The organism is Ancylobacter sp. GW821-FHT10E12 (assembly GCF_058809335.1).
In genome coordinates this window covers 1-57,671 of sequence record NZ_JBXASN010000021.1, presented here as the reverse complement: position 1 = coordinate 57,671, position 57,671 = coordinate 1, and the positions used below count along the sequence as shown (strand labels likewise).

Annotated in this window: 46 protein-coding genes, 1 tRNA gene and 2 pseudogenes (1 of these 49 running past the window's edge); 17 read left to right on the top strand and 32 right to left on the bottom strand. The window is 65.2% G+C overall.

The features are described 5' to 3' along the window. The 3 genes in view from AC1RU4_RS23115 to sseA are tightly spaced (at most 36 nt apart) and all read left to right on the top strand, a layout consistent with a single transcriptional unit that may run on beyond the window. Positions 1 to 147, top strand: partial view of a cysteine synthase A gene (locus AC1RU4_RS23115; protein WP_492893647.1) — the final stretch only. 885 nt of this gene lie to the left of the window's left edge; the window shows 147 of its 1,032 coding nt (coding positions 886–1,032); its start codon lies off the left edge, out of view; it ends in the stop codon at positions 145 to 147. Then, positions 147 to 860 carry an alanyl-tRNA editing protein gene (locus AC1RU4_RS23110; protein ID WP_492893645.1) on the top strand — a complete coding sequence of 238 codons (714 nt, stop codon included), beginning with the start codon at positions 147 to 149 and terminating at the stop codon, positions 858 to 860. Before AC1RU4_RS23115 ends, AC1RU4_RS23110 begins: the two co-directional genes overlap by 1 nt. A 36-nt stretch (positions 861 to 896) precedes the next feature. After that, on the top strand, positions 897 to 1,748 hold the full coding sequence (gene sseA / locus AC1RU4_RS23105) for a 3-mercaptopyruvate sulfurtransferase (RefSeq protein WP_492893643.1): 852 nt from the start codon (positions 897 to 899) through the stop codon (positions 1,746 to 1,748). Positions 1,749 to 1,897: 149 nt separating this feature from the next. Here sseA and AC1RU4_RS23100 read toward each other — a convergent pair whose 3' ends face one another. The 4 genes from AC1RU4_RS23100 to AC1RU4_RS23085 form a co-directional block, all read right to left on the bottom strand. Continuing rightward, positions 1,898 to 2,695 (bottom strand): amino acid ABC transporter ATP-binding protein, encoded by a 798-nt coding sequence (locus AC1RU4_RS23100; RefSeq protein ID WP_492893641.1) that lies wholly within the window; start codon positions 2,693 to 2,695, stop codon positions 1,898 to 1,900. A gap of 15 nt (positions 2,696 to 2,710) precedes the next feature. Continuing rightward, complete coding sequence (locus tag AC1RU4_RS23095) at positions 2,711 to 4,087, bottom strand: amino acid ABC transporter permease (RefSeq protein WP_492893639.1); 1,377 nt, start codon at positions 4,085 to 4,087, stop codon at positions 2,711 to 2,713. Positions 4,088 to 4,097: 10 nt separating this feature from the next. Continuing rightward, a complete protein-coding gene (locus AC1RU4_RS23090) occupies positions 4,098 to 5,240 on the bottom strand; it encodes an amino acid ABC transporter permease (RefSeq protein WP_492893637.1) in 1,143 nt (380 codons plus the stop codon). 175 nt (positions 5,241 to 5,415) lie between these two features. Beyond that, a complete protein-coding gene (locus tag AC1RU4_RS23085; protein WP_492893635.1) occupies positions 5,416 to 6,432 on the bottom strand; it encodes an amino acid ABC transporter substrate-binding protein in 1,017 nt (338 codons plus the stop codon). 80 nt (positions 6,433 to 6,512) lie between these two features. On the opposite strand from AC1RU4_RS23085, the gene AC1RU4_RS23080 reads away from it, so the two are divergent. Together AC1RU4_RS23080 and metC are read left to right on the top strand one after the other, a co-directional pair. Then, on the top strand, positions 6,513 to 6,719 hold the full coding sequence (locus AC1RU4_RS23080; protein ID WP_492893633.1) for a hypothetical protein: 207 nt from the start codon (positions 6,513 to 6,515) through the stop codon (positions 6,717 to 6,719). Next, entirely contained in the window at positions 6,703 to 7,893 is a 1,191-nt protein-coding gene (metC, locus tag AC1RU4_RS23075; RefSeq protein WP_492893631.1) for a cystathionine beta-lyase, read from the top strand. Before AC1RU4_RS23080 ends, metC begins: the two co-directional genes overlap by 17 nt. 3 nt (positions 7,894 to 7,896) lie before the next feature. On the opposite strand, the gene AC1RU4_RS23070 is transcribed toward metC, so the two are convergent. The 23 genes from AC1RU4_RS23070 to AC1RU4_RS22960 form a co-directional block, all read right to left on the bottom strand. Continuing rightward, positions 7,897 to 9,651: an ArnT family glycosyltransferase gene (locus tag AC1RU4_RS23070; RefSeq protein WP_492893629.1), complete on the bottom strand. Its 1,755-nt coding sequence runs from the start codon at positions 9,649 to 9,651 to the stop codon at positions 7,897 to 7,899. 78 nt (positions 9,652 to 9,729) lie between these two features. Further along, positions 9,730 to 12,015, bottom strand: coding sequence for a putative bifunctional diguanylate cyclase/phosphodiesterase (locus AC1RU4_RS23065; protein ID WP_492893627.1), 2,286 nt, complete (start codon positions 12,013 to 12,015; stop codon positions 9,730 to 9,732). A 153-nt stretch (positions 12,016 to 12,168) separates the two neighbouring features. Continuing rightward, positions 12,169 to 12,813 carry an urease accessory protein UreG gene (gene ureG, locus AC1RU4_RS23060; RefSeq protein ID WP_492893625.1) on the bottom strand — a complete coding sequence of 215 codons (645 nt, stop codon included), beginning with the start codon at positions 12,811 to 12,813 and terminating at the stop codon, positions 12,169 to 12,171. Between the two features lie 14 nt (positions 12,814 to 12,827). Then, the gene (locus tag AC1RU4_RS23055; RefSeq protein WP_492893623.1) at positions 12,828 to 13,544 is read right to left on the bottom strand and encodes an urease accessory protein UreF; all 717 of its coding nucleotides are present in this window, start codon (positions 13,542 to 13,544) and stop codon (positions 12,828 to 12,830) included. Further along, entirely contained in the window at positions 13,537 to 14,295 is a 759-nt protein-coding gene (locus AC1RU4_RS23050; RefSeq protein ID WP_492893621.1) for an urease accessory protein UreE, read from the bottom strand. The genes AC1RU4_RS23055 and AC1RU4_RS23050 overlap by 8 nt, the downstream gene beginning before the upstream one ends. A gap of 36 nt (positions 14,296 to 14,331) precedes the next feature. Further along, positions 14,332 to 16,044, bottom strand: coding sequence for an urease subunit alpha (ureC, locus tag AC1RU4_RS23045; RefSeq protein WP_492893619.1), 1,713 nt, complete (start codon positions 16,042 to 16,044; stop codon positions 14,332 to 14,334). A gap of 63 nt (positions 16,045 to 16,107) precedes the next feature. Next, positions 16,108 to 16,728: an urease subunit gamma gene (locus tag AC1RU4_RS23040; protein ID WP_492893617.1), complete on the bottom strand. Its 621-nt coding sequence runs from the start codon at positions 16,726 to 16,728 to the stop codon at positions 16,108 to 16,110. Between the two features lie 68 nt (positions 16,729 to 16,796). After that, positions 16,797 to 17,654, bottom strand: a complete 858-nt coding sequence (locus AC1RU4_RS23035) for an urease accessory protein UreD (RefSeq protein ID WP_492893615.1) — start codon at positions 17,652 to 17,654, stop codon at positions 16,797 to 16,799. Further along, on the bottom strand, positions 17,644 to 18,339 hold the full coding sequence (urtE, locus tag AC1RU4_RS23030; protein ID WP_492893613.1) for an urea ABC transporter ATP-binding subunit UrtE: 696 nt from the start codon (positions 18,337 to 18,339) through the stop codon (positions 17,644 to 17,646). The genes AC1RU4_RS23035 and urtE overlap by 11 nt, the downstream gene beginning before the upstream one ends. 6 nt (positions 18,340 to 18,345) lie before the next feature. After that, positions 18,346 to 19,146 (bottom strand): urea ABC transporter ATP-binding protein UrtD, encoded by an 801-nt coding sequence (gene urtD, locus AC1RU4_RS23025; RefSeq protein WP_492893611.1) that lies wholly within the window; start codon positions 19,144 to 19,146, stop codon positions 18,346 to 18,348. Positions 19,147 to 19,156: 10 nt separating this feature from the next. Then, positions 19,157 to 20,350, bottom strand: coding sequence for an urea ABC transporter permease subunit UrtC (gene urtC, locus AC1RU4_RS23020; protein WP_492893609.1), 1,194 nt, complete (start codon positions 20,348 to 20,350; stop codon positions 19,157 to 19,159). Continuing rightward, positions 20,347 to 21,975, bottom strand: a complete 1,629-nt coding sequence (urtB, locus tag AC1RU4_RS23015) for an urea ABC transporter permease subunit UrtB (protein ID WP_492893607.1) — start codon at positions 21,973 to 21,975, stop codon at positions 20,347 to 20,349. Before urtB ends, urtC begins: the two co-directional genes overlap by 4 nt. 152 nt (positions 21,976 to 22,127) lie before the next feature. Then, the gene (urtA, locus tag AC1RU4_RS23010; protein WP_492893605.1) at positions 22,128 to 23,432 is read right to left on the bottom strand and encodes an urea ABC transporter substrate-binding protein; all 1,305 of its coding nucleotides are present in this window, start codon (positions 23,430 to 23,432) and stop codon (positions 22,128 to 22,130) included. Between the two features lie 219 nt (positions 23,433 to 23,651). Then, positions 23,652 to 24,806 carry an aminotransferase gene (locus AC1RU4_RS23005; protein ID WP_492893603.1) on the bottom strand — a complete coding sequence of 385 codons (1,155 nt, stop codon included), beginning with the start codon at positions 24,804 to 24,806 and terminating at the stop codon, positions 23,652 to 23,654. 100 nt (positions 24,807 to 24,906) lie between these two features. After that, a complete protein-coding gene (locus AC1RU4_RS23000; RefSeq protein ID WP_492893601.1) occupies positions 24,907 to 26,019 on the bottom strand; it encodes a DUF1513 domain-containing protein in 1,113 nt (370 codons plus the stop codon). Positions 26,020 to 26,029: 10 nt separating this feature from the next. Continuing rightward, entirely contained in the window at positions 26,030 to 27,154 is a 1,125-nt protein-coding gene (locus AC1RU4_RS22995) for an imelysin family protein (protein ID WP_492893599.1), read from the bottom strand. A 15-nt stretch (positions 27,155 to 27,169) separates the two neighbouring features. Further along, entirely contained in the window at positions 27,170 to 28,381 is a 1,212-nt protein-coding gene (locus AC1RU4_RS22990; RefSeq protein WP_492893597.1) for a di-heme oxidoredictase family protein, read from the bottom strand. 1 nt (position 28,382) lies between these two features. Beyond that, positions 28,383 to 29,843 (bottom strand): multicopper oxidase family protein, encoded by a 1,461-nt coding sequence (locus AC1RU4_RS22985; RefSeq protein WP_492893595.1) that lies wholly within the window; start codon positions 29,841 to 29,843, stop codon positions 28,383 to 28,385. A gap of 10 nt (positions 29,844 to 29,853) precedes the next feature. Next, a complete protein-coding gene (locus AC1RU4_RS22980) occupies positions 29,854 to 31,146 on the bottom strand; it encodes an imelysin family protein (RefSeq protein WP_492893593.1) in 1,293 nt (430 codons plus the stop codon). 180 nt (positions 31,147 to 31,326) lie between these two features. Continuing rightward, complete coding sequence (locus AC1RU4_RS22975) at positions 31,327 to 31,608, bottom strand: hypothetical protein (RefSeq protein WP_492893591.1); 282 nt, start codon at positions 31,606 to 31,608, stop codon at positions 31,327 to 31,329. Between the two features lie 305 nt (positions 31,609 to 31,913). After that, positions 31,914 to 33,218: a TIGR03862 family flavoprotein gene (locus tag AC1RU4_RS22970; RefSeq protein WP_492893589.1), complete on the bottom strand. Its 1,305-nt coding sequence runs from the start codon at positions 33,216 to 33,218 to the stop codon at positions 31,914 to 31,916. A 173-nt stretch (positions 33,219 to 33,391) separates the two neighbouring features. Next, positions 33,392 to 35,212 (bottom strand): single-stranded-DNA-specific exonuclease RecJ, encoded by a 1,821-nt coding sequence (recJ, locus tag AC1RU4_RS22965; RefSeq protein WP_492893587.1) that lies wholly within the window; start codon positions 35,210 to 35,212, stop codon positions 33,392 to 33,394. Between the two features lie 46 nt (positions 35,213 to 35,258). After that, positions 35,259 to 35,897: a TetR/AcrR family transcriptional regulator gene (locus tag AC1RU4_RS22960; RefSeq protein ID WP_492893585.1), complete on the bottom strand. Its 639-nt coding sequence runs from the start codon at positions 35,895 to 35,897 to the stop codon at positions 35,259 to 35,261. A gap of 219 nt (positions 35,898 to 36,116) precedes the next feature. Between AC1RU4_RS22960 and AC1RU4_RS22955 the strand changes: the two genes are divergently transcribed. Together AC1RU4_RS22955 and AC1RU4_RS22950 are read left to right on the top strand one after the other, a co-directional pair. Beyond that, a complete protein-coding gene (locus tag AC1RU4_RS22955) occupies positions 36,117 to 37,073 on the top strand; it encodes a homocysteine S-methyltransferase family protein (RefSeq protein ID WP_492893583.1) in 957 nt (318 codons plus the stop codon). 116 nt (positions 37,074 to 37,189) lie between these two features. Next, positions 37,190 to 38,557 (top strand): esterase-like activity of phytase family protein, encoded by a 1,368-nt coding sequence (locus AC1RU4_RS22950; protein ID WP_492893581.1) that lies wholly within the window; start codon positions 37,190 to 37,192, stop codon positions 38,555 to 38,557. Between the two features lie 59 nt (positions 38,558 to 38,616). On the opposite strand, the gene AC1RU4_RS22945 is transcribed toward AC1RU4_RS22950, so the two are convergent. Then, positions 38,617 to 39,462, bottom strand: a complete 846-nt coding sequence (locus AC1RU4_RS22945; protein ID WP_492893579.1) for a DMT family transporter — start codon at positions 39,460 to 39,462, stop codon at positions 38,617 to 38,619. Between the two features lie 296 nt (positions 39,463 to 39,758). Here AC1RU4_RS22945 and AC1RU4_RS22940 point away from each other — a divergent pair, with 296 nt between their 5' ends. After that, entirely contained in the window at positions 39,759 to 40,475 is a 717-nt protein-coding gene (locus AC1RU4_RS22940; protein ID WP_492893577.1) for an alpha/beta hydrolase, read from the top strand. Positions 40,476 to 40,622: 147 nt separating this feature from the next. Here AC1RU4_RS22940 and AC1RU4_RS22935 read toward each other — a convergent pair whose 3' ends face one another. The 3 genes from AC1RU4_RS22935 to AC1RU4_RS22925 all read right to left on the bottom strand — a co-directional run bounded on the left by AC1RU4_RS22935 (position 40,623) and on the right by AC1RU4_RS22925 (position 43,870). Next, on the bottom strand, positions 40,623 to 41,828 hold the full coding sequence (locus tag AC1RU4_RS22935; protein WP_492893575.1) for an NAD-dependent formate dehydrogenase: 1,206 nt from the start codon (positions 41,826 to 41,828) through the stop codon (positions 40,623 to 40,625). A gap of 287 nt (positions 41,829 to 42,115) precedes the next feature. Further along, the gene (locus tag AC1RU4_RS22930; RefSeq protein WP_492893573.1) at positions 42,116 to 43,006 is read right to left on the bottom strand and encodes a LysR family transcriptional regulator; all 891 of its coding nucleotides are present in this window, start codon (positions 43,004 to 43,006) and stop codon (positions 42,116 to 42,118) included. Positions 43,007 to 43,036: 30 nt separating this feature from the next. Further along, a complete protein-coding gene (locus AC1RU4_RS22925) occupies positions 43,037 to 43,870 on the bottom strand; it encodes a CHAD domain-containing protein (protein WP_492893571.1) in 834 nt (277 codons plus the stop codon). 222 nt (positions 43,871 to 44,092) lie between these two features. Between AC1RU4_RS22925 and AC1RU4_RS22920 the strand changes: the two genes are divergently transcribed. The 3 genes from AC1RU4_RS22920 (at position 44,093) to AC1RU4_RS22910 (ending at position 46,626) form a co-directional block, all read left to right on the top strand. Further along, positions 44,093 to 44,169, top strand: a tRNA-Met gene (locus tag AC1RU4_RS22920). Positions 44,170 to 44,322: 153 nt separating this feature from the next. Beyond that, positions 44,323 to 45,642 (top strand): tyrosine-type recombinase/integrase, encoded by a 1,320-nt coding sequence (locus tag AC1RU4_RS22915; protein ID WP_492893569.1) that lies wholly within the window; start codon positions 44,323 to 44,325, stop codon positions 45,640 to 45,642. A 249-nt stretch (positions 45,643 to 45,891) separates the two neighbouring features. After that, positions 45,892 to 46,626: a spermidine synthase gene (locus AC1RU4_RS22910; RefSeq protein WP_492893567.1), complete on the top strand. Its 735-nt coding sequence runs from the start codon at positions 45,892 to 45,894 to the stop codon at positions 46,624 to 46,626. A 5-nt stretch (positions 46,627 to 46,631) separates the two neighbouring features. Here the strand turns inward: AC1RU4_RS22910 and AC1RU4_RS22905 are convergent, their stop codons facing one another. Continuing rightward, complete coding sequence (locus AC1RU4_RS22905; RefSeq protein WP_492893565.1) at positions 46,632 to 47,543, bottom strand: helix-turn-helix transcriptional regulator; 912 nt, start codon at positions 47,541 to 47,543, stop codon at positions 46,632 to 46,634. A 259-nt stretch (positions 47,544 to 47,802) separates the two neighbouring features. On the opposite strand from AC1RU4_RS22905, the gene AC1RU4_RS22900 reads away from it, so the two are divergent. The 6 genes and pseudogenes from AC1RU4_RS22900 to AC1RU4_RS22875 form a co-directional block, all read left to right on the top strand. Beyond that, positions 47,803 to 49,560, top strand: a complete 1,758-nt coding sequence (locus tag AC1RU4_RS22900) for an ATP-binding protein (protein WP_492893563.1) — start codon at positions 47,803 to 47,805, stop codon at positions 49,558 to 49,560. Positions 49,561 to 50,091: 531 nt separating this feature from the next. Continuing rightward, positions 50,092 to 54,027, top strand: a complete 3,936-nt coding sequence (locus AC1RU4_RS22895) for a WcbI family polysaccharide biosynthesis putative acetyltransferase (protein WP_492893561.1) — start codon at positions 50,092 to 50,094, stop codon at positions 54,025 to 54,027. 258 nt (positions 54,028 to 54,285) lie between these two features. Then, on the top strand, positions 54,286 to 54,858 hold the full coding sequence (locus AC1RU4_RS22890; RefSeq protein ID WP_492893559.1) for a hypothetical protein: 573 nt from the start codon (positions 54,286 to 54,288) through the stop codon (positions 54,856 to 54,858). Positions 54,859 to 55,111: 253 nt separating this feature from the next. Next, the gene (locus tag AC1RU4_RS22885) at positions 55,112 to 56,878 is read left to right on the top strand and encodes a hypothetical protein (RefSeq protein WP_492893557.1); all 1,767 of its coding nucleotides are present in this window, start codon (positions 55,112 to 55,114) and stop codon (positions 56,876 to 56,878) included. Between the two features lie 256 nt (positions 56,879 to 57,134). After that, positions 57,135 to 57,434, top strand: a pseudogene (locus AC1RU4_RS22880) (DDE-type integrase/transposase/recombinase); the annotation flags it as partial. 22 nt (positions 57,435 to 57,456) lie between these two features. Continuing rightward, positions 57,457 to 57,570, top strand: a pseudogene (locus AC1RU4_RS22875) (hypothetical protein); the annotation flags it as partial. Positions 57,571 to 57,671 lie beyond the last annotated feature (101 nt).

Genomic DNA, 57,671 nt, shown 5'->3' with positions numbered 1-57,671 from the left:
CCCGGCCATACCATCGCGACCATCCTGTGCGATTTCGGCACCCGCTACCAGTCCAAGCTCTTCAACCCCGATTTCCTGCGCGAGAAGGGCCTGCCGGTTCCCGGCTGGCTGGAACGCAAGATCGACGTGCCGAGCGTGATGGTCTGATGGCAACCCAGCTGTTGTTCCGCGACGACGCCTATCTCGCGCAGACGCCGGCCACGGTCGTCGCCGTGACGCCCGAAGGCGGGATCGTGCTCGACCGCACGGTGTTCTACGCCACCGCCGGCGGCCAGCCGGGCGATGCCGGTTGGCTGGTCGCCGCCGACGGCAGCGAGATCGTCCTCGCCGGCGCCGTCTATTCCGCCGACAAGACGGATGTCGTGCACCTGCCCGCCGCCGGTGCGGCGCTGCCGGCGATGGGCGACAGCGTCATCGCGCGGCTCGACTGGGCACCGCGTCATCGACGGATGCGCATGCACACCGCGCTGCATCTGCTTTCCGTCGCCCTGCCCTACCCGGTGACCGGCGGGTCGATCGGCGACCGGGAGAGCCGGCTCGATTTCGACATTCCCGACGGCGGCCTCGACAAGGACGCCATCACGGAGCAACTCGCCACGATGGTGGCGACCGACGCGGCGGTGACCGACCGCTGGATTCCCGACGAGGAGCTCCTCGCCAATCCCGGTCTGGTCAAGACCATGTCGGTAAAGCCGCCGATCGGCAGCGGCCGGGTGCGGCTGGTCGAGATCGAGGGCATCGACCTCCAGCCCTGCGGCGGCACCCATGTGCGCCGCCTCGGTGAAATCGGTGCGGTCGCCGTTGCCAGGATCGAGAAGAAGGGCCAGCAGAATCGCCGCGTCCGGCTTGCCTTCGCCTGACGCGGCCGCACAGCCCATCGTGCCAGGAGCACATTCATGACCACCTCGCCGAACAGCCGCTTCGTTTCCGCGCACTGGCTTGCCGAGCGCCTTGGCGCGCCGGACATCGCCATCGTCGACGCCTCCTGGCACATGCCGGCGAGCGGGCGTTCCGGGCGGGACGAATATCGCGCGGCGCATATTCCCGGCGCGGTATTCTTCGACATCGACGCCGTCGCCGACCAGGCGAGCGGCCTGCCGCATATGCTGCCCTCGGAAGCGCAGTTCAGCACCGCCATGGGTGCGCTCGGCATCCGCGACGACATGACCGTCGTCGTCTATGACAGCCTCGGCCTGTTCTCGGCGGCGCGCGCCTGGTGGACCTTCACGGTGTTCGGCGCGAAGAACGTCGTCGTGCTCGAAGGCGGCCTGCCGCAATGGCGCGCCGAAGGGCACGCGCTGGAAAGCGGCGACGTCGCGCGCGCGCCGGCACATTTCACCGCCCGGCTCGACCGCAGCCTCGTCGCCACCATGGACGAAGTGGCGGAGGTGAGCGCAACCGGCAGCGCGCAGATCCTCGACGCGCGCTCGGGCGAACGCTTCCGTGGCGAGGCGCCGGAGCCGCGTCCCGGCGTGCGGGCCGGGCATATTCCCGGCGCGCATAACCTGCCGTTCAGCGATGTGGTGGCGAATGGCCAGTTGCGCGACCCGGACGAACTGCGCGCCGCCGTTGCAGCATCCGGCATCGACCCGGCCAGGCCGGTGATCACCAGTTGCGGTTCCGGCGTCACCGCCGCCATCCTGTGGATGGCGCTGGACAGCCTCGGTACGCCGCCCGTCGCGCTCTATGACGGCTCATGGTCGGAATGGGGGGCATCCGACCGGCTGATCGCCATCGGCCCGGCCTGAACCGGGAACCGGGCGCGGCTCACAGGCCGGCCGGGAAGAATACCCGCGGGGCAGGCAGATGCACCCGGCGCGGGCCGCCGCCTTCTCCCACGCACATCGAAACGGCCGCCCCGTGGGGCGGCCGTTCGCATTCCAGTGTCGCGGCATTCTCAGTGCAGGATCTGGCTGAGGAACAGCTTGGTGCGCTCATGCTGCGGGTTGGAGAAGAACGCGTTCGGCTCGTTCATCTCGATGATCTGCCCGGCATCCATGAAAATCACCCGGTTGGCCACCTGCCGGGCGAAACCCATCTCATGGGTCACGCACAGCATGGTCATGCCTTCCTCGGCGAGGCTGACCATGGTCTCCAGCACTTCCTTGACCATTTCCGGGTCGAGCGCCGAGGTCGGCTCGTCGAACAGCATGATCTTCGGCTTCATGCACAAGGCGCGGGCGATGGCGACGCGCTGTTGCTGGCCGCCGGAGAGCTGGCCGGGATATTTGCTGGCCTGCTCCGGGATCTTCACCTTCCTCAGGAAGTGCATCGCCAGTTCCTCGGCTTCCTTCTTGGGCGTCTTGCGGACCCAGATCGGCGCCAGCGTGCAGTTTTCCAGAATGGTGAGATGCGGGAACAGGTTGAAGTGCTGGAAGCACATGCCGACCTCGCGGCGGATTTCGTCGATCCGCTTCAGGTCGTTGGTGAGTTCCACGTTGTCGACCACGATCGAGCCCTGCTGGTGTTCCTCCAGCCGGTTGATGCAGCGGATCATGGTCGACTTGCCGGAGCCGGACGGGCCGCAGATGACGATGCGCTCGCCGCGATGCACCCGCAGGTTGATGTCCTTCAGCACATGGAACTCGCCATACCATTTATGGACGCCGGCCAGTTCCACCGCGACCTCACGGCTCGGCGGGGTGTGGACGGCGGGAAGTTCGTCGCTCGAAACGATCGAGTGGGCTTCGGTCATGACAGTCTCCGTCGCTCAGTGCCTGTGTGAAGTATTAAGCCGACGCTCCACGAACAGCGAGTAGCGCGACATGCCGAAACAGAAGAAGAAATAAACGATGCCGGCAAAGGCGAAGCCGGTATAGAGCGTGACCGGCGTCGCCCAGTTGGGATCGGTGAACGAGGCGCGCAGCTGGCCGAGAAAGTCGAAGATCGACACGATCAGCACCAGCGTCGTGTCCTTGAACAGGCTGATGAAGCTGTTCACGATGCTGGGGATGACCAGGGTCAGCGCCTGCGGCAGGATGATCAGCCGCATCATCTGGCTCCAGGTCAGGCCCATTGCCATGGCGCCCTCGTACTGGCCCTTGGGGATCGCCTGCAGGCCGCCGCGCACCACCTCGGCGATATAGGCCGCGGTGAACAGCGCCACGCCGACCAGCGCGCGCAGCAGCCCATCGGGATTGGCGCCGGAGGGAAGGAACAGCGGCAGCATGTAGGTGGCGAAGAACAGCACGGTGATCAGCGGCACGCCGCGCCAGAACTCGATGAAGATCACCGACAGCAGCCGCACGATCGGCATCTTCGACCGTCGCCCGAGCGCCAGCATGATGCCGAGCGGCATCGAGGCGACGATGCCCGTCACCGCGATGACCAGCGTGACCAGGAGGCCACCCCATTGCCGGGTCTCGACCCGCTCGAGACCGACATTGACGTCCCACAGGAAGGTGATGGCCCCGAGCCCGGCAAAGACATAGGCGGTCATCTTCGCCGCGCCGCGCCCGCTGCCGCTGGCGAGCTTGCCGATCGCCCATGCCGCCGCGACGAACAGCGCGGCGGTGATGAGGAAATCGAACCAGAAGCCGAGGCGCAGGCCGAGCACGGTGGCGTCGCCGGCGACATTCCGCATGAAGCCGAAATGCCCGAGCAGGAAATTCGACGCCTCGATATTGCCGCCGGTGAGCAGGATGAAGGCGAGGACGGGATAGGCGACGAAGAACAGGAAGGAGTTCAGCCGCTTCATCGGCCAGGACAGCACCAGCAGCGGCACCAGCAGGGCCGCGCCGAGGAAGAACACGAGGTCGACGCGCCAGCGCTGGTCGATCGGATAGAAGCCGTAGATGAGCTGGGCGAACTTCGCCTTGATGAAGGGCCAGCAGGCACCGACCTGGGCGCCGAGGCAGGCGTCGCGGTTGTCGCCGGTCCAGACCGCGTCGATGAACAGGAAGCGCACCAGCGGCGGCACGACCAGCAGCAACAGGCCGATGCCGATCAGTGTCAGAATGGTATTGAGGGCACTGGAGAACAGGTTCGCGCGCATCCAGCCGACGATGCCGACATTGAGGCTCGGCGGCGGCAGCGGCGTCTGCATAGTGTCGCGAACGAAGGCGGATGGGTCGGTGGTCGCGTTCATGGCTTTCCCCTCACCGCTCGATCAGTGCGACGCGCTTGTTGTAGGCGTTCATGATCACCGAGGTGATGATCGACAGCACCAGATAGACGCCCATGGTCATGGCGATGATTTCGATCGCCTGCCCGGTCTGGTTGAGCGTGGTGCCCGCGAACACCGCGACGAGATCGGGGTAGCCGATCGCCACCGCGAGAGACGAGTTCTTGGTGAGGTTCAGATACTGGCTGGTCAGCGGCGGAATGATCACCCGCATGGCCTGCGGGATGACCACCAGCCGCAAGGTGTAGCCGGAGCGCAGCCCGAGCGAATTGGCCGCCTCGGTCTGGCCACGGCTCACCGAAGTGATGCCGGAGCGCACGTTTTCGGCGATGAAGGCGGCGGTATAGGTCGCAAGACCCACCGTCAGCGCGACGAATTCGGGAATGACCCGCACGCCGCCGACGAAGTTGAAGCCCCTGAGCTCGGGCCTCTCGAAGGTGATGGGGAAGCCGGTAAGCGTCATGGCGACGAGCGGCAGGCCGATGATCAGCCCCAGGCCGATCCACAGCATCGGGAACGGACGGCCGGTGTCCTCCTGCCGCTGGCGGCCCCAGGCGCCGATGACCACCGTTGCCAGGATGGCGAAGCCGAACGCCCACAGCACGTAGCCGGTGCCGTCGCCGAATAGCGGGCGCGGAACGATGATGCCGCGGTTGGAGACGAAGGCCTCGCCGAAGATCGAGATGCTCTGGCGCGGGTTGGGCATGGCGCTGAGCACGGCGAGATACCAGAACAGGATCTGGAACAGCGGCGGCAGGTTGCGCAGCAACTCGACATAGCAGCTGGACAGCAGGCGGATGACGAAGTTCTTCGACAGTCGGCCGATGCCGACCAGGAAGCCGACGATGGTGGCGAAGATGATGCCGACCACCGCCACCAGCAGGGTGTTGAGGATGCCGACCAGGAAGGCGCGGCCATAGGTCGAGGTCTCGGTATAGTGGATCAGGGTCTGGTTGATGCCGAAGCCGGCGGTATTCTCCATAAATCCGAAGCCGGTGGCGATCTTCTGCGCCGCCAGGTTCTCGCGGGCATTGTCGATGAACATCCAGCCCAGAAAGACCACCAGGGCCAATGCCACCACCTGAAGGACGATGCTTCGTACCTTCGGATCATTCATGAACGACGTACTGCCGCGCTTTAGAGCCGGCTCAACCCGATCCGCCATAAATCCCCTCGCCTCGCAGAGGCCCCATTCATCGATACGGCGCGGGCCCGATCTCATGCCGGGTATCGTCCCTCGCCGCCCGGCACGAGACGTCCCCCGGTCCTGCGACCGGGGGACGCTGTCGCGATCAGCGGATCGGTGGGGCGTATTGCAGGCCGCCCTTCGACCACAGCGCGTTGGTGCCGCGCGCCAGCTTCAGCGGGGTGTCGGGGCCGACATTGCGGTCATACATCTCGCCGTAATTGCCGACCTGCTTGACGATCTGGAACGCCCAGTCGTTGCCGATGCCCATGCCTTCGCCGAACTTGCCCTCGGTGCCGACGATGCGCTTGATCTCGGGATTGGTCGACTTCAGCATCTCGTCGACATTCTTCGAGGTGATGCCGAGCTCTTCCGCGTTGACCTGGGCGTACAGCACCCACTTCACGATATCGAACCACTGGTCGTCGCCATGGCTGACCACCGGGCCGAGCGGTTCCTTGGAGATGATTTCCGGCAGGACGACATGGTCGTCCGGGTTCGTCAGCTTGAGGCGCTCGGCGGCGAGGCCGGAACGGTCGGTGGTGTAGACGTCGCAGCGCCCGGCGTCATAGGCCTTGATGGTCTCGTCGGCGGTCGCGAAGGCGATGACCTCATAGGTCATGTTGTTGGCGCGGAAATAGTCCGCGACGTTCTGCTCGGTCGTGGTGCCGGTCTGGGTGCAGACCGAGGCGCCGGACAGCTCGAGCGCCGAGTTGACCTTCTTGTCCTTGCGGATCAGGAAGCCCTGGCCGTCGTAATAGGTCACGCCGGTGAAGTTGAGCCCCAGCGAGGTATCGCGGGTGATCGTCCAGGTGGTGTTGCGCGACAGGATGTCGATGTCGCCCGACTGCAGGGCGGTGAAGCGGTCCTTGGCCGACAGCGGCGTGAACTTCACCTTCTTCGCGTCGCCAAACACCGCCGCGGCCACGGCCCGGCAGAAGTCGACGTCGATGCCGGTCCAGTTGCCCTTGTCGTCCGGGTTGGAGAAACCTGGCAGGCCCTGGCTGACGCCGCACTGGATAAAGCCCTTGGCCTTCACCTGATCGAGCTTCGCAGCCTGGGCTCCGACGGCGGCGAGGCCGAAGGCGCCGGCAAGGGCGAAAGTGGAGAGGAGGCGTTTCATATTTGCAGCCTTGTTCATCGGTTTGATCGGGCAACCATCTGCAACCGCAGATGATGCGTGTGGATTGCGAAGCAAGTCGCATGCCGTTCGACACGTCGGGCCTGACGCAAGGGCGTACGCCGTTCGTCTTAGACGATGGCGACTGCTCGCATGACGTGCCGTGCGGCCGTAAGGTCATCAGAGCGATGTATTCCGATCCGGTCAAGCGCTTGACGCGGCAGGTGCGGTTCCGCTCAATGGCCACCCGCCTGTCGAGAGCTGCCATCCTCCATGTCGAAGTCACCTAAGGGCATGAACCGCCCGACCTATGCGCCGGATACCGTCCTCGCCCTCGCCGGCCGCGACCCTCAACGGTTTGACGGCTTTGTGAATGTTCCGATCGTCCGCGGCTCGACGGTGCTGTCCCCCACCGTGCATGACCTCGAGCATCATACCGGCCGCTACAGCTACGGCCGGCGCGGCAACCCCTCCGTGGAGGCGCTGGAGCAGGCGCTGAACGAAATCGAGGGCGGAGCCGGCGTGGTGCTCACCCCCTCCGGCCTGTCGGCGGTGAGCATCGCCCTCCTGTCCTGCCTGGAGGCCGGCGATCATCTGCTGATGGTCGACACCGCGTACCAGCCCACACGACGCGTCTGCAACGAGGTGTTGCGGCGCCTCAATATCGAGACGACCTATTACGACCCGCTCATCGGCGGGGACATCGCCACGCTGTTCCGGCCGAATACCAGGGCGGTGTTCCTCGAATCGCCGGGTTCGCAATCCTTCGAGATGCAGGACGTCCCGGCGATCGTCGCCGCCGCTGCGAAAGCGGGCATCGTCACGCTGATCGACAATACCTGGGCGACGCCGCTCTACTTCCGGCCGCATGATGTCGGAGTGGATATCTCGATCCAGGCCGGTACCAAATATCTCGGCGGCCATTCGGACCTCAATCTCGGCACCATCTCGGCGAATGCGCGCTGCTATCCGCGCCTGCGCACCACCCATGGCGATCTCGGGATCACCGTGGCGCCGGAGGACGCCTTCCTCGCCGCGCGCGGACTGCGCACCCTGTCCGTGCGCCTCGCCCGCCACCAGCAATCCGGGCTGGCGGTGGCGCGCTGGCTGGCCGCTCGTCCGGAAGTACTGCGGGTGCTGCATCCCGGCCTGCCCGAGGATCCCGGCCATGCCATCTGGACGCGCGACTTCAAGGGCGCCTCGGGCTTGTTCAGCCTGGTGCTGAAGCCGGCGACCAAGGCCAGCGTCGACGCTTTCCTCGATTCGCTGGCGTTGTTCGGCCTCGGCTACAGCTGGGGCGGCTTCGAGAGCCTCGCCATCCCGTTCGACTGCTCCACCTATCGCACCGCCACCCGCTGGGCGCCCGTCGGGCCGGCCGTGCGGCTGCATATCGGCCTCGAGGATCCGGCGGACCTCATCGCCGATCTCGAACAGGGACTGCGGCTGCTGGTGCCGGCAGACTGAACCTCAGTCGGCGCGTCGGAACAGCGACAGGCGAACCCGGCGCCCCTCATTGTAGTCGTAGCCGCGCACATCGGCGCCGCGCTGGATGTGGACGCCGAGATTTTCGGCGCGGCGCACGAAGCGCGTCTCCTGGCGCCGCTCGACGAATACCGCCCGGCAGCCGCCTTCCGCCAGGAACTCGGCAGCCGCGCTTCCGTCCATGAAACGCACCTCGCCGGGGGCGAGGAAGGCGAGGCTCGGTTCATTATAGCCCGCGGAACCGAGCACGAGATCCTTTGGCACGACGGCGCAGCGCTCGGCCGCCGCCACTGCGGCAAGGCGCGGCGACACCCAGAGGCTCTCCAGCTGCGGCAGCACCAGCTGCATCACCCCGAAGCCGGCGACCAGCATGCCGGCAATGCCGACCAGGCTCGCCTTCTGCACCCCGTATTCGCGCACCGAAATCGCGGCGGTGACGAGAGCGAAGAAGCCGATCAGCAGCAGCGGCCAGGCGGTGAGGCTGGTGGTGCGGTCGAACACCGCGAGCGCCAGCAGCGCGAAGAAGGCGATCAGCGCGCCGATCAGCGGCCACAGCCAGAGCAGGCGGGCGAGGCGCATATTGGTGAGCGCCAGTGCCCCCCGCTCCACCGACAGGCTGACCAGAATGGCGATCGCCGGAAAGGTCGGCACCACGTGCACCGGCATCTTGTTGGGCAGCAATTCGAACAGCACCCAGGCGGGCAGCACCCAGGCGAGGAGGAAGCGCACCGCCCTCAGCCGACGGGCCTTCCACAGGATAGGCGCCGCCAGCGCCGCCAGGGGCGCGCCAGGCCAGAACAGCCCCCAGAACATCAGCAGATAGGCACCCGGCGGCGCGCCGAATCCTTCGAAGGGCGGCGCGATGCGGCCGAGGAAATCGCGATCTCCCTCCACGCCGCCCGGCAGGAAGAACCGCAGGTAGATCCAGAGCGCGACGAGGCCGATGCAGGCGAGGATGCCCGGCAGCCAGGCCAGCGGCCGCAGATAGGCCCAGCGCCGGTCGAGGGCGCCGATCGACACGATCGGCAGCAGCACATAGAGCGGCGACAGGCTGCCGCGGAAGAAGATCGCCCCCGCGATCGCCGCCCAGAAGATCGATGCCAGCCGGGCCGTATCCGGGGGCGGCATGCGCGGACCCCCGGCTGCAGACTCGAACAGATAGAGCCGGCCGGCGACTCCCATGGCCGCGGCGACGGCCGCCACCAGCACCGCGTCGGGCGTGGCGATGCGGGCCATCACGCCGAGCGCCGCCGACGAGGCCATGAGCAGGCCTGCGAACAGGGCCGCGCGACGACCGACAAAGGCCAGAGCCGCCCAGAAGGTGAGCAGCGCCGCACCAATGGCGGCGGCAAGCGAGGGCAGCCGATAGAGGGCGATCGCCTGCGTCGCCCGCGACACGCCGACCGCTTCCGCCAGCCCGACGATACTCGCCTGCACCCAGTGCAGGCCGAAGGGGCGGGTATGCCGTCCCTCCGCGCCCAGCCGCAGTTCGGTGAGATCGCTAGTATCGACCATCTGCCGCGTCGTGAGGGCGAAGCGCGCCTCGTCGCGGTCGATCACCGGCAGGTTGAAGAAGCCCGGAAGAAAGGCGATCAGGCAAAACAGCACAAGGAACAGGCAGGCGTTCCGATTCGTGCGCGCACCGATGTCGAACAGGCCGGCAATGCGTCCGGGAAAGCTCCAACCCTCGCGGCCTATGCCTTTGCCGCGTCCCCTGCGCCCGACTTCCACTGCCGCCATCCACCTGCCCCGTCATTCTTGCGAGGACCATACCAGAAGCAGGTGCGGTCGAAACGTCGGCGACAGGCGGCCTCGCCGTCAGGCCATGCCGGGCCGGACGAGCATGTCGCCATCGACGACGGGCGCGCGCGGTGTCCACCCGCGCAGCAGCGCCGGCACGCGGGAGGCGGGCAACGCCTTCGAATAGAGGAAGCCCTGCGCGAAATCGCAGCCGTTCATGCGCAGATAGGCGGCCTGCGCCGGCGTCTCCACGCCTTCGGCGACCGTCTTGATGCCGAGGCTGCGGCCGAGATTGATGACCGCCCGCACGATCGCCGCATCGTCGATGTCGCGCTCGATATCCTGTACGAAGGAGCGGTCGATCTTGATCCTGTCCACCGGAAACTGCTTGAGATGCGACAGCGAGGCATAGCCGGTTCCGAAATCGTCGAGCGCGATGCGGATGCCGGCCTGGCTCAGCTGCTGCAGGCTGAGCCGCACATTCTCGGCGCCGCGGCCGAGGAAGACCGTCTCGGTCACCTCCACCGCCAGGCATGCCGGCGGCAGGCCGGCCGCATCGAGCGCGGTCAGCACCCGTTCGGGCAATTCGCCACGGGCGAATTCGGCGGAGCTGACATTGATCGCGACATTGCCGAACCGGCATTCGGCGGCGGTCCAGATGGCCATGTCGCGGGTGACGAGCTGCAATACCCGCTCGCCGATGGCGACGGCGAGATCGGCATCGTCGAAGACCGGCCCGAATTCGCCGGGCCCGAGCAGGCCCCGGCGCGGATGGCGCCAGCGCAGCAAGGCCTCGAAGCCGACGATCTCGCCGGTATCGAGCGCGATCTTCGGCTGGTAATAGGGTTGCAGTTCGCCGTTCTTCAATGCCAACCGGATGCGCGAAGCCAGTTGCAGGCGGTTTTCGGTCGCCTGCTGCATGCCGAGATCGTATTCGGCGGCGACGCCGCGTCCGCCCAGCTTGGCGCGATACAGCGCAATGTCGGCATTCTTCAGGAGCGTGACCGGGTCGCCGCCATGCTGCGGCGACACCGCAACGCCGATACTGCTGCGGCAGGAGAGCGCCGCCCGCCGATACATGAACGGCAGGCTGAGCGCGTCAAGGATGCGCTGGGCCGTGACCATGGCGTCGGCAGCCGCCTCCGCCCGCTCCAGCAGGACGATGAACTCGTCGCCGCCGAGGCGCGCCACCGTGTCGACCTCGCCGACGCAGGACAGCAGTCGCTGCGCCGCTTCCACCAGCAAGGCGTCGCCGGCATCGTGCCCCAGCGTGTCGTTGACGTCCTTGAACTGGTCGACGTCGATGAGCAGGATGGCGATATGCCCGCCGGAGCGGCGGCTGCGCCGGAGCGCGGCGTCGAGCTTCTCGCGCAGCAGGCCGCGATTGGGCAGGTCGGTCAGCGCATCGTGGTTGGCCATGTACCACATGCGCTGTTCCGCCTCCTTCTGGTCGGTGACGTCCTGCAGGATGCCGAAGGCGCGCACCGCCTTGCCGTCCAGCATCTCCACCTCGCAGGTCTTGCGCACCACGCGGTGATGCCCCTGGGCGTTGACGAAGGGCAGCTCGACGTCGAAGCCCTCGCCGGTGCGCAGGGCGGCTTCGAACTTGCGGGTTAATTGCTGGCGCGCCTCGCCGGGGAAATGCGACAGGGCGACGGAACCCGAGGGCTGCCGGGCCGGCGTGACGCCATAGATGCGGAACACGCCGTCGGACCAGTTCAGCCGCTGCGTGGCGACGTCGTATTCCCATCCACCGACCTTCGCCAGCCGCTCGGTCTGCCCCAGCAGCGTCTGACGACGCCAGAGCTCGCGGCTCTGCGTCTCCAGCAATTGCTGGCTGGTCCGCCGATGGTCCAGTTCGCGCTGGGTCCGCCGGTTCGCCTCGTAGAGGCGCAACTGGTCGACCACCAGTTGCGTGATGTGGCGAACCAGCTCCGTCTCCGCCGCGGTGACCCGACGCGGCTCGGGACCGAACAGGCATAGCGAGCCGATATTCAGCCCAGGCCGCAGGGCGATCGGCGAACCGACATAGAAGCGGATCGCCGGAGCCGACCGCACATAGGGATTGTCGACGAAACGCGCGTCGTCATGAGTGTCCGGCACCACCAGCAGATCGGAACCGGCGATCGTCCATGTGCTGAAGGAGTGGCGGCGGGAGGTTGTCTGCTGCTCGAAGCCGATTCGGGCCAGGAACCACTGGCGATCCCGATCGACGAGGCCGACGCAGACGGACGGCACCCCGATCGCCTGTTGCGCGAGTGCGCAGAGTCCATCCAACCCACCCAGCGAACCCGAATCGAGAATCTCCAGCGCATGGAGTTCGGCCAGCCGATCCGCCTCGTTCTCGGGTATCGGAAACGCCATCGTCCACCTGCTGCGTGAGGGTCAGGTCAGATACCGAATGAGCTGGACTGTCGATCCCGCCTTTGCGCGGGGCCATTGCGACGAAGACCGTGTCCGCACCGTTTCCGTACAGGCGTCGGCCTCTACCATAGTGGGGCACAAGCAGGGCAACGTCTACGGCTCTACAACCTCCGCGATATGCGATGCCACCAGGCCGCCGGCCTCTTCGATGAAACGCGCGACCTCGTCGACCCCCTGCCCGGCACGGACATTGGCGAATACATAGGGACGCTTGCCACGCATGCGCCGGGAGTCGCGGTCCATCACCTCCAGCGAGGCGCCGACATAGGGGGCGAGATCGATCTTGTTGATCACCAGGAGGTCGGAACGGGTGATGCCCGGCCCGCCCTTGCGCGGGATCTTCTCGCCGGCCGAGACATCGATGACATAGATGGTGATGTCGGCGAGCTCGGGCGAGAAGGTCGCCGCGAGATTGTCGCCGCCCGATTCGATGAGGATCAGGTCGAGGCGGGGAAAATGGCCGCGCATCTCGGCAATGGCGGCGAGATTGGCCGAGGCGTCCTCGCGGATGGCGGTATGCGGGCAGCCGCCGGTCTCCACCCCCATGATGCGCTCGGCCGGCAGCGCGCCGGCGCGGGTGAGGATCTCCGCATCCTCCTTGGTGTAGATGTCGTTGGTGATGGCGCACAGATCGTAACGGTCGCGGAACACGCGGCACAGCGCCTCCATCAACGCCGTCTTGCCCGAACCGACCGGGCCGCCGATGCCGACGCGCAGCGGGCCATTGCTCTCGCTCATGATGGTGTTCCTCGCTAGCTGCGAAACAGGCGTGTGTACTGGGTTTCGTGGCGCATCGAGGCGATGTCGGAACGCAGGGCCGCGCCGCCCAGGTCATCAAGATCGGTGCGAGCCGCCCGCCCGGCGATCGCGCGCACCATCGGCGCACAGGCGGCGAGCACGCGGTTGCCGTCGGTCTGGCCGAGCGGCACCAGCCGCACCGCGGCGGAAACGAGATTGGCCGCCACCGCTGTCAGGAAGGCGACCAGCGTCGGCGGCAGCGGCAGGCCGTGGGCGGCGGCGGCAGCACCGACCGCCACCGGATAGGCCACCCGCCCCGTCCACGCCACCGACAGGCGGTCCAGCCGGGGCGCCGGCCAGGCGGTCCGGGTGGCCGAAAGAAAAGCGTCGCCCTGGTTGAGCGTCTCCATCTGCCGCTCGCGCGAGGGCGCGAAGGCGGCGGCGAGCTCGGCGACCTCGGCGAAGGCCGCGTCGTCGCCTGCCGCCACCGCCCGCCAGGCATGGGCAAGCAGCGCGGCATCGGTGAACGGACCGCCATGATGCAGCAGATCGTCGACCCAGGATTGCAGGCCGGCGGCAGTCTTGACGTCACCGGTCTCGACTGCCCATTCGAGGCCGTGCGAATAGGCAAAGGCGCCGACCGGATAGGCTGGCGACAGCCAGACGAACAGGGCGATGAGGTCGGGCGCCTCGTCCGTGCCGACCGCCCCGCCCCGGCCTGCATCAGCCATGTTTGTGGCCATGGTCCTTGGGGTGGTGGTGGTCGTGATCATGCGCGTGGTGATCGTGGCCGCAGCCGCAGCTCTCGTCATGGTCATGGTCGTGGCCATGCTGGTGCGCCTCGGCGGCCGGCGCGCTGCCGATATGGATCACGTCGTGCTGAGGGTGGTGGTGCCCGTGGTCGCCATGATCATGCCCGCAGCCGCAATCCGGTCCGTGTTCGTGATGGTCGTGCCCATGCTCGTGGTGCTCATGGTGCTCGTGTTCGTGATGGTCGTGGTCGTGATGATCGTGGTTGGCCTGCGCGTGATCGTGGCCATGCGCTTCGGCGGCCTCATAGGCGCCGCCTTCCGGTTCGAACGCCGCCTCGACGACGGCGACGGTCGCGCCGAGCCCGCGCGCCATCTCCTCCAGCACCGGATCGCGGGCGATGCGGATGCGGTCGGCCAGAAGCTGCGCCGGCACATGGCGGTTGCCGAGGTGCCAGGCGAGCCGTGCGAGGTGATGCGCATCCTGCGCCACGATCTCCGCCACCGGCTCTGCGGCGGCGACGACGGCCACCAGGCGTCCGTCTTCCAGCGCGATGCCGTCGCCATCCTTCATCCGCGTGGCCTCCGGCAGGTCGAGCAGGAACACCACGTCGCCCTCGCCGCGCATGGCGATGCGCCGGCGGTGCCGGCCGTCATGCGGCAGCACCACGCGGTCGGCGGCGGTGGCTTCATTCCAGGTACCGGCGGGAAGCAGCGTGCGAGCGCGGATCATGATCGTCTCCTTGAAGGCTGGCCCAGCCCCCAACCCTTAGAACAGGAAGTAGCGCTGCGCCATGGGCAGCTCCTGCGCCGGCGCGCAGGTGAGCAGCTCGCCGTCGGCGCGCACCTCATAGGTTTCCGGGTCGATCTCCAGATGCGGCGTGGCGTCGTTGTGGATCATGGAGGCCTTGCCGATGCCGCCGCGCACATTGTCGACGCCGACCACCCGCTTCTCCAGCCCCAGCCGCGCGCCGATGCCGAGCTCGACCGCCGCCTTGGAGACGAAGGTGAGCGAGGTGGCGGTACGCGCCTTGCCGAAGGCGCCGAACATCTCGCGGTAGTGGACCGGCTGCGGCGTCGGGATCGAGGCGTTCGGGTCGCCCATCTGCGCCGCGACGATCGCCCCTCCCTTGATCACCATGTCCGGCTTGGTGCCGAAGAAGGCCGGCGACCAGATGACGAGGTCGGCCAGCTTGCCCGGCTCCACCGAGCCGATATGGCGCGACATGCCGTGGGCGATGGCCGGGTTGATGGTGTATTTCGCCACATAGCGCTTGGCGCGGGCATTGTCGTGGCGCTCGCTGTCGCCGGGCAGCGGGCCACGCTGCAGCTTCATCTTGTGGGCGGTCTGCCAGGTGCGGGTGACCACCTCGCCGAGGCGGCCCATCGCCTGGCTGTCGGACGACATCATCGAGATGGCGCCGAGATCGTGCAGGATGTCCTCGGCCGCGATGGTCTCCTTGCGGATGCGGCTCTCGGCGAAGGCGAGGTCCTCGGCGATCAGCGGGTCGAGATGGTGGCACACCATGAGCATGTCGAGATGCTCGTCGAGCGTGTTCACCGTGAACGGCCGGGTCGGGTTGGTGGAGGACGGCAGCACGTTGGGCAGGCCGGCGACCTTCATCACGTCCGGCGCATGGCCGCCGCCGGCGCCCTCGGTGTGGAAGGCATGGATGGTGCGGCCCTTGAAGGCGGCGATGGTGTCCTCGACGAAGCCGCTCTCGTTCAAGGTGTCGGTATGGATCATCACCTGCACGTCGTAGTCGTCGGCGACCGACAGGCAGCAATCGATGGCGGCGGGCGTGGTGCCCCAGTCCTCGTGCAGCTTCAGCGCACAGGCGCCGGCCTCGACCATCTCCACCAGCGCGCCCGGCAGCGACGCGTTGCCCTTGCCGGAGAGCGCGAGATTGACCGGGAACGCCTCGAAGGAGCGCAGCATCATCTCGATATGCCAGGCGCCGGGCGTGCAGGTGGTGGCGTTGGTGCCGGTCGCCGGGCCGGTGCCGCCGCCGAGCATGGTTGTGACGCCCGACATCAACGCATGCTCGATCTGCTGGGGGCAGATGAAGTGGATGTGGCTGTCGAAGCCGCCGGCGGTGATGATCTTGCCCTCGCCGGCGATCACCTCGGTGCCCGGCCCGATGACGATGTCGACGCCGGGCTGGATATCCGGGTTGCCGGCCTTGCCGATGGCGTGGATCATGCCGTCGCGCAGGCCGATATCGGCTTTGACGATGCCCCAATGATCGAGGATCACCGCATTGGTGATCACGGTGTCTACCGTGCCCTGCGCGCGCGTCATCTGCGCCTGGCCCATGCCGTCGCGGATGGTCTTGCCGCCGCCGAACTTCACCTCCTCGCCATAGACGGTGAAATCCTTCTCCACCTCGATGATGAGCGCGGTATCGGCGAGGCGAATGCGGTCGCCCGTGGTCGGCCCGAACATCTCGGAATAGACGGCACGGGAAATCTTGATGGCCATGGAGACGTATCCGATCGAAGCGGGAAACAGGAGAAGCGGGCGGCCGGGCGGACCCGGAAACGGTCAGAGACGACCCATGACCGCCTGGCGGAAGCCATAGATTTCCTTCTTGCCGGAAACCTCCACCAGCGCGACCTCGCGCGACTGGCCGGGCTCGAAGCGAACCGCCGTGCCGCTCGGGATAGCGAGCCGCTTGCCGCGCGCCAGCTCGCGGTCGAAGGAGAGCGCCGGGTTGGTCTCATAGAAGTGATAGTGGCTGCCGACCTGGATCGGCCGGTCGCCGGTATTGGACACGGTGAGCGTCACCGTCTCGCGGCCGGCGAGCAGTTCGATCTCGCCCTCCTCGAACAGGACCTCGCCCGGCACCGGGCCGTGCGCCGCCCCACGGATCGGCTCATGCACGCTGACCAGCTTGGTCCCGTCCGGGAAGGTCGCCTCGACCTGGATCTCGTAGATCATCTCGGCCACGCCCGGCATCACCTGGTCGGCGGTCAGCACATTGGCGCCCAGCGTCATCAGTTCGGCGACGCTCTTGCCGTCGCGCGCGCCTTCCACCACCACGTCGGTGATCAGCGCCACCGTCTCCGGATAATTGAGCTTCACGCCCCGCTCCAGCCGCCGGCGGGCGACCATCGCCGCCATGGCGACGAGTAGCTTGTCCTTTTCGCGCGGGCTCAGATTCATCAGTGCTACTCCGGGTCAGTCCTGGCGGCGGTCGAGATGCGTCGGCGAAACAGGTCAAATCGAATGCATCAGAAATGCCAGATGCGCGGCGGGTCGCAAACTCCCAGCGGCGCGATCAGGCGGCGGATGGCGACTTCCAGCCCGGCGCCGTCGCGGGCGAGCAGGCGGGCGGAGACCATGCCGTCCCAGGCGCTGACGCCGAGCTCGACGTCCTCGCGCGCCGCGTGCAGCGCCTCGGCGACCTCGCGCAGCGATTCGAGGCGGCCCATGGCATCCGGTGCGACCAGAAGAATGGTGGCGAAGGCGGCCCAGCCCTGCGCGCAGGCGCCGCGCCGCAGCACCGTGCCGGCGTCGCCGTCCAGGGCCAGCCCGTCGGCATAGACGAGCCGGCCGTCGCGGCGGATGCGCCAGCTGTCGGTAAGGCGGCCATAGGTGAAGCGCTCGCCGCGCGCGGTACGGCCCAGCACCACCGATTCCATCAGCAGCAGCCGCGCATCCCCGGCCACCTCCGCGCGGATGGTGCGGGCAAGCCGCGCCCCCTCGAAGACGATGGTGGCCTGCGGCAGCCAGTCGAGGCTCGCCCCCGCCTCGATGCTCACGTCGACACCGATGCGCGACAGCGCGCCGTCGGACCGGTAGCACTTCTCGGCTGCCTGCGACGTGAGCACCAGGCGCGAGCCCTCGCCCACCCGGACGCGGGTCTCGAAATGATCGCCTCCGGCCACCCCGCCGCCGGTATTGAGGATGATGCCTTCGAGCGAACGGCCGCGGCGGGCGGCCGCGGGAAAGCGGATCCGGCTCGGCCCCTCTTCCTCGATACGCTCGGGAATGGTGCGCCCACCGCCGGCGCGAGCATGCAGGAACAGGCGGCCGCGGGAGCGAAGATCGCCGGGAACCGTGTTCCCGGCGGCAGGCTCACACGGCAATGCGGTTACGTACATCCGGGTCCTCGAGGGCGGCGCCATCGCCCGACATCACCACCGCCCCACGCTCCATCACGATGAAATGGTCCGCGAGTTCCTTGGCGAAGTCGAAATACTGCTCGACCAGCACGATGGCCATATCGCCCTTGCTCCGCAAGTAGCGGATCGCATTGCCTATGTCTTTGATGATCGAGGGCTGGATGCCCTCGGTCGGCTCGTCCAGCACCAGCACCTTCGGCCGCATCACCAGCGCGCGGCCGATGGCGAGCTGCTGCTGCTGGCCGCCGGACAGGTCGCCGCCGCGCCGGCGCAGCATCGAATCGAGCACCGGGAACAGCGAGAACACGTCGTCGGGAATGGAGCGGTCGGCGCGCTTCAGCGGCGCGAAGCCGGTCTCCAGATTCTCGGCGACGGTAAGCAGCGGGAAGATCTCCCGCCCCTGCGGCACGAAGGCGATGCCGCGTCGTGCCCGGTCGGAGGGGGCGAGCGTGGTGATGTCGGCGCCGTCGAAGCGGATGGCGCCCTTGGCCACATTCTGCTGCCCGACAATGGCGCGCATCAGGCTGGTCTTGCCGACGCCGTTGCGTCCCAGCACGCAGGTCACCTTGCCGGCTTCCGCCTTGAGCGACACCCCGCGCAGCGCCTGCGCCGCGCCGTAGAAAAGGTCGATGTCCTGAACTTCCAGCATGACCCCTCAACGCCCCAGATAGACTTCGATGACACGCTCATTGGCGCTGACCTGATCGAGCGTGCCTTCGGCCAGCACCGATCCTTCATGCAGGCACATCACCCGCACGCCGAGATCGCGCACGAAGGTCATGTCGTGCTCGACCACCACCACGGAATGTCCGTTGGCATTGATCTCGCGCAGCAATTCGGCGGTCTGCGCGGTCTCGGCATCGGTCATGCCGGCTACCGGCTCGTCGACCAGCAGCAGCTTCGGGTCCTGCGCCAGCAGCATGCCGATCTCCAGCCACTGCTTCTGGCCGTGCGAGAGCGCGCCGCCGAGGCGGTCGCGGTGCTCGGTCAGCTTGATGGTCTCGAAGATCTCGTCGATCTGCTCGCGCTGCGCCGCCGTCTCCTTGCGGAAGATGTTCGGCAGGGCCGAGCGCTGCCCCTTGAGCGCCAGGCGCAGATTGTCGAGCACCGTGTGCATTTCGAACACGGTCGGCTTCTGGAACTTGCGGCCGATGCCGAGCGTGGCGATCTGCGTCTCGTCCAGCTTGGTAAGGTCGGTGGTGCCGCCGCTGAAGAACACGTCGCCCTTGTCGGGCCGGGTCTTGCCGGTGATCACGTCCATCATCGTGGTCTTGCCGGCGCCATTGGGGCCGATGATGGCCCGCATCTCGCCGGGATCGACGGTGAAGGACAGCGAATTCAGCGCCCGGAAGCCGTCAAAGGTCACGGTGACGCCGTCGAGATAGAGCAGCGCCTCGGTGAGGCTCTTCTTGGTTGCCGGCGTCGCGTCGGCATCGAGCAGGTCGATATCGCTCATGGCGGGTTCCTCACTCGGCCGGCTTCGGTTCGGCAAGAGACTTGTCCGGCGATGCGGCATCCGCAGGCGCAGGCGCGCGGCGGGCCCGCCACTCGGCGAAGGTGCCGACGATGCCCTTGGGCAGGAACAGCGTGACGGCCACGAACAGCCCGCCCAGCATGAACAGCCAGTAGGGCGCCAGCATGCCCGAGGTGAAATAGGTCTTGGCGTAGTTGACCAGCACCGCGCCGAGCGCCGCGCCCACCAGCGTGCCGCGCCCGCCTACCGCCACCCAGACGATGATCTCGATGGAATTGGCCGGCGAGAACTCGCTCGGGTTGATGATGCCGACCTGCGGCACATAGAGCGCGCCGGCAATGCCGGCGAGCATGGCCGAGACCACGAAGGCGACCACCTTGTAGTTCTCGGCGCGGTAGCCGGTGAAGCGCACCCGCGTCTCGGCGTCGCGGATGGCGATCAGCACCTTGCCGAAATGCGAGCGCACCAGGAAGCGGCACAGCACATAGCCCAGCGCCAGCGCAAGCGCCGAGAGCACGAACAGCACGAGGCGGGTGCCGTCGGCCTGGATGTTGAAGCCGAGTATGTCCTTGAAGTCGGTCAGGCCGTTATTGCCGCCGAAGCCCATGTCGTTGCGGAAGAAGGCCAGCAGCAGCGCGAAGGTCATCGCCTGGGTGATGATGGACAGGTACACGCCGGTGACGCGCGAGCGGAAGGCGAACCAGCCGAACACCAGCGCGAGGATGCCCGGCGCCAGCAGCACCATCACCGCGGCGAACGGGAACATGTCGAAGCCGTACCAGAACCAGGGCAGTTCCTTCCAGTTCAGGAACACCATGAAGTCCGGCAGGATCGGATCGCCATAGACGCCGCGCGGGCCGATCTGGCGCATGAGATACATGCCCATCGCATAACCGCCGAGCGCGAAGAAGGCGCCGTGGCCGAGCGACAGGATGCCGACATAGCCCCAGATCAGGTCGACCGAGAGCGCGAGCAGCGCGTAGGTCAGGTATTTGCCGAGCAGCGAGACGACATAGGTCGGCACATGCAGCGCCGAGTCCGGCGATGTCATCAGGTTCAGCATCGGCACCAGCACGGCGGCGCCGATCACCACCGCGAGGAAGATGAGACCGCTCTTGCCGAGCAGCGCGGGCTGGGGGGTCGTCGTGGGACTGGCGGTCGTGGATACGGCCTTGGCGGTACTCATGCTTCGATCGCCCTGCCCTTGAGAGCGAAGAGGCCGCGGGGCCGCTTCTGGATGAAGAGGATGACGATGACCAGCAGCGCGATCTTGCCCAGCACGGCGCCGGCATAGGGCTCCAGCATCTTGTTGGCGATGCCGAGCGACATGGCGCCGACCAGCGTGCCCCACAGATTGCCGACCCCGCCGAACACCACGACGAGGAAGCTGTCGATGATGTAGCTCTGGCCGAGGTTCGGCGACACGTTGTCGATCTGCGACAGCGCCACGCCGGCAATGCCGGCAATGCCCGAGCCGAGGCCGAAGGTCATGGCATCGACCCAGTTGGTGCGGATGCCCATCGAGGCGGCCATGCGGCGGTTCTGCGTCACCGCGCGCATCTCGAGCCCGATGCGGGTCAGCCGCAGCACGCCGAGCAACGCGACAAAGACCAGCATGGCGAAGATGATGATCCACAGGCGGCCATAGGTGATCGAGAGCTGGCCGAGATCGAAGGCACCCGACATCCAGCTCGGCGCGCCGACCTCGCGATTGGTCGGGCCGAAGGCGGTGCGGATCGCCTGCTGCAGGATCAGCGAGATGCCCCAGGTGGCCAGCAGCGTCTCCAGCGCCCGCCCGTAGAGGAACCGGATCACCGTGCGCTCGATGATGATGCCGATCAGTCCGGTGAAGACGAAGGCGACCGGGATGGCGATCAGCAGCGACAGGTCGAACAGCGCCGGGTTGTAGGTGCGGATCAGTTCCTGCACCACGAAGGTGGTGTAGGCGCCGAGCATCACCATCTCGCCATGCGCCATGTTGATGACCCCCATCACGCCGAAGGTGATGGCGAGGCCGATGGCGGCGAGCAGCAGCACCGAGCCGAGCGAGACGCCGTACCAGACATTCTGGCCCACCGACCAGATGGCGAGGTTGCGCTCGATGGCGGCAATGGCGGAATCCGCCGCCGCCTTCACGGCGGGCGAGGCGGTAGGCGGCAGGTTGCGCAGCACGGCGAGCGCGTCCTGGTTGCCCTCGGCGGCGACGGCGTCGATGGCGACGATGCGGTCGGCATCCGTCACGTCGGCCTTGCTGATCAGCAGCGAGGCGCGGGCGAGCGACAGCGCCGACTTCACCCTGGCGTCGGTTTCCTTGGCGAGCGCGGCGTCGAGTGCCGGCAGCGCCGCCTCGTCGCGCGAGCGCATCACCGAGGCGGCGGCGTCGAGACGCTTGGCCGGATCCGGGCTGACCAGGGCGAGCGCGCCGCTGGCCGCCTCGATGGCGCGGCGCACGCGGTTGTTGACGCGGACGGTCTTGAGGCCGGGAGGCGCCTCGGCCACCGGCTGCCCGGTCGCGGCGTCGGCGAGGCCCCCGGTTGTCGTCTTGATCAGCAGCTGCCTGGTCGCCGGGCTGAAGGCCAAGCGACCGTCGGCGAGCGCCGCGACGATGCCGGCCGCCGCGGGACTACCGCTGAGAGCGAGGGCGCCGAGCGCCGCTTCGGTGTCGTCATACTTGTCGGTGGTGAGCTGCGCCAGCGGTGCGCTTATGTCCTGGGCAAACGCGGCACGCGGCAGGAAGGATCCACCGGTGAGCAGGCCGAGGGCGAGGAGCAGCATGCAGCCGAGACGGCTGGAAAGGCCACGGGAGATCATCGTCATCCGTCGGTGTGAGTGCGGATGGAGCCGGACATCATCCGGCGGCGACGGGAAGGCGCGACCGCCTTCCCTAACGCAATGCGCCAGTCGGGACCGGCGGGGCGAACCCGCCGATCCCTCGAAGCGATGTCAGTGGCAAAGGGTGCCGCTCACTGGGCGCCGCACTTGCCGGTCTTGACGTTGAAGTTGCCGCAGTTCATCGGCGAGCGCCAATCGGCGATCAGGTCCTTCGAGCCTTCGAGGTGGGGCGACCACTCTTCGGCGACGATCAGGCCGGGGGTCTGCTCGACGATGTCGAACTGGCCGTCGTCCTTGATTTCGCCGATCAGCACCGGCTTGGTGATGTGGTGGTTCGGCATCATCGCCGAGAAGCCACCCGAGAGGTTCGGCACCGCGACGCCGATCAGCGCCGGGATGACCTTGTCCGGATCGGTGGTGCCGGCCTTCTCGACCGCCTTGACCCACATGTTGAAGCCGATGACGGTGGCTTCCATCGGGTCGTTGGTCACGCGCTTCGGGTTCTTGGTGTAGGCCTGCCACTTGGCGATGAAGTCCTTGTTCGCCGGCGTGTCGACCGACTGGAAATAGTTCCAGGCAGCGAGGTGGCCGAGGAGCGGCTTGGTATCGATGCCGGCGAGCTCTTCCTCGCCCACCGAGAACGCCACGACCGGGATGTCGGTCGCCTTGATGCCCTGGTTGCCGAGCTCCTTGTAGAACGGAACGTTGGCGTCGCCGTTGATGGTCGACACGACGGCGGTCTTCTTGCCGGCCGAGCCGAACTTCTTGATGTCGGCGACAATGGTCTGCCAGTCGGAGTGACCGAACGGCGTGTAGTTGATCATGATGTCCTCGGCGGGAACGCCCTTGGACTTCAGATAGGCTTCGAGGATCTTGTTGGTGGTGCGCGGATAGACGTAGTCGGTGCCGGCGAGCACCCAGCGCTTCACGCCCTCATTCTCCATGAGGTAGTCGACGGCCGGGATCGCCTGCTGGTTGGGGGCGGCGCCGGTGTAGAACACGTTGCGCTCGCTCTCCTCGCCCTCGTACTGGACGGGGTAGAACAGGATGCCGTTGAGCTCCTTGAACACCGGCAGCACCGACTTGCGCGACACCGAGGTCCAGCAGCCGAACACGACCGCGACCTTTTCCTTCGCGAGCAGCTCGCGGGCCTTTTCGGCGAAGAGCGGCCAGTTGGAAGCCGGGTCGACGACCACCGGCACCAGCTTCTTGCCCAGCACGCCGCCGGCGGCGTTCTGCTGGTCGACCATGAACAGAACCGTGTCCTTCAGCGTGGTCTCCGAGATGGCCATGGTGCCGGACAGAGAGTGAAGAACGCCAACCTTGATCGTTTCCTGGGCAGCGGCGGGCACGGCGGCACCGGCCAGAGCCAGCGCCGCGGCGCCGACCACGGCGCGGCCAGCCATGCGGCGCGCATGGGAGAACAGCTTAGACATATTCTTTCCCTTCTGGAGTTCACACGCAGGACCCCCGTCCGCGTGCCAGGGATGCGGGTTTGCAACCCCTGTGCCAACGCTCCTTTTGGGAAACGGCAATACGTCGATTGACGCAGATCGCATGCCGCGCTGAAAATTAGATCAAATTTTGAGCAATTGCCCTGCACGTGGACGTTGTGTATGCAGAGCGATCGGATGCGCACAAATGATCGTCGCGGTTCACGCGGCCTGCCGCAGCCTCGCCAGCCGCTCCAGCGCCGCGTCGAGGGTGGCGTCGGTCTTGGCGAAGCAGAACCGCACCACGCTGGTCACCGCGTCCTGTGCGTAGAAGGCCGAGACCGGAATGGCGGCGACGCCGTGCCGCTCGACCATGTCGCGGCAGAACGCCTCGTCCCGCAGTGCCGGGTCGATGGCGGCGAGATCGACATTGAGGAAATAGGTGCCGGAACTGCGCAGCGGCGCCATGCCGAGAGCGGCGAGGCCATCGGCCAGCCGGTCGCGCGAGCGCTGCAGCCCGGCGCGCATCCCCTCGAACCAGGCGGGCTCCTTGCCGAGCCCATAGGCGACGGCGTACTGCAGCGAGGGCGGCGTGGTGAAGGTGAGAAACTGGTGCGCCTTGGACAGGACCTTCATCAGTTCCGGCGCCGCGCAGACGAAGCCGACCTTCCAGCCGGTCATGCCGAAGATCTTGCCGGTGGAGGCGATCTTGACGCTGCGCTCGCGCATGCCGGGCAGCGACAGCACGCTGGTATGAGCGAGCCCGTCGAACACGACATGCTCCCACACCTCGTCCGCCACCAGCACCGCACCGCTGCGCCGGCAAAACTCCGCCAGCAATTCCAGCTCCTCGCGATCGAAGACGCGGCCGGTCGGGTTGTGCGGATTGTTGAACAGCACCAGCCGGGTGCGCGGGGTGAAGGCGCTCGCCAGCACCTCCTGCGTCAGCCGCCAGTGCGGCGGCGTCAGCCGGGCGAGGCGCGGCACGCCGCCGGCGCGCAGCACCAGGGGTAGGTAGGCGTCATAGAGCGGCTGGACCAGCACCACCTCGTCGCCCGGCTCGATCAGCGCGAACAGCGCGCCGGCAATCGCCTCGGTGGCGCCGGAAGTAACCATGATCTCCGCCATCGGATCGAGGTCGAGCCCCTGCCAGTGGCGATAATGCGCCGCCGCCGCCTGCCGCAGCTCCGGCACGCCCATCATCGGCGGATACTGGTTCCAGCCGTCGAGCACCGCCTGCGCCGCCTTCTCGCGCACGTCGCGCGGGCCGGGGTCGTCCGGGAAGCCCTGGCCGAGATTGACCGCGCCATGCAGCCGGGCGAGGTGCGACATGGTCTCGAACACCGTGGTGGGGAGACCGGAGAAGATCGAGTTCATTTACAGGCCGTCCGCGTATAACAACGCGATCTGACATCGCGCTGCTGTCTTATCGGACCGCCGCCGGTAAAAGAAAAGAGCCCCGAACGCAGATCGGTCGTCACGCCCCGACCAGCACCGCGTGATTGTCGAAGCGCGGGCCGCCGGAGCGACGAGCGATCACGCCCACGCCCTCGTCGTCGGCGCCGATCAGGATCACCTCGCCGAGGCCGGACGTGGCGAGGAAACGCCCGCTTTCCTGGGTGGCGGCGAGGCCGCAGCCATCGACCAGCGGCACGCCGCCGAGGAAACGGCCCTCGTGCGTCCAGACCGCGACGCGGTTGCCGCGCGGGCTGGCGGCGGCGACATAGCGGCCGGAACGATCGACGGCGATCGAACCGATATAGGTGCGGAAGCCGCGCCATTCCTCGTCCGGGGCGTCGAAGGCGCGCAGGCGTCCGTCCGGCTCCACCGCATAGACCAGCGGGCGGGCGATGGAATCGTTGAGCAGGTCCTGCGCCGCCACCACGACAAGACCGTCGTCCGCACGCGCGAGATGGCGCAGCGACAGCGAGACGAGGTCGCCCTCCAGCGCGCCGACCGCGCGGGTCTGCCCGCTCAGAGGATCGAGGATGGCGATACCGGCATGCGCCACCTCGGCGCCGACCGCCTCGGGCGTATGCGGCTCGATGCCGCCATTGGCGACGACGAGGCCGCCATGGGCGGGCAGCATGTCATGCGGGCCGATGCCGGAGGAGGCCCATTCCGCCACCACGGAGAAGTCGTCCGCCACCTCGCGCAGCGACACCACCCCCTGCCCGCTCTCGCGCTCGATCTCCACCGCGTGGAAGCGCCGCCCGCCATCGACGAAGCGGCCATGGCCGGAGAACACCCGCCCCGCGCCCGGCTCGAAGGTCGCGAGCACCCGCCCGGCGCGGCGGTCGAACAGCACCGCCGTGGTGCCGGGACGGCGGGCGACCGCCACCGCCGTGTGCCCGTCCGGGCTCGGCTCCACCCAGTGCAGCCGCTGCGCGCCGCGTCCGACACTGGTCGCACCGAAATCGGCATTCAGCACCACCGGCGCGAAGCCGCCATCGACCCCGGCCGTCGCCAGCCATTCGGCATCCAGAAGATGGTCCTGTGCATGGGCGGCGCCCAACAGCAGCCGCGGCGCGGCGAGCAGGCCGCTGAGCCCGGCCAACAGCCCGCGGCGGGTGGAATCGATGGCGCGCATATTCGCCTCCTCAATCGCCGTCGAGGGCGTTGAAGCCCAGCGGCACCCCGAGCCCGGCGGCGAGCGGATCGGCAACGCTCGCCTGCGCCGCCTTGAACACCGTGACGGCATCCTGCAGCGACTTGCGACCATGCGGCGCCTGCGTGGCGGCGCCGATATCCTCCGGCAGCCTCAAAGCCGCGGCATCGGCGGCGCCCAGCGCCTTGCCAAGCGCCATCTTGCCCCTGGCATCCAGCCCCTCGGCCAGCTGCATGCCGAGGCTGTCGGCGCTGCCGATCATCGCGACGATGGTCTCCTTCTCCCGCCCGCTGCGACGGCGGTCGGCGAGCAGCGGCTTGGCGTCGTCCGGCGTCTTGCCGAGAATGGCGAGCAGGCGCTGGTCGACGACGCGCTGATAGGCGCCGGCGAGATCGGTGACGATCTGGCTGAGCAGCGCCGACGGGTCGGGAAAGAACACCGGATCCGACGTGCCGGCGATCAGCTGCGCCAGCAGGCCGCTCGACTTGTCACCCCAGCCCTGGCGGATATCGGTGGCGATGGATTCGATATTCACCGCGATGGCGAGGCCGAGGGCACAGCGCCGGGCCGATTCCGGCCCCGCCAGAAGCAGCGCCTGTGCGCCGTCGTCGTAGAGAAGCCGTTCCAGCGCCGGCAGGCCCTGCGCGGCGGCGCTGAGGCGCGGGAAACGCTCCGGCTTCAGGCGCTCGTCGGTGGCATCGCCGACCAGTTCGGTGATCGAGCGGCCGACGGCGTTGCGCCGCTCGGGAAACAGGTTCATCCGGTCGGCGCGCAGCGACAGCATCACCGGGCCGAAGGTGATGAACTCCACCGAGGCCCAGGCATCGGACACCGCGCCGAAACGGGTCCTCAGATCAGCGATGCCGGCCTCGCCCGGCGCAGCGCAGAAGGCCTGCCACGCCGCGCGATTGGCCTTGGCGGCAGCGGCGAGCGTGTCGTAGCGCGGCAGCAGCCAGGTCTCGACCACGTCCGGGGCGGAGATGCTGGCCGCGGATGCGCGGCCGACGAAGATGGTCGAGATGAGCGAGGCGGCGGCCGCGACGGCGGGCACCGCCTGCGCGACATTCCCCACCTGCGAGGCCAGCGCAAGGACGACGGCGAGTGGCGAACGGCGCATGACCAGATCCTCGGATCAGAGAGACGACACGTAGTCGACGAGACGCTGGCGATCGCGCGGGCCGAGCGCGTCGAAGCGGGCGCGCGCGCCGCTCGCCTCACCACCATGCCAGCGTACCGCCGCAGGAACATCGACGGCACGGCCGTCGTGCAGCAGCCCGACGCCGTTTTCAAGCCCGCGCGACAGGCCCGCGAGCGGCGCGGTCCGCCATTCCCCGGCAGCCGCGCCCGGCACGCCGGCCGGGTCGGCGAGCCCGTCGCCCATGTCATGGAGCAGCACGTCGGTGAACAAGGCGACCGCTCCACCGCCCGTGACCGGCAGCGACGGCCGGTGGCAGGTGGCGCAGCCGACGCTGGCGAACAGCTTTGCGCCGGCCGGATCGGGCACCGAGACCGGCACCTTCAGCCCGCTCAGATAAGCGACGATGCGCGAGACGATGGCCTCGGAGATTTCCGGCTCGCCCTCCGTCTCACGGCCATGCGGCGCATTGCGGCAAGCGACCTGCACTTCGGTGCAATCGCCCCAGGGCTCCGGCCGCAGCGGCGTCGACAGGCCGAGATCGAGCGCGAACGCTTCCGAGGTCTGGCCGGCCAGCGTCGGATGGCTGGCCTTCCAGCCGAAACGGCCGATGCGCGAGCCGCCTTCCGACACCTCGATCCGACGGGCGCGGCCGCGCACGCCGTCGCCATCGCGGTCGTCGGGATCCTCCAGCGCGAGGATCGTCGCATCCGGCACCCGCTCCAGCAACCCGCGCCCGCGCAGCTCCGGCGCGGCGCGCAGCGAGACATGGGTCGCCGGGTCGAGCCGCCCGTAGCCGAGCGCCTCGGCATGGGGAGCCCGGCGCCCCTCATCGACCGCAACGGCGATGCTGCCCTCCGCCGGCACGCCCGGCAGCGTCATGGTCTCCAGCCGATGGCCATAGACGGGATCGCCGCCGCCATCGGCGCCGAACAGCGACAGCACCAGCCCAAGCCCCTCGGGCACGCCCTCGGCGTCGATCCGCGTGACGCCGGGACCGGCGCCGGGATGGCAGGCCGAGCAGGAGCGGGCATCGAAGAGCGGGCCGAGCCCGTCATTGGCGCGGGTCGAGCTCGGCGCCGGCACCCAGGGCCGCTCGAACAGCGCCTTGCCGATGGCGCGGTCGAGCCCCGCCTCCTCGGCCGGCGCCACCCCCATGCCGAGCATCGTCAGCGCCACGGCCAGCGCGGGAGCACGGCGATTGCCCATCTCAGACCACACGGAACCAGCCCATCATGCCGGTCTCCATATGCTCCAATATGTGACAGTGGAACACCCAGTCGCCCGGCGCGGCGACGAAGGCGATCTCCACCGCCTCGCCCGGCTGGGTCAGCACCGTATCGGCGAAATGCTTCGGCAGCCGTCCCTTGCTGGAGCCGAGCACCGCGAAGGCATGGCCGTGCAGATGAACCGGATGCGGAAAGCGCGTCTCGTTCTTGATCTCGATGCGATAGCTTCTGCCTGTCTCCATCCGTGCCAGCGGCGGCGGCAGGCCGCGCCGCTCGCCGGTCGGCCAGGATTGCTGGGCGATCGACCAATAGGTGGCCGACCCGACGCACAGGCTGTCGATCAGCGCCTTGGCGAGCGGGTCGTCGGGCGGCAGGCCGACCTCCCTCACCGCCGCGTCGGTCGCCTGCTGCAGCGTGAAGGAATGGAACTCGGCCCGCCTCAGGTCCGGCATCGGCAGGCGCGGTGGCGGCAGGGCGAGCGGTCCCTTGCGGCGCCGGCCGCGCACCTGCCCCTCGGCGGCCAGCGTGGCAAAGGTGAATATGTCCGAGGCGCGGTAATCGCCGATGGTCACGGGGCGGCCGTCATCCGGCATGCGGATGTGGAGATCGATCCGCTGCGCCGGGCCCATGCGCCAGATGCCGTCCGGCAGCGTCTCCATGAGCACCGGCAGCAGCGCATGGCCGTCGATGGCGACCAGCCAGGCCGGCGCGCCCTCGACGCCGATATCCATGATGCGGGTGGAATCGACATTGAGAACACGCAACCGCACATCGCCGCCCGCCGGCGCGGTGAGGTTCAGATGCGGCTTGCCGTTCACCGTGCGGGTGGCGCCGAACGTGCCGGCCTTGGAAGCGCCGTCCGGCTCGGAGAGCGGCAGGAAGCCGCCATCCTCGGCGAGACGCCAGTCCTTCAGGCACAGTACATGTTCCGCATCGAAGCGCGGGTCGCGCGGGTCCTCGACCACCAGAACGCCGACAAGGCCGCGCCCGGCCTGCCCGGTCTCGTCGCAATGCGGATGGAAGAAGAAGGTGCCCGGATCGTCGAGCGGCAGTCGGTGGACGAAGCGTCCGCCCGGCTGCACCAGCGGCTGGGTCAGCGGCGGCACGCCGTCATATTCGTTCGGCATGCGGATGCCGTGGAAATGCAGCGAGCTGCCCTCGTGCAGGCCGTTCTCGTAGGTCGCCTCCAGCTGGGTGAAGCGTGGCACGCGAATGAGTCGGAACGGCTCGCCGTCGTAGGCATAGATGCGGGTCGGCGGCTTGTCCGAGCCGAGCAGGCGCAGCTCCGTCTCGCCGGAATTCAGCGTCAGGCGCTGCGTCGGCTCGAACGCCGCCGGAGCACGGGCAAAGCCGGTGCGGGAGGGCGCGAACGCCGCTCCCGCACCCAAGGCCGCACCCGCGGCCAGCAAGGCGCGGCGCGAAAACGTCGCGCCGCTGGTCACGATCTCGTCCTCACTCGCCGACCTTCGAGGGGTCGTCGAGGCTGTCGGAGCCTTCCACCTTGATCTTCAGCTTCAGCGCCGCGACCACGCCCTCGATGGCGCGGGTCTGGGCGACGAGCGAATCGACGCCAGCCTGCACCAGCGCGTTGCCGGCGGCGTTGCCCTCGCCGATCATCTGGTCATAGGCCTGCTTGCCGCTGTCGGCCTCGTCCTTGATGGCCTTCAGCGCGGCGAGCGCGGCATTGACCTTGGCGTCGGCCTCCTCGGCAGCCTTGGGCGCCAGCACCGTCGCATAGGCGGCGACCGAGGGACCCTCGACCACGCTGCCATCGACGCGGGTATATTTGCCGCGATAGATCGAGGCGATGCCCAGCTCGTCATAGTAATGCGAGTTGTGGGTGTTGTCGGAGAAGCAGTCATGCTCCTCCTCCGGGTCGTGGAGGATGAGGCCGAGCTTCATGCGCTCGCCGGCGAGCTCGCCATAGGACAGGCTGCCGAGGCCGGTGAGGATGGTGCCGAGCGCCGCCTTGTCCTTCTGCTTCAGCACCGCGGCGCGGGCCTTGCCCTTGGCGCCCCACGCCTTGGTCATGTCCTCGAGGTCGCTGACCAGAAGGTCGGTCGCGGCCTGGAGATAGGCCGCGCGACGGTCGCAATGGCCGCCGGTGCAGTTCTTGAGATCGTAGTCGGTCGCGGGACGGGCGCCGGCGCCGGGCCCGGTACCGTTGAGGTCCTGGCCCCACAGCAGGAATTCGATGGCGTGGTAGCCGATCGCGACGTTGGATTCGACGCCGCCGGCCTCCTGCAGGCTGTTCAGCAGCTTGGGGTTGATCTTGGAGGCGTCGATGGTCTTCTTGCCAACGCGGATCTTGGTGTTGGCGATCACGTTGGCGGTATAGAGCGGGTTCTCGTCCGAGGTCGAGCCATAGCTCTTGTCGACATAGTCGATCAGCCCCTCGTCGAGCGGCCAGGCATTCACGCGGCCCTCCCAATCGTCGACGATGGCGTTGCCGAAGCGGAAGCCCTCGGTCTGCTGGTAGGGTACGCGAGCGGCCTTCCAGGCGGTGCGCGCCGTGTCGAGATTGGCCTGGGTCGGCTCGGCGACGAAAGCGTCCACCGCCACCTTCAGCGCCTTGGCGGTCGTCAGGGCATCGCCATACATCGCCTCGGCGATATTGGCATAGGTGGCGACGATCTCGCGCGGCTTGGGCGCGGTGCCCTGCGCGCCGACAGGACCGGCGGCGACGAGCGCCCCGAAGGCGACCGCGGCCAGCAGCGGCGCGGTGAATTTCAGTCTGGCTCGCATCGGATATCTCCTCCCGCCGCCACAAGGCGGCCCCTGTCCATCGACGGGAGTCCTACGCCACCATCCCAAGCATTCGCAAGATGTCAACGCTACATTAGAACGATTATACGCTGAGCCTACCTTAGGTCATATGCATTATTTCTTGTAAATTCAATGAATACTTCGAATAACAATCGTCGATCAGCCGGCGACATAGGCCGCCAGCGCCTCGCGCAGGTCGTCGTCGACCACCTCGGCGAGCGGGCGCAGGATCTTCGCGGCCTCGGTGCGTCGGCCGGGCCGCATGATCAGGATGACCGTCTCGGCGCCGCCGCACGCCGGGTCGCCACAGGCGATCTCGCTGATGGAAATCGTGGTGTCGTCATCGACGCCGAGCAAAAGCCGCGCCTTGGCCGCCAGTTCGCGCGCGGCATCGGGTGCCGCCTCGACCGTGCGCCCGCTGCAGAAAAAAAGCCGCGCCATGCATCTCTCCTGCCATCGCGCACCGACCCGAACCCACCGGGGCGAAGTGGTAGGCCCACCACCGCCGCACGGCAAGCGGCCAAACAACAGATGCCCAACGTTAAAGTATTAAATCATCACTCTAGTTTAGAACTATAATAATAATGGAAGATAATCGTTGTGCAGGGCGGAATCGTCGAGTAATCAAATCAGGAAGTCCTCGGACGGCATCATGATCGTCCGGCCGGGGACCTTGGACCGAACCGCTTGCGAGGCCGTTTCCCGGCTGGTCTCGTGAGCCGCGCGGGACGGTGGCACGCGCTCCCTCAGCTGCCGTCCCGCGCCATCCCTTCCTCGATCGAGGCATCCGTGGCCTCCCAGTCCCCCTGCCACGCCGCCGATAGCGGCAGGCCGAGACGAGCGGCCATGCCCTGCGCCGCGCGCCAGCCGCTGGCAAAGCAGCCTTGCAGCAGATAGCCGCCGGTCGGGGCCTCCCAGTCCAGCATCTCGCCGGCGACGAACACGCCCGGCCTGGCCCGCAGCATGAGCTCGTCGGTCAGTTCGGCGCGAACGATGCCCCCGGCCGAGGAAATCGCCCGGTCAATGCCGGCAATGGCGGCGACGCGGATCGGCACCGCCTTGGCGAGCGCGGCGAGGCCAGCCGGATCGGCGGGAAGAAGCGGCATCGCCTCGCGCATCAGCCCCACCGCCACTGCCGGCAGGCCGGCCTTGCGCAGCCGGTTGGAGAGCGACTCGCCGGCGCGACCGGTGGCGATGCGCCTGGCCAGCGGCTCGACGGCGAGGTCTGGCCGCAGGTCGATCTCCAGCACCGCCTCTCCAGCCGCCAGTTGAGCGCGCAGGCGGTCGGTCAGCGCATAGATGCCGCCGCCCTCGATCCCCTGCACGGTGATCACCGCCTCGCCGCGCAGGCGGCGCTCGCCCACGCTGAGCCCGATGCGCTTCAGCGGTTCGCCGGCGAAGCGGTTGCGGAAAATCTCGCTCCAGCCGACGATCGCCCCGGCATTGGCCGGCCGCAAAGGCGCCACCTCGACTCCGGCTTCCCCCAATAACGGCACCCAACCGCCATCGGTGCCGAGCCGGGGCCAGCTGGCGCCGCCGAGCGCCAGTAGCGTCGCGTCGGCCGACAGCGCCACCTCGCCTTCCGGCGTCGAAAAGTTCAGCCGCCCGGCCTCATCCCACCCCTGCCAGAGATGGCGCGGGGCGAAGCGCACGCCTAGCCCGTCGAGCCGACGCAACCAGGCGCGCAGCAGCGGCGAGGCCTTGAAGGCGCGCGGGAACACCCGGCCGCTGGAGCCGATGAAGGTCGGCTCGCCGAGCTCCTCCACCCAGCCCCGCAGCCGCGCCGGCGGGAAGGCGTCGATCATCGGGCCGAGCCAGCCGCCCGCCGCGCCGTAGCGGGCGAGGAAGCGCTCGCGCGGCTCGCTATGGGTAATATTCAGCCCGCCGCGCCCGGCCAGCAGGAATTTGCGGGCGGGAGCCGCCATGCGGTCATGGATCGTCACGACGGCCCCCGCCACGGCCAATGCCTCGGCGGCGAGCAGCCCGGCCGGGCCGGCGCCGATGATCGCCACCGAGGGCGACGGAGCGAAAGACGAGTCGTTTCCGGTCATTGGGCTCACATGTTCACGAGGTGATTCAGGTTGCCGACGATGCGCCGGCGAGTCGATTCAAGGGCTTGGCGGACGCGGTTCATGGATCGATTCAGGGTCCGGGACAGTCGCTCGAAGACCGGTTCAAGATGCCGGCACGCTGATTCCGCTCTCGCAGCGAATGCCTTGCAACATCATGTCTTTTCTGGATCGGCGATATCGCAGATGCGCAGATTGGGCTGCGCCCTCCCCTGCCAGGTGTCGAGCTCCAGCATGCCGGCGACATGGCGAGCCTGCCCCCGCCCCGCCAGCAACGCCTCGCCAAGCGGCGTCTGGGCGGCGCGGAAGGCGACGCCCTGCAACACCGAGCCGTCGGCCGCGCGCAGCCGCACCCGGATCTGGTCCGAATTGCCGGCCTCGGCATAGACGATGCGATGGGCGGGGAAGGCGAAGACCGGCTGCGGATTGCCGGCGCCATAGGGCCCTGCCCTCTCCACCATATCGATAAGGTCCGGCGTGGCAGCGCCGGCCGAGAGCGCGCCGTCCACCACCGTCTCGTCGACCCCGCGGGCGCGGTCGACCGAGGGGGCAAGCTCTTCTTCCAGATAGGCGCGCAAGGCACCGAGCTTGTCGCGCTCCACCGTCAGCCCCGCCGCCATGGCGTGGCCGCCGCCCTTGACCAGCAGGCCGCGCTCGACGGCTCCGCGCACCGCACGCCCGACATCGACGCCGGGAATGGAGCGGGCCGAGCCGGCGCCATGCGTGCCGGTAAAGGCGACGGCGAAGGCCGGCCGGCCGAATTTCTCCTTCAGCCGCGCCGCCACCAGCCCGACCACGCCGGGGTGCCAGCCCTGTCCGCTCGCCAGGATCACTGGGCTGTTGCCCTCGCGGCCGAGCGCGGCGTCCGCCTCCGCCTCCGCCTGCGCGACGATGGCGCGCTCCACCGCCTGCCGCTCGGCGTTCAGCCGGTCGAGCTCGGCAGCGAGCGCCTTCGCCTCGATGGAATCATGGCTCAGCAGCAGCTTGGCGCCGAGCGAGGCGTCGCCGATGCGCCCGCCGGCATTGATGCGCGGCCCGAGCAGGAAGCCGAGATGCCAAGCCTTGGGCGGACCGGAGAGCCGCGCCGCGTCCATCAGCGCCGTCAGCCCCGGCCGGTCGCGCCGGCGCAGCACCGCCAGGCCCTTGGTGACGAAGGCGCGGTTGAGGCCGACCAGCGGCACCACGTCGGCCACCGTGCCGAGCGCCACGAGATCGAGCAGGCCCAGCAGGTCCGGCGCCGGCCGCCCGTCCGTCCACCAGTTGCGCCGGCGCAATTCGCGCACCAGTCCGACCATGGTGACGAAGACGAGGCCGACCGCACAGAGATGGCCAAGGCCGGACAGGTCGTCGGCCCGGTTGGGATTCACCAGCGCCGCTACGCGCGGCAACGTCTCGCCGGCCTGGTGATGGTCGATCACCACCACGTCGAGGCCGATCTCGGCCGCGCGGGCGAAGGGCTCGAAGCTCATCGTACCGCAATCGACGGTGACCAGCAGCGTTGCTCCCGCCGCCGCCAGCGCCTCGATGGCGGGGATGTTCGGCCCATAGCCCTCGAAGATGCGGTCGGGAATATGGAAGGCCGGATCCAGACCGCCGGCGCACAGCACCTCGACCAGCAGCGCGGTAGCGGTGGCGCCATCGACATCATAGTCGCCGAACACCGCCACCTTCTCCCCGCGCGTCACCGCATCGGCGAGCCGCGCTACCGTCGGCGGCATGTCGGTCAGCGTGTCCGGGTCGGGCAGCAGGTCGCGCACGGTCGGGTCGAGATAGGCTGGCACCTCGTCGAGCCCGACGCCGCGGCCAGCGAGCACGCGGGCGAGCAGTTCCGGCACGCCGTGGCGCTGGGCGATGGCGAGCGCGGCGGGGGTGGCGCGTGCATCCAGCCGGTCGCGCCAGAAGCGGCCGGTAGCCGAGCGGGCGACGCCGAGAAAGGCGCGCGCCGGCGGCGGGGCGGTGGGAAGGTCGAGACTCATGGCTGCATAGAGCCCGAACGACGACGCCGCGTCGAGGGGCGCCGCCTCAGGGGCGAAAGGTCTGGCGCACGAAATCGCGGAACAGCAGGACTTGCCGCGGCAGGATGGACGGATCGCGCAACGCCCGCCCCATCACCAACCCGCCTTCTATCAGCGTCGACATCATGTCGGCGAAGGCGTCGAGATCCACCGGCTCTGTCGGCGGATAGGTCGCGGCAATCCGTCCAAGGCGCTCGCGGAACCGCACCCGCCAGGACAGCACGCTCTGGGCGTTGAGGTCGTGGATGGTGCGGTCGAACAGCTGGTCCTGATAGCAGAGCGTCGCCGCGATGCAGCCCGGATGCGCCTCCGGCAATGCCGCCATCATCTCCGCGAACAGGCGCAGCGCGACGAGGAAGCCATGCAGCGGATCCTCGTTCAGTTCGTCGGCACGACGAAACAGGTCGTCGAGCAGCTCGCGCTCGCGCACGATGTGCCGCTCCAGCAGCGCCCGCGCCAGATCGTTCTTGTCCTTGAAATGATAGAAGAAACCACTCTTGGTGATGCCGACCCCGACAATCAGTTCCTCGATGGAGGTGGCGGCGAATCCCTTGGCGAGCACCTGCTGCTCGGCGAGGTCGAGCAGGCGCCTTCGCGTATCGGTGCTGCGGCGTCGCGGCAGAAGCTCGGGCTGGGGCTGGGACATGACGTAACTGTACCATAGGTAAAGCGAGCCACGGCGGCCCGGCGCAAAACATGCCGGCCGACATGTCCCGATCACATCGTAAATCGCTGGCATATCGCGCAGAATCGGAATGCGACTGGTGCTGGACCATGTGAACTCTAGGCGTGGCAGCAAAATCCGGCACAATCCGCCGCGAAATCGGGGCCGACACATGCCCCGCATATCGCCGGGAGGATCCACATGTCCAAGTATCGCCACGCCCTGCCGCTGCTGTCCGACGACGTCTTCATCATGGACGCCGGCATGGAGACCACCTTCATCTTCCACGAAGGCATCGACCTGCCCTATTTCGCCTCCTTCGACCTGATGAAGGACGAGGACGGCCGCGACCGGTTGCGGGCCTATTACGCACGCTTCGCCGAACTCGCCCATGCGCGCGGCGTCGGCTTCGTCCTCGATGCGCCGACCTGGCGGGCCAATGCCGACTGGGGCGCCAAGCTCGGCTTCGACGCCGCCGCCCTCGCCGATGTCAACCGCCGGGCGATCGACCTGCTCATCGAAATTCGCGATCGCTACGAGACCCCCGCCTCGCGGATGGTGGTCAGCGGCGTGGTCGGCCCGCGCGGCGACGGCTACCAGACCGGCACCATCATGACCGCCGAGCAGGCGGCGCATTATCATGCCGCGCAGATCGGGGCCTTCGCCGACAGCGCGGCCGACATGGTGGGCGCCTATACGCTCAACTATGTCGAGGAGGCCGTCGGCATCGCGCTCGCCGCCAAGGCCGCCGACCTGCCGTCGGCGATCTCATTCACGCTGGAAACCGACGGGAGGCTTCCCTCCGGCCAGGGCCTGCGCGAGGCGGTGGAACAGGTGGACGCCGAGAGCGGCGCGGCACCGGCCTATTTCATGATCAACTGCGCCCACCCCACCCATTTCGAGAACCTGATCGCTACGGGCGGCGACTGGCTCGACCGGGTGCGCGGCGTGCGGGCCAATGCGTCCTCGCGCAGCCATGCCGAACTCGACGCGGCACCCGACCTCGATGCCGGCGACCCGGTGCAGCTGGGACACCAATATCGCGGCCTGCGGGACCGGATGCGCAATCTCACGCTCCTGGGCGGCTGCTGCGGCACCGACTACCGGCACATCGAGCAGATATGCCTCGCCTGCCTGCCGGCGCAAAAGGCGGCCTGAGCCGGGACGCGACGGCGTCACCGTCGCGTCATCGCGACGTAACGTCAGCGACATGCTCCGGCGTCACAGGAGGGACATCGCGGCCCCCCGCCGCACGTCCCTTCAGGAGACCCGCCATGACCCGCACCTCGTTCCGTGCGTCCCTGCTCGCCGGCGCCGCGCTGGCGCTCGTCGCGCTGGCGCCGGCCGCGCACGCCGACCAGGCCTTTCCCGCCACCCTCGCCGGCCATGCCGTGCTGCCGGCTCAGAGCTTCGTCGAGATGCCCGCCGACGCGCCCGCGGACCTGAAGACCTCCGGCAAATACACCACCGGCAAGCGCGTCGAGGCGATCGGCTCGGTGGAAGGCAAGTCCGCGGGCCGCCCGACCGGCGTCTCGGTGCCCTTCAAGGGCCAGCCGCGCCAAGGCCATTCCGGCATCAAGACCATGCCGGACGGCTCGTTCTGGATCATCACCGACAACGGCATGGGCGCGAAGGCCAACAGCCCGGACTCCGCGCTCTACCTCAACCGGTACACGATCGACTGGAAGACCGGCAGCTTCCAGCCGGTCGAGACCATCTTCCTCACCGACCCGGACAAGAAGGTGCCATTCCGCATCGTCCACGAGGGCACCGATGCCCGTTACCTCACCGGCGCCGACTTCGACCCGGAAAGCTTCCAGATCGTCGGCAGCGATCTGTGGATCGGCGAGGAGTTCGGCCCCTATCTCATCAAGGCCGACATGACCGGCAAGGTGCTCGGCGTGTTCGAGACCGTCGCCGGCGAGACCCCGGCCCGCTCGCCCGAGCACTATGCCGTCGCTTCCGCCGGTGCTCCGAACCAGACCGCCGAGTTCAACGTGCGCCGCTCCAAGGGCTATGAGGGCATGGCCGCCTCGAAGGACGGCAAGTTCCTCTACGCCCTGCTCGAAGGCCCGCTGTGGGACGCCTCGAAGAAGGACTGGCAGAAGACCGCCGACGGCAAGGAATTCCTGCCGATCCTCGAATTCGACGTCGCCGCGCAGAAGTGGACCGGCCGCATGTGGCAATACGTTCTCGAGCAGAACGGCAACGCCATCGGCGATTTCAACATGATCGACGCCACCACCGGCATGATCATCGAGCGCGACAATGGCGAAGGCACGTCCGACAAGGCCTGCGCCGCCGGCACCAAGGGCGCGGACTGCTTCCACGACCTCGCCAAGTTCAAGCGCGTCACCAAGATCGAGCTGACCGATGCCAATGTCGGTGGTCCGGTTCGCAAGATCGGCCATATCGACCTGATGAAGATCGCCGATCCGAACAAGCTGGCCCGCAAGCCGCTCAATGACGGCGTGCTGACCTTCCCGTTCTTCACCATCGAGGACGTGGACGTCGTCGACGCCACCCATATCGTGGTCGGCAACGACAACAACCTGCCCTTCTCCTCCAGTCGCGACCCGAAGAAGGCGGACGACAACGAGCTCGTCCTGCTCGAAGTCGGCGAGTTCCTGAAGGCCAAGTGACGCCGGACGTAAGACATGCGTGACAGGCCGGCCGGGACGCCTCGTTCCGGCCGTTCGCCTTATGCGGTATCCGGCAGCGCGGTGTCCGGCTTGCGCAGGATCAGCGCCACGCCCGCCACCATCACCAGCGCGCCGATGAGCTTCACCGACGAGGGCGCGTCGCCGATCAGCAGGATGCCGAACAGCACCGCCAGCAGCGGGTTCAGCATCGAATAAGGCACGACAGCGCCGATGGAATGGCGCCGCAGCAGCCAGTACCACACGCCATAGGCTGCGATCGACGACAACAGGGCGCTGTAGACCACCGACAGCCAGCCGTGCCAGCCGGCTGTCTCCACCATCCACCAGTCGCCGCGCTCGAACAGCCACGAGATGAGCAGCAATTGCGGGATCGAGAACAGCGACGACCAGCCCATCATGGTCATCGGCGCGATATCCGGCATGGACTTGACGATGAGGTTGGTCACCGCCCATCCGGTGGCGCTGAGCAACAGCAGGGTAAGCGGCAGCGGTGCCGGCATGGTCGGCCCGATCGCCAGGATGGCAATGCCGAGCACCGAGATGACGAGGCCGGCGAAGCGCACCATGCCCAGCGTCTCGCGGAAGACGAGGCAGGCAAGCACGGTGGCGATCGGCGCGCCGAGCTGGATGAAGATGGCGCTGGTTCCGGCCTCCGCCTGACTGAGCGCGGCGAATAGCAGCCCGAAATGCATCACACCGAAGGTGAAGGATACCAGCAGCACGCCCGGCACCTGCCGCCATGTCAGGCGGGTGAACGGCACCAGAATGGCCGACACCATGATGAATCGCAGGGCCGTGGTCAGGATCGGCGGGAGCTCCGCCACGCCCAGCTTGATGATGATTATGTTGAGCGCCCACACGCAGACCGCGGCGATAGCCAGCAACTTGTCCCTGAAAGGCATTGGAAACCAATTTGCGGAAGGTGCGCTCCCCAGCGGAACGCAAGACACCGGGGACGCCGACGAAGCGCCCACGATCCGACTGCTCCGCATAGCCGCTCCGCAGCGGCAAGCAAAGGGGAAAGCGGCCATATCTGCCCTGCATCGAAGACATGACCGAAGGCCGTGCCGTTCCGCGCTGCCGACATGCCCCTGCGGTGGCCCCGCGGGAATCGTGCCTGAGACAAGGCGTCCGGCCTGCCGATCTTTCCGCCGGCTCCTGCGGCCGCTAAGCTGCGGGCATGCTCGATCTGTCTTTGCTTGGCCGGCTCGGTTTCCGGCACTCATCCCCGACGAAGTCGCCGCTGCCACCCGGCCGCCACGATCTCGGGCTGTTCGACACCCGCGACTACGTGCTGGTCGTGCCGGAGGGAATCGACCCGCGCGCGCCCACTCCGCTCATGGTGCTGTTCCATGGCGGTGGCGGCAGCGCCGAGAAGATCCTGCCGATCATGCAGCGGCATGCGCAGGCACGAGGCTTCCTGCTCCTGGTGCCGCAATCGCTGTTTCCGACCTGGGACATCGTGATAGCCGGCAACGGGCCGGACCGTGAGCGGCTGGATGTCGGCCTTGCCGAGGTCGCGGCGCGCTTCCAGCTCGACCCCGCCCATTTCGCCTTTGCCGGCCATTCGGACGGCGGCAGCTATTCGCTCTCCACCGGCCTCTCCAACGGGCACATCGTCACCCACATCCTCGCCTTCTCCGCCGGCTTCATGACGGTGCTGGCGCAGGAGGGCACGCCGAAAGTGTTCATCGCCCACGGCCAGAACGACACCCAGACGCCGATCCATACCGCCGGCCGCTCGCATGCTGCCAAGCTGCGCGCCGCCGGCTACGAGCTCACCTATGTCGAGCATGACGGGCCGCACGCCTCGCAGCCGCCCATGGTGCAGCTCGGCGTCGACTATTTCCTCCAGGGCGCGATGCGCCCGGCGCACGTCTCAAAGGCCCCGGCCTGAAAACAGGACGCGCCCGCCGATGAAGCGAGCGCGCAAGTTCTCTCAAGACCGGGATGGGTCCGTGGGATTCCGCCGCGAGGCGGCCGTGGAACGGTGCCGAAGACGCCGCGCGGACGGCGGCTCCGGTACCGATTGGAGCGGCGAGCCTCAGCTCGCCTTCTTGAACTTCTCGGCTTCGCCCGAACCGCCGGTCGCATTGCCCTTGGAATAGGAATGCGCGCCGGTGCCGGCGAGCGCGCCGCCCTCGACGATAAGGTATTCGTCGCGGATCGGCCGACCCTCGAAGAAGCATTCGAGGATTTCACGCGTGCCGGCGGCGTAGCGGGCCTGCGCGGTCAGCGAGGTGCCGGAAATGTGCGGCGTCATGCCGTTCCACTTCATCGTGCGCCACGGATGATCCTGCGGTGCCGGCTGCGGGAACCACACATCACCGGCATAGCCCGCGAGATGGCCGGATTCGAGGGCGCGGGCGACCGCGTCCCGGTCGCACAGCTTGCCGCGTGCGGTGTTGACGATATAGGCGCCGCGCTTGAACAGCTTCAGCGTCTCCTCGTTGATCATGTGCTCAGTCTCGGGATGCAGCGGACAGTTGAGCGTCACCACATCGCAGACCGGGTACATTTCCTCACGCGTGGCGTGCCAGGTGAGGTTGAGCTCCTTCTCCACCGATTCCGGCAGCCGGTGGCGGTCGGTGTAATGCAGGTTGACGTCGAAGGGCGCGAGGCGGCGCAGCACGGCAAGGCCGATGCGGCCGGCGGCGACGGTGCCGACGTCCATCTTCTCAAGGTCGTAGGAATGCGCCACGCAGTCGGCGATGTTCCAGCCGCCCTGACGCGCCCAGTCATGCGAGGGAAGATAGTTGCGTACCAGGCTGAGGATCATCATCACCACATGCTCGGCGACGCTGATCGAGTTGCAGTAGGTGACTTCCGCGACGGTGATCTTGCGATCGATCGCCGATTGCAAGTCGACATGATCCGACCCGATGCCGGCCGTCAGGGCCAGCTTCAGGTTCTTCGCCTTGGCGATGCGCTCGGGCGTCAGGTAGGCCGGCCAGAACGGCTGGGAGATGACAACGTCGGCATCGACCAGCTCGCGTTCGAATACCGAATCCGCGCCGTCCTTGTCCGAAGTCACGACCAGCGTATGGCCGTTGGCTTCGAGATATTTGCGCAGGCCGAGCTCGCCGGACACCGAGCCGAGCAGCGTGCCGGGGATGAAGTCGATGGCCTTGGGCGTCGGCAGGGTCTGGCCGCCCGGATAATGGTCGATCTTGGGCAGATCGTCGCGTGCATAGGTGGTCGGGTAGCCATCGACCGGATCGTCATAGAGCACGCACAGAACCTTCGCCATGTCGGCATCTCCTCCATTAGGGGTGAGCGGGGGCGTTCCCGCCGCATGCGCGGCCGGCCGGATCGTCTCGGTCTCGCCTGATCCGAGCCGCCCGTCTCGTTACGAGATGATGCTCGTCGAGAACGTGCCGTCGGGTTGTCCTCCGCGCCGGCGCCTATCGGGAACTCGTTGTCCCGCTTCATCGTCGACAGGGGGAGAGTGCGCCGCCAGGACAGGCACTTCAAATTGAAAGCGGCGAACAATTGATAGACCGCACGAATTAAAACGCGTCGTTTACGCGAATAATTCTAATCGAACTCGACGCCCGCACGGGCCAGCCTCATCAGCGCCGCGGCAACCGGCGGCAGCGGATCGCGGTCCGACACCACGAGCCCGATCGGCTGCACGTGCTCTGGCTCCACCAGCGGCACGGCCTTGAGGTCGCCGGCATCGCCGAGGCCCTTGAAGCTGGCGGCGGGCACGATGCTCGACCACGGCCCGCGCCGGACGAAGGCCCAGATTCCCATGAAGGAATTGGTCTCGACCTCCGGCTGCGAGGCGAGCCCCAGCCCGGCCAGCACATGGTCGATGATGCGGCGGTTCTGCATGTCCGGCGTCAACAGGCACAGCTTCTCGGTCGCCGCCTGCGCCCAGCCGATGGAGCGGCGCCGGGCCAGCTTCTCGCCGGCGCGGGTGACGAAGACATAGCGTTCGGCATAGAGGTCGAGCCGACGCACCCGGCTCGGCGCCTCGGTCTCCAGATAGGTGATGCCGGCATCGAGATCGAGCTCGTCGAGCCCGCGCTGGATCAGCGCCGAACTGAGCGAGAACATCTGCACCTTCACCTCGGGATGACGGCTGCGGAACGGTGCCAGCAGCGCCGGCGCCGCCGACATGGCGGAGGGTATGGCGCCGACGCGCAGCGTACCGGACAGCCGGCCGACCGAATCCACCTTTTCCTGACGCAGGCTTTCATAGTCGGCGACGATCTGCCGGGCCCAGCCCAGCACCCGCTCGCCCTGCTCGGTGAAGCCGAGGAAACGATGCCCGCGCACCACCAGAGGCAGGCCGAGTTCCTGTTCCAGCTTGCGGATGCCGGCTGAAAGCGTCGGCTGCGAGACGTTGCACGCCTCCGCGGCGCGGGCGAAGTGCTTCTCGCGCGCCAGCGCCACCAGATAGTTCATCTGCCGGACGAACATGGCAATGGCGCTCCTGAAAGACCCGCCGCCTTATTCCCCATCCTGCACGGTTTGCATATAGGCACGCATGCGGCGGGCGAAGGCCTTGGGCGTCTCGGCGAACAACCGTGCCTGCAGGCGCCCGGCGCTCGCCACCAGCTTCTGCTGGCGCAGATGCACCGCCTCCAGCACCTGCGCACGCCAGCCCTGCTCCACCGGCCCGCCGGCCCGCACCGCAGCGGCGAGCACCGCAAGGTCGTGGTGCTCGCCCAGCCTCTCCCGCAGCCGCTGCAGTTCGGCCTCCCACAGATCGCCGAGCGTCGGCCAGCCGGCGCTCAGGATCTCCATCTGGTAGCGATGGACGATTACCGCCTTGCGCAATTCGTGCAGCGCCTCATCATCGGTCACGTCGACCTGCCGGCCGCGCCGGCGTGCCCGCCGATAATCTTCGGCAATGGCGGCGATCACTGCCTTCGCGCCCGCCTCCCCGGCCATCTCGACCACCGCCGGCCGACAGCGGCCGACCAGCGCCGCCAGCTCGGCCTGGAAGGAAGGTGGCACCGCTTCGGCTTCCGGCAAACTCCCGCGTGCGAGCGCCGTCGCAGCGGAACGGCGGACAGAGCGGGAGATCAGGCTCTTGCGGAGCAGCAGGTCGAGCGTGTCGCGCTGCACTGCCGTGTCGCGCGCGCCGGAGAGATTGCCGGCGGTGGCGCCGAGTTCGTCACGCAGCGCCCGGGCCGCCGGGCGGCCATGCCCGCGCACCAGCCGAAGCAAGGCGCGCAATCGCTTGAACGCCTTGCGTAATTCATGCACCGCCCGCACGGGATCGTCGACGTCGAGCGCGCCGGCCGCCGTCTCCACCGCGGCGGCGAGCGCGGTCGCCAACAGCCCGCCAGAGACGACGGGCGTGGGGTCCTCTGGTCGTCCACCATCTTTATCGGTGTGGGCGTGCATATGAATTCTCTATTTATTTCAATTCATTATGCGTAATTTTGAAAGAGAAGGCGACAGTCTCGCGACAAAAAAACGTCCGGCCCCCTTTCAATTGCCGGGTTGGATTGCTAGATACCCGTCGTCGCCGACGGCATACGCCGCGCCGACCACTGACGCGGGGTGGAGCAGCCCGGTAGCTCGTCAGGCTCATAACCTGAAGGTCGTAGGTTCAAATCCTACTCCCGCAACCAAATTTCTAAGTTAAATTAACGATCTGCAAGAGGCCGGCGCAAGCCGGCCTCTTCGTTTTGGTCTAGCACACTCGTAGCACACTTGGCACACCTCGATTGGCTGACGCTGCTTCCTATGCTACCTTTAGTGGCATCGAAGGGAGGAGGCGTGCGATGCCAAGTCATGGGCTGCTAGGGGGTCTGGTTCAGGTCTACAAACGAGGCGCGAGCCGCTATTGGCAATGTTCAGCCTCCATCGATGGGCGCCAATATCGGGTCAGCACCAAGGAGGACGACCTCCCTCCGGCCAAGCAGTTCGCCGAAGACTGGTACCTGGGGTTGCGCGGAAAAGCCCGCGCCGGCCTTCTCAAGACCGAGAAGACGATCAAAGAGGCCGCAGATCAGTTCCTGAAGGAGTACCAGGTCATCACCGAAGGCCAGCGCAGCCCACGGTGGGTTGAAGGCCATGGCATCCGGATCCGCCTCCATCTGCTTCCCTTCTTCGGACAACTGGGCGTCTCCGAGGTCACGCCGGGGAAGGTCCAAGAGTACCGGGTTCATCGCGCGACCACGTCCAAGAGCGGAAAACCGCCTGCGCGCAGCACCATGCACGATGAAATCGTGACCCTGCGGCTGATCCTCAAAACCGCGACCCGCCATGGGTGGCTAACCCACTTGCCGGACCTGTCCCCGCCCTATCGGACCCAGGGGAAGATTGCGCACCGTCCGTGGTTCAGCCCGGAGGAGTACAAGCAGCTCTACACGGCCACGCGTACACACGCGAAGGCCGCCTACTCGCACCGGCGCTGGAACGCGGAGCAGGTGCATGACTATGTGCTGTTTCTGGCAAACACCGGTCTGCGGCCGGATGAGGCGAAGAATCTGCAGCATCGCGACATTGCGGTCGTGAACGACCGTGATAGCGGCCAGCGCATCCTTGAGATTGAGGTCCGTGGCAAGCGTGGCGTCGGATTCTGCAAGAGCATGCCGGGCGCGGTTGAGCCCTATCAGCGCCTACTCAAGCGCGCAAAACCGATCCTGCTTGGTCGGCAGAGCCGAAAGCGAGCGGAGAGCGCCACGCCAGTGGCCTTGACCTACCCCAAGCCTACCGATCCGGTCTTTCCGGGCAATCACATCAAGCTGTTCAATGGCGTTCTGGAGCGCGCGGGGCTGAAGCTTGATCGCGACGGCAACAAGCGCACCGCCTACAGCCTGCGGCATACCTATATCTGCATGCGTCTGATGGAAGGAGCGGACATCTACGCCCTGGCGAAAAACTGTCGCACCAGCGTCGAGATGATCCAGAAATTCTATGCCGCCCATATCAAGGATCTACTGGATGCCTCGGCGATCAATGTGCGGCGCTCACAACGTGTTTCCCGGGCCAAACCTGAAGACGAACAGGCTTCAGCCCGGCGAACTCGCAAGCGTGAGCCGGACCCTTCGGGCGGCCGCAGGGCCGCCTCTTCCAGAAGCCGTTCAGTGGCTTCCTAAACAGGCACCGGTGAGGCCTTAATGGGCATGCTCGTCGCCATCTCCGGCCATCGAGGGATGGTCGGCCTAACACGTCGAACGTGCTTGCCCAGAAACACGTCGTCACATCGGTGCGACAATCCAAGAAAATTCAACATCTTAATGAGCCCGTGCACCATCCCTCGATATGTGTCGGTGAGAACGACTCTTGTTCTGCCTCAATGAAAGGCGATACGCGACGCGCATCATTATCCGACGAGTTGCCTCCCGATGATTCCCTGGTCCCTGCTCGATACTGCGAAAGTGCCTGGTGGATTCGGCGACCTTCGCTTGATGAAGCGGGGTGACGAATTCTCCATCATGTCCGGCACCACCCCGCTGATGAACAGTCGCTTCAGCGGATCCGAGAAGGCGCTGGCCACCCTGGTCTGTGAGCGACTTGGACAGCGCTCCAAATTGCGACTGCTCATCGGCGGGCTTGGTATGGGCTTCACACTGCGCGCGGCACTGGCCGAACTCGGGCCTGATGCGGAGATCGTGGTGGCGGAACTGGTGCCGGCGGTGATCGCCTGGGCACGCGGGCCGATGGCCAGCATTTTCGGGACCAGCCTGACCGACCCACGCGTGAGACTGCTTGAGGGTGATGTCGGCGGCCTGATCCGCTCTGGACAGGCGGCCTATGACGCGATTTTGCTGGATGTCGACAACGGTCCAGAAGCGCTGACGCGCGCCGGTAATGATGGTCTCTACAATACGACTGGACTGGAAGCTGCCCGTCGGGTGCTGCGCCCCGGCGGCATACTGGCCGTATGGTCGTCAGCGCCAGACCGGAATTTCACCCTCCGCCTTCGCAGGGCGGGGTTTGCAGTGGATGAGGTCAGGGTACGCGCGAATGGCAAGGGCGGTGGACAACGACACGTCATCTGGATCGCCAAAAGGGCAGCCACTCGTGTCAAGCCCGCGCCAGGGCACATCCGAAATGGACGCGACCCTGCCTCTTCCTGATGGGCTCATCCGTGAGAGCTGATCCCTGCAGACCCATAGGCGCGTGCCATTGTAACCCAGCTATCTGGCGCGCGGCTCAGCGTCTCGATGGTGACGATGTCGCCGGAGGCGATTTCCAGCAACGGCTTGAGCGAGCGGCTGAAATAACCCCAGTGCACATGCGGGGCATGCACCGGCAGATAGTGGCGCGCCGGTGTCTCCGGCGGGTCGTCGGGCTCGCCGCTGTCGAGCAGAACGCTCCGGCGCGTGTCCGGCTCGGACTTGGTCTGGCGCGCGCGCAGCTGTACCAGCGCCTCCTGCGGCCAGCCGCGCTGGCCGTTCGATAGCGCACCCTGACTCTGACGGTCGGTCTCTCGCCGGCGCAGCTCGCGCGGGGGCAGGCCGAAGCGCTCGCGGAACAGACGGCTGAAATGGGCGGAGTCGGCGAAGCCATAGCGATAGGCAACCTCGGAGATCGACACCGCCGCCTCGGCGGGATTGGCGAGGTCGTGCCAGGCGCGCTGCAGGCGTCGCTCCCGCACGTAATGGCTGAAGCTCTCCCCGGTGCTCTCGAACAGCTTCTGCAGATAGCGCTCGGATATGCCTTCGGCCTGCGCCACCTCGGCGATTGAGGTGTCCTCGCTGCCGACGCTCCGCTCGATGGTCGCATAGATGCGCTGGAGCAGCGCGGCGCGGCTCGACGAGGAGTCGGTCCTGTTCGCAGTCAGCTCCGCCGACAGCACGAGGAGAAGATCGGCCGCGCTCTGCGCTACGGCTTCCCATTCGGGTCCGGAGAGCCGGTCGAGCGCGGTGGCGGCCGCCTGCACGGTCCTAGCGAGGACATCGGGCAGCCCATCGGCGTCGAAGACGCGCGGCTGGCAATCGGCGAGCGGGGGTGCCTTGCGCCCGCGAAAAGCATCGGCCGGCACCGCGAGCATGACGGCTCGCACCGGGCACCGGGCATAGGGCAGAAGCGTTTCTTCCTTGTGAACAACAGCCGCGGTGTCATAGACTGGTTGCCATGAAGCTTGGGCGATCCGTATCTGTGCATTGTTATCTTTGGTAAGCTAGAAAATCGGCCGGCCTGGCGCGTATCACAGCGATACCAACCGTAATTGTACATCAGATATCATACATCTCCGTGCGGTTTGTCGTATTAATTGTGATACAATTCAATCAATTTTTGGGAGAATATACGTGGATCAGTCTTTTGCGAAGCTTGGGGTTGACGATGAGGACTTTCTTGTAGCCAGCATAATCGAGCGATGCCCCAAGATTATGATGCTACGAGAATTGCTCATGAATGCACTGGAAGCGGCATCCCGCGCACGGTCCGGCGAGCGTCGAGTCGAGATTACTGGAAAGATAGTTGATGGGGTTCGCAAGTTTTGTATATGGAACAGCGGCCCCGGTATGGATGCGGTGCAATTGTACCGCATGTGTGACATCGCATCCTCAATCGGTAAACAAAAGGGGCTGGACCGGAATTTTGGTATGGGTGCCAAGGTCGCCTCTCTACCGTCTAACCAGATTGGCGTCCGTTACCGATCCTGCAAAGAGGGGCGGATACATGAGGTTACTATTGGAAAACGCAACGGTGTTTATGGTCGGGTGCCGCGGCTCGATCAAGCTACCGGTCGCCCTGCCATTGTGCTGGATGTGACAGAGGAGGCCGCGACAGAAGGCTTGCCGTTAGATAGAGATTGGACGGAGGTAGTACTGATGGGCAATCGCCCTGAACAGGACACGCTCATCGATCCCTATGATCACGCCCCCTCGGTGACTCGCCACTGGTTGCCTGCCGCGATTTATAATAAATTCTATAAGATTGGCAATGATATCGAGTTGTTGCTTGGTCAAGATACTCATGGACTGAAAGGAGTACGTCGTTTTTACTCCCTTGCTGAACGCATAAGCGAACGTTACGCACGGCATGAGCAAGTGAATCTTGCAGAGGATGGCATCACACTCCGTTATCTTTTCGATCCACGACACCCAACCCTGGATCAACGTAACGCTTCTTACGAGGACGGACTCGTTCCGGATACCAGTTTTTGTGGCGTGGTGCATGGAGGTGAATTCTATGACATTCGCCGTGGCCAACACTGGACGCTAGATGGACCGGCCTTTGGCATTAGCTTCGGCGCGCGCCATTTCTCGGTGTTGATCGAGCTGTCCGATGACTTTCCGGTACGAGCGGACGGATATAGGCAATTTCTGCGATATACGGGTGGCGTACAGGATCATGTTCGCCTGAGCGACTTCGCAGCAATCGTTCGCGACAATCGGCCAAAATGGCTCGTCGCATTAATCGATGAGCTGTCGCCAGATATCGACATGTCACGCGACGTATCGGAGCAACTTACCGAACTCTTGGCCTCCCTGGGCGTTAGGCGCATGCGACCAAAGCGGCGCAGAATCGTGCGCCCGATTTTATCAGGCCAAGACGTCAACGCTCGCAACGACGCAAAACTTGAGCCAGCTAAGCAGAGATCTGCGATGCCCAAGCCATTTGAGACTCCTCCTGAGGGGAACACGGAAATGGTAATGGACTTGGAAGACGCTCCGGAACTGCTGCTTCTGAGGAGTGCAGCGGAAATCGCAGACCGCAATTTAACGCAACGCGCCGCACGCTATTATCCTGATGCACATCAGCTTTTTGTCAATATGAATTACCCCTCAGTGCAGCGACTAGCGCAACTGCTAGTGGGTACTGCGACTGGCGCCGAACCAGCTGAGCAGATGATGGCCACTGCCGTTACCGTTTCAGAGCAGGAGTTCTTGCTACGGATCGGCCGAGCGCTGGTATTTGGTCTGAGTAAGCGCGACGCTGCACAGGGCTGGAGCGAGGCGGACAAGCGCGCCGCGATTAGCAGCGAAACACTGACAATCGCAGCCGATGACATCTATAGCAGCAAGGTCGAAGCGGTGGAGAAATACAGATGCCTACTGTAGTAGGGGCTCTACCTGCTCCATTCGTTTGCGAACTATACGTTGGAGAGCCGCTGAACGGTTACAAATCCTTGAACCGCAGGGAACCGGAAGTTCTGGCGGGTATATGCCTTTGTATGGCTTCGGGCCGAAAAAGGCGCAGTCGTTTCCAGGCTAGCCGGAACTGATAAATTTGGGCAGCCGCTCATGGCGTGATTGGTGGCTTATTGGCGAAAGCGCTGTGAGTTATTGCGCTCTCTTCGTCTATTTCTGTCAGTGTTATTAACCACAGCGCGTGCATGCGCTCTGTCTAAAATGTGCGATTGAAGCTAAATCAGATCTCTGCCTGGGTACAGATGACCGAGCATCGAAGCTTGTCTATCCATATCGATAGCTGGCATGATTTTTGCTGGGAGTTAATGGTGTCGGATGGCGTGGGTGGCTTTCAACTGAATATATTGAGCCACCGCGCAAACCTTCCTATGTACAGTATAACGTAAACATTGCCGATGCTGTCTTTAGATAAGGGCGAATTATGAAAATGGCGACGCTGGCATGAAAATTTATATTCACGGTAACTGTCAAACCATTTTGCTACGAGGATTACTTTCGGAATCGAAGCCGCAGTGGGATATTGTCAATCGTCAAGTTCACGTGGACAGCGATTTCTCTGACCATCAACGCTATTTGGCGGATCTTGCGACCGCGGATATTGTACTTGCGCAACCCGTTAGCGCAGGCTATGGCCCCAATGGTACACGATCATTTGATTATGTTCGCTCACATATTCGGCCTGACGCGGCTCTACTTACCTTCCCTTCGCTGTTCTTTCGGGGGCAGTTTCCGGAGTGGTTCTATCTCAACCACAGCAAGGGACGCCAGCAAAGCATAGGCATGGCGTACCACAATATTCATGTTTTCAATTCCGTCGTACTCGGCGAAAATTTCGCCCAAATGACTCGACGCTTGCTTTCACCGGATCTTTATTCTTTTGACTTCGTGGAATCAGCGCTCTTGTCTAGTGTTATTTCGCTGCAGGACAGAGAAAAATCGCATTCCATTGACGTCATCGCGTCCGATATTATTTCTAATTCCTGCCGCGATCGCGAGGTAATGAACGCGATCAACCATCCACGTCGCAACATTGCCTATCAGATAGCGAACCGTGTACTTCAGTATCTTGGCTACCCTCCAGATATTGCCGAAGTTGGACCGGAATATCTTCCGCTCCCGCGAATTGCGGTATCGAACTCCGTTGCACGGCATTTGTTCCCTCGTGCCTACCAGCACCACATGTCCTTTGAATTCAACGGACGTGTGGTCGCCTATCGCGACTATTTGGAAGAACTCTATAAATTCTACAGCCAGTTGCCACGATCTGTGTTGACGACGGTCCTAGCCAACACGTCCGATGCTCGTAGCTTTCTTGATGCCTATCAGGGCGAGCGCAGATTTAATCTGAACGGTGCCACAGCTTCGCCGGAGTTTTTGCCCGGCAAGGGCGCCTCCCGTTCGGAGCTTTTTCAGGCATTGGTTGAGCTCGAACAACGTACCGGCCTCCGCGGCTTCTCTTTCGGCGAGGCGGAACTGACGGCAAGCACCATTCAAGATGTCATTCGCCTGGGAACACTCCTTCGCGATGCGGGCTTTCCGAACGAGGCTGCCGCTGCTTTCCGTACGGCACTCACTGAGACGCCAAACGATCTCGATTGCCTGCGTATGCTAACATGTTCACTTATGGATGCGACCAGTTACGCGCAAGCTGTTTCGGCGCTACGTTCCTATCTAGAAATGCGGCCTAACGATGGGCGCGCGGCTTTTGATCTTGGTCGCGCCCTTACTGAAACGCAGCAGGGCCGCGAAGCAGCTGACGTGTTGCGACCTCTCCTGACGCGGACCGACATGGATTCAACGGAGGTATGGCGCTGGCTGAGTCGGGCGCTCGCCAACGCGGGAGAAGCCAACGAAGCCGAGGCGGCGTGGCGGACATTCATACGGCAGTCAATCCGAGCCCAATTGGCGTCCGCCGACGTCGAGGTGAATTCGGCAGCCCCCTCCCCCAAGAAACAGGTCCGCCCCCTCACTATCGCGGTATTGGGCAGCTCGAATGGCCTTGCCGGTGGCGGCTATAGTTTTGGTATCAGTCAACATCCCATGACAAAGCATGTACGTAACTTTTCGATGAGCGAAAGTTCAACGACGTTACTGACCCAAATCGCGTCGACTCGCGACCTGAACGGCTTTGATTACGCGATTATTGATTTTTATTCTAGTGAGGAGCTTTTTTCGAAAAACTATCTTACTACCGCGAACGAGATGAAGCAGCGGATCCTTGACTTTATTGCCAGCAACCTGCCAACACGAACTATTCCAGTTATCGTCATTCTACCGACTACCGAAATCATCAACGAAACGCGGCCGATGTATCTGGCGATGCGTCAGCTAGCGGCGGATCATGGCTATCCGCTTTTCGACGGCCGCCTCTTCGCGTTGGCGCTAGGAAATGTCTTTGGTGTCCATCCGGAGGTCCTATTCTCCGACCGCGATCACCTACACAGCGAGTTCGCCTACCATTTCGGAAGGACCATCGTTGAGTCCCTTGCTAGTCTCCGTTATCGTGCCGCGGACGTCGATCGACGCAAAATGTCGCTGCCGGCCATGTCATTTCGCGCTTTCCATAAAGAGGAGGCACCCGGGCAGCAGTTAATTGAGCGGCGCACCTCGGTGCTCGAGGGCGTATTCGTCCGACTGGAGGGTCGCGCCGAGGTTCAGTTTGAAACTGCCGAGCCAGTCGAAGTCGTCGGTGTGGCGGCAAACCATGCGCAGTCCGAGGGTCGGGCAGTCCTCCAATCCGAACTCGGCTGGATCGACCTCCCGCTGCGGCAGAGCCGCTTCTTCGATCCAGCCAAAGTTGATGATGTCAGAAGCCTCGCGTATATGGTCCGATCTTGCTCGCCGTTGCGTGGAACATCGTTCTCGCTACGTCTTCGCGATGCGTCGAGTGTCGCTGAAGTGAGTGGCTTTGTCACGCGCGGGGCTTCACGATTGGTCGACGTGCCTGTTTTGGGCATTTTGCCGGACCACTTTAACCCAACACTCTTCGCCATGGCCCGCACACTCGCCGAAAGCCATGCTGAATTTGTCGACGACATGGAGTGTAAGGTAGCCCAAACGCTCTCACCTTCCGAGGCAGAGCGCCTAACCGGACCAAAGGCCACGCATTATAGGCCTGTATTGCACCAGGATCTTGTGGTTGGGTTACGCAATCTAGCGCATTGCATGGATCAAGTTGGCGTTTTTCCTGACGCGAAACCGTTAATTAACCAGTATCGTCGGATCAAACCGGGAGCCGCTGACGGATATGCGGAATTAGGACGAACCCTAGCCGCGACTCGGCGCTTCCGCGAGGCGGTGTTGTCTTTTCGGGTTTCGCTAGCCATAGATCCAGAACAGGATGACGTTCTTCATCAAATGGGAAAAGCCTTTTTTGCGCAGCGTCGATACGTAGAAGCTGCGACCTTCTTCACTGTGTATGTCCGGAAAAATCCCATGTATGCTGCTGGACATCATGACCTTGGACGCGCGTTAGCCTCTCTTAAAAGGTGTAATGATGCCATTAACTGCTTTCTCGAAGCAGTTGAGCTTGCGCCTACACGTGGGGGAGCTTGGTTCGATCTCGGCCAAGCTTATGAAGATTGCGGACATCACGAGAAGGCGGATCGAGCTTTCGCGCACTACGCAGCGCTTGAGCCTGAACAGGCGCGTCGTCGTCCACTTCGCAAGAAAGCGCGGATGAGCGCGGGAATGCGGGATGCGGAAGCGATGGCCGAAACGTTGGAAGTGCTCCGGCGCAAACACGAGAGCACTCCTGCCAACGTCGACCTGTCGCGACGGCTTGGACGGATGCTGCTCAACCATAAACACTTTGATGAGGCGGCGAGGGTATTTCGCCAGATCCTCGCTACAAATCCCGTCGATCCGGCGATCTTGTTTGACATTGGCCGTGCCCTACGTCTAGCGGGGGAGTACGCGGAGGCGCTGGCACCGCTGCAACGAGCAGCGGCGGCACGACCCGAGGACGCACGTTTTCAGCGCGATTTAGGCCAGACTTTGCGCGCTTTGAAGCGACCTCGTGAATCGGCAGAAGCTTTTCGGCGAGTTGTCGAACTGTGTCCTGACGATGCCGTCGCCCAGGAAGATCTCGGCCGGGCGCTGATCGGAATTGATGAGCGCGTCGAGGCTATTGCCGTCCTACGGCGCGCCCTAACGATCGACTCCAGCCGGCGCGGCGCACTGCTTTATCTCAGCGATGCACTCTACCAAGACAACGGCGCCACGACCGAAGTTCAAGAGCTTTTGGAGCGCTATCTGGCATTCAGCCCCACCGATGCGAAGATTTCGCAGCGACTTGATAAAGTGATGGCGGAGCTTGAAGATCGAGTGGGCACTGCATCCGTATTCGAGAGCGCTATAAGGCTAAGTCACAGATAATCGGTGCGCAACCTAACCTTGCAATTCAATCAAGTTGAGGAGACGATCGGAAATTAGTGAGGCGAATCGAGACCGATATCACCCAGCAGCCAGCTGAAGTAGTCCAAATCTATAACGCCACTGAATTGTTCATTTATCCGATTTTAATTTTGAAAGCATTTTATAATCATCGAGAATGCGGTTAATAATCATTTATTTGACATAATTTAAAGATAACTTGGTGACCTCGCTGGCGAAGATGCGATAAGCCGCGATGCGTTGGCTAAGTTCCCCGACGATGTGATGGTACTGCGGCGACTCGAAGCCGTCAAACAGGCGCAGGGCGATTATGACACCATGTTGACGCTCGCTCGAAAGGCGGTGGCAGCCGCACCCGATAATATTGGGTCGCTATTGTATCTGGCGAGCGCTCTGCAACGGTTGGGCGCTGTCGACACCGCCGCGCAGACGCTACGCCTTGCTCAGCAATTGGCGCTTGGCAACGCAGACGTTCTGCGGCGGCGTAGCGCGCTTACGCTGCAGTTCGGGAAGATCGACGCAGCGTTGACGCTGGCAAAGGCGGCACTTGAGGCGGAATCACTGAACTGGGCAAGCCATAGCCAACTCGCCACGGTGCAAATTCGCCGCTGCGATTTCGTTGATAGGCAGGGCAGACTCGACGAAGCCTTAGAATGGGTAGGCCGCGCCCACGCACTTGATTCGGTTAATGTTGTCGGATGGGCCAATATTGCCAACTGCACTTCAAACTTTGGGTGTTTGATGAGGCGCGCAGATCAGCAGAGATGGCGATTAAGCTCGCGCGAGATGATCACGGACTCTTGCGACGGATGAATACGATCATCAAGCGTGCCGCTAGGGCGCCAACTGCCGCCATTGCACTAGATGCAGAGCCATAGCATTTGTCCCATAGATGCGAATGACCGACCGTCTCCACACTAACCGATCTCACTAAGAGATCTACGTTACCGATAGACGGCATTGTGTAGTCGGATGGGAGATCGAGTTGATAATAAATTTTTATCCATTTCAATTTTGTGTGGACCAGTACATGTCCAGAGCGTTGCGCCGGAGAGCGGGCAAGGCCATGGTGGTCGTCGTTACGATTATGACTTTTCTCGGTTTCACTGAGGCGGCGCGTGCGGCTTTTTGCCAACCGCCGAAGACAGAACTTACGGCGCATATTGCAAGGAGCTTGGATCAGCTTGAGGCGCGCTATGCCGCTCGAGACAAGCGTATTGACGTGCGTGATTTTAGCAATGCGGCGCTAGCCGCGCTCGTGGTCAACGGCGATGCTCAACGGGCCGCACATTTCCTATGGCCGGTGTTGACCTCACAGAACTTGGTGACAGGGCATGTCCCTTGGGTTCTATCTGGTGCTGAGCAAGTAGACGATCCCAATTCGATTGAGTTCGGGACCCAGTCTTGGGGCCCCTTGCTTCTTGGCTTCAAAGACCAACTTCCGCAAGAGCTTTACGAACAGCTCAAACGTCATGCAATTGCGGCGATACCAGCACTTTCACGCCATGAGCCACCTGTTGGCTACACTAATATTTATCTAATGAATGCAGTTAATTTGCTGTTGATCGGTTCCGGAGTGGGCGACCCGGTGGCGGCGCAACGTGGCCGGTCGATGCTTGAGGCATGGCGAGCCGAAGTGGCGCGTGTGGGCATTCGAGAATTCGACAGCCCGACCTATCTGGCGGTTGCTCTCCATGCCCTCGTAGCGGGATACGTATATGCTTCGGACGGTGGAGACCGCGATCTAATCAGACGACTCCTACGCTACGTTTGGTCTGACGTGACTGCCAATACGGTTTCAGGACGCTTTATCGGACCGCGAAGTCGCGATTACGATTTTATATACGGTGAAGGCAATATCAACGCCTACCTCGAATCTGAATGTTTACTTGGAATGGCTGGCGGTTACGATTCAAATATAGACAAAATCTATGTTTTGCTAAATCTATCAGACCGCGGTTATCGTATCGACGAGGCGACTCGCGCACTTGCTGCGCTTCGCACGCGCGAGGTCGTGTCGCGGTGGGGCGATCGGCTCGGTCAAACTCGCACGGTGTTCGTGACCGACGGCGTGGCGATCGGCTCGATCAAGGCAGGAAATTTTGGCACCACTGATAAACTCTTCACTATCGATCTGACGCGCCAGTCTAAACCCTCGGTCACTATTAGTTTTGTGACCGCCGTCGAAGACAATGCTTACGGCCGTCCTGTGTTAGTAGCGGCGCGCTTGCGACCCCGTCATCTCCCGAAGATGACTGCCATGGTTCAGCAGGACAACTGGGTGCTTGGGTCTTTCGACATGGATCCGTCACAATGGTTCTCTATGAATGGAGTTACAACAAGTCTGTTGATGCCCAGTAATGCCGATGAAATTTATCTCAATGGGATGCATTTCAATGGTGATACCCTCGACGGAAGCGAGAATGCGGTTGTCGCGGTGCGCGTCGAAGATCACTGCGCAGCCGTGCGGCTCGTAGATGTAGAGGGTGAGCGGGCGATAACTTTGATGATCGACGAATCCGGCCGCAAGCTCGGCGTGGCGCGATTGCGCATAGTCCACGATTCAAAACACCCCGCAATTCGGTTGGCCTTTCTTGCTACGGCCAGTGCGTGCGGCGAGGGAGGACTCGCCGCATTCCAGGAGAGACTGCAACAAGTACCCATTGAGAACATCCAAGCGGGTAATATTTGGTCGTTGCGCGCGCGTGTAGAAGGTAAAGATATTTCTTTAATTCGGGACCTACGCAGTCACAGACTTGTTCGCACGTTGGGCGGCGACGAGCCGCTGCCCAACGTGCCTCTTAGCGTCAATGGGCGTGCCTTCACTCCCTGAGTGTGCTGGCTCTATATGGCGACCGTCATTGACCTGTTTTCCCAACGTCCCTCGGCTGATCGATGAAGGCGATGACCTGAGACTGACGTTGCCCCTGCGACTTAGGCAGTGTGGACGGATTTGATGAGGATAAAGCTGCATGCGAGAGTGGCGATGGCGGCGAAGCTGCTTTTTTGGTCTTCTCGCAGCGCAAGGCTAGGCACCTGAAGCGTAAGCGTCGTCTTGAGGCCACGTCACTGAGGGCGGGCTGTGCCGGATAACGGTGCGCCGACGTGGCGGGCGTAAGCGCGCGCTCGGCACAAGGGCGCCGATGACCATGCCGCAGGGGCCGAACCAGCGCTGGAGCCTCGACTTCGTCGCCGACCAACTCGTCGATGGCCGGCGCTTCCGCGTGCTAGTCGTCGTCGATGACTTTACCTGGGAGTGTCTGGCGCTCGTGGTGGACACTTCGCTCTCTGGCCGGCGGGTTGCTCGCGAGCTCGACGCACTTATCGCCCTTCGCGGCCGGCCGCTTATGGTCGTCAGTGGCAACGGCACCGAACTGACCTCGCGTGCACATGCTCGACCAGTTGGAGATGCAGCTCGAGGACCTGGAAGCCGACTCCACTGAGGATGAGTTGGCAGCCGAAGCTGCAGCGCAATCAACCAACGTCACTGCCTTTCACCGCAAGCGTCCAGCGCGCAGGCCGTTCAGGGTCCCAAGTTGACCAACACTTGGGACTGTCAGGAATTTCGTGTGCAGGGCGGCCATACTGGAGCTGATGGAGGTTCCCGATGGCACGACGCAAAGCCC

Excerpts from the sequence above, each read along its gene's own strand:
- AC1RU4_RS23005 (WP_492893603.1), bottom strand. The coding sequence starts at position 24,806 with ATGAACTCGATCTTCTCCGGTCTCCCCACCACGGTGTTCGAGACCATG.
- AC1RU4_RS23090 (WP_492893637.1), bottom strand. The coding sequence starts at position 5,240 with ATGAATGATCCGAAGGTACGAAGCATCGTCCTTCAGGTGGTGGCATTG.
- AC1RU4_RS22975 (WP_492893591.1), bottom strand. The coding sequence starts at position 31,608 with ATGGCGCGGCTTTTTTTCTGCAGCGGGCGCACGGTCGAGGCGGCACCC.
- AC1RU4_RS23065 (WP_492893627.1), bottom strand. The coding sequence starts at position 12,015 with ATGGCGTTTCCGATACCCGAGAACGAGGCGGATCGGCTGGCCGAACTC.
- ureG (WP_492893625.1), bottom strand. The coding sequence starts at position 12,813 with ATGAGCGAGAGCAATGGCCCGCTGCGCGTCGGCATCGGCGGCCCGGTC.
- AC1RU4_RS22950 (WP_492893581.1), top strand. The coding sequence starts at position 37,190 with ATGACCCGCACCTCGTTCCGTGCGTCCCTGCTCGCCGGCGCCGCGCTG.
- AC1RU4_RS23040 (WP_492893617.1), bottom strand. The coding sequence starts at position 16,728 with ATGAATCTGAGCCCGCGCGAAAAGGACAAGCTACTCGTCGCCATGGCG.
- sseA (WP_492893643.1), top strand. The coding sequence starts at position 897 with ATGACCACCTCGCCGAACAGCCGCTTCGTTTCCGCGCACTGGCTTGCC.
- AC1RU4_RS23080 (WP_492893633.1), top strand. The coding sequence starts at position 6,513 with ATGCCGTTCGACACGTCGGGCCTGACGCAAGGGCGTACGCCGTTCGTC.
- AC1RU4_RS22885 (WP_492893557.1), top strand. The coding sequence starts at position 55,112 with ATGGTGGTCGTCGTTACGATTATGACTTTTCTCGGTTTCACTGAGGCG.
- recJ (WP_492893587.1), bottom strand. The coding sequence starts at position 35,212 with ATGAGTCTCGACCTTCCCACCGCCCCGCCGCCGGCGCGCGCCTTTCTC.
- AC1RU4_RS23050 (WP_492893621.1), bottom strand. The coding sequence starts at position 14,295 with ATGATCCGCGCTCGCACGCTGCTTCCCGCCGGTACCTGGAATGAAGCC.
- AC1RU4_RS22995 (WP_492893599.1), bottom strand. The coding sequence starts at position 27,154 with ATGCGCCGTTCGCCACTCGCCGTCGTCCTTGCGCTGGCCTCGCAGGTG.
- AC1RU4_RS22970 (WP_492893589.1), bottom strand. The coding sequence starts at position 33,218 with ATGACCGGAAACGACTCGTCTTTCGCTCCGTCGCCCTCGGTGGCGATC.
- ureC (WP_492893619.1), bottom strand. The coding sequence starts at position 16,044 with ATGGCCATCAAGATTTCCCGTGCCGTCTATTCCGAGATGTTCGGGCCG.
- AC1RU4_RS23085 (WP_492893635.1), bottom strand. The coding sequence starts at position 6,432 with ATGAAACGCCTCCTCTCCACTTTCGCCCTTGCCGGCGCCTTCGGCCTC.
- AC1RU4_RS22980 (WP_492893593.1), bottom strand. The coding sequence starts at position 31,146 with ATGCGAGCCAGACTGAAATTCACCGCGCCGCTGCTGGCCGCGGTCGCC.
- urtC (WP_492893609.1), bottom strand. The coding sequence starts at position 20,350 with ATGAGTACCGCCAAGGCCGTATCCACGACCGCCAGTCCCACGACGACC.
- AC1RU4_RS23110 (WP_492893645.1), top strand. The coding sequence starts at position 147 with ATGGCAACCCAGCTGTTGTTCCGCGACGACGCCTATCTCGCGCAGACG.
- AC1RU4_RS22960 (WP_492893585.1), bottom strand. The coding sequence starts at position 35,897 with ATGTCCCAGCCCCAGCCCGAGCTTCTGCCGCGACGCCGCAGCACCGAT.
- AC1RU4_RS22895 (WP_492893561.1), top strand. The coding sequence starts at position 50,092 with ATGAAAATTTATATTCACGGTAACTGTCAAACCATTTTGCTACGAGGA.
- AC1RU4_RS23070 (WP_492893629.1), bottom strand. The coding sequence starts at position 9,651 with ATGGCGGCAGTGGAAGTCGGGCGCAGGGGACGCGGCAAAGGCATAGGC.
- AC1RU4_RS22905 (WP_492893565.1), bottom strand. The coding sequence starts at position 47,543 with ATGCTCGCGGTGCCGGCCGATGCTTTTCGCGGGCGCAAGGCACCCCCG.
- urtA (WP_492893605.1), bottom strand. The coding sequence starts at position 23,432 with ATGTCTAAGCTGTTCTCCCATGCGCGCCGCATGGCTGGCCGCGCCGTG.
- AC1RU4_RS22935 (WP_492893575.1), bottom strand. The coding sequence starts at position 41,828 with ATGGCGAAGGTTCTGTGCGTGCTCTATGACGATCCGGTCGATGGCTAC.
- AC1RU4_RS23055 (WP_492893623.1), bottom strand. The coding sequence starts at position 13,544 with ATGGCTGATGCAGGCCGGGGCGGGGCGGTCGGCACGGACGAGGCGCCC.
- urtB (WP_492893607.1), bottom strand. The coding sequence starts at position 21,975 with ATGATCTCCCGTGGCCTTTCCAGCCGTCTCGGCTGCATGCTGCTCCTC.
- AC1RU4_RS22955 (WP_492893583.1), top strand. The coding sequence starts at position 36,117 with ATGTCCAAGTATCGCCACGCCCTGCCGCTGCTGTCCGACGACGTCTTC.
- metC (WP_492893631.1), top strand. The coding sequence starts at position 6,703 with ATGTCGAAGTCACCTAAGGGCATGAACCGCCCGACCTATGCGCCGGAT.
- AC1RU4_RS22940 (WP_492893577.1), top strand. The coding sequence starts at position 39,759 with ATGCTCGATCTGTCTTTGCTTGGCCGGCTCGGTTTCCGGCACTCATCC.
- AC1RU4_RS22930 (WP_492893573.1), bottom strand. The coding sequence starts at position 43,006 with ATGTTCGTCCGGCAGATGAACTATCTGGTGGCGCTGGCGCGCGAGAAG.
- urtD (WP_492893611.1), bottom strand. The coding sequence starts at position 19,146 with ATGAGCGATATCGACCTGCTCGATGCCGACGCGACGCCGGCAACCAAG.
- AC1RU4_RS22915 (WP_492893569.1), top strand. The coding sequence starts at position 44,323 with ATGCCAAGTCATGGGCTGCTAGGGGGTCTGGTTCAGGTCTACAAACGA.
- AC1RU4_RS23100 (WP_492893641.1), bottom strand. The coding sequence starts at position 2,695 with ATGACCGAAGCCCACTCGATCGTTTCGAGCGACGAACTTCCCGCCGTC.
- AC1RU4_RS22990 (WP_492893597.1), bottom strand. The coding sequence starts at position 28,381 with ATGGGCAATCGCCGTGCTCCCGCGCTGGCCGTGGCGCTGACGATGCTC.
- AC1RU4_RS23000 (WP_492893601.1), bottom strand. The coding sequence starts at position 26,019 with ATGCGCGCCATCGATTCCACCCGCCGCGGGCTGTTGGCCGGGCTCAGC.
- urtE (WP_492893613.1), bottom strand. The coding sequence starts at position 18,339 with ATGCTGGAAGTTCAGGACATCGACCTTTTCTACGGCGCGGCGCAGGCG.
- AC1RU4_RS22910 (WP_492893567.1), top strand. The coding sequence starts at position 45,892 with ATGATTCCCTGGTCCCTGCTCGATACTGCGAAAGTGCCTGGTGGATTC.
- AC1RU4_RS23095 (WP_492893639.1), bottom strand. The coding sequence starts at position 4,087 with ATGAACGCGACCACCGACCCATCCGCCTTCGTTCGCGACACTATGCAG.